The organism is Streptomyces ziwulingensis, assembly GCF_039542605.1.
In the GTDB taxonomy this organism is placed as follows: Bacteria; Actinomycetota; Actinomycetes; order Streptomycetales; family Streptomycetaceae; genus Streptomyces; species Streptomyces ziwulingensis.
Genome location: NZ_BAABIG010000092.1, coordinates 1 through 57,671, shown reverse-complemented (window position 1 = coordinate 57,671; position 57,671 = coordinate 1). Strand labels below are relative to the sequence as shown.

48 protein-coding genes and 6 pseudogenes (1 of these 54 running past the window's edge) are annotated in these 57,671 nt (G+C 71.1%); 31 read left to right on the top strand and 23 right to left on the bottom strand.

Annotated elements, in window-relative coordinates; genetic code table 11:
- From ABEB00_RS34240 to ABEB00_RS34200, 9 genes are all read left to right on the top strand, one after another.
- Positions 1-955, top strand: partial view of an acyl-CoA dehydrogenase family protein gene (locus ABEB00_RS34240; RefSeq protein WP_345624616.1) — the 3' portion only. The gene continues 212 nt to the left of window position 1, outside the view; 955 of the gene's 1,167 nt are visible here — the last part of the coding sequence; the start codon falls outside the window, past its left edge; it ends in the stop codon at positions 953-955.
- Between the two features lie 40 nt (positions 956-995).
- Positions 996-1,763: an SDR family oxidoreductase gene (locus ABEB00_RS34235; RefSeq protein WP_345624615.1), complete on the top strand. Its 768-nt coding sequence runs from the start codon at positions 996-998 to the stop codon at positions 1,761-1,763.
- A gap of 65 nt (positions 1,764-1,828) precedes the next feature.
- Complete coding sequence (locus ABEB00_RS34230) at positions 1,829-2,596, top strand: FadR/GntR family transcriptional regulator (protein WP_345624614.1); 768 nt, start codon at positions 1,829-1,831, stop codon at positions 2,594-2,596.
- Between the two features lie 297 nt (positions 2,597-2,893).
- Complete coding sequence (locus ABEB00_RS34225; RefSeq protein WP_345624613.1) at positions 2,894-4,489, top strand: FadD3 family acyl-CoA ligase; 1,596 nt, start codon at positions 2,894-2,896, stop codon at positions 4,487-4,489.
- A complete protein-coding gene (locus ABEB00_RS34220; RefSeq protein ID WP_345624612.1) occupies positions 4,489-5,673 on the top strand; it encodes a CaiB/BaiF CoA transferase family protein in 1,185 nt (394 codons plus the stop codon). The genes ABEB00_RS34225 and ABEB00_RS34220 overlap by 1 nt, the downstream gene beginning before the upstream one ends.
- Complete coding sequence (locus ABEB00_RS34215; RefSeq protein ID WP_345624611.1) at positions 5,670-6,482, top strand: enoyl-CoA hydratase/isomerase family protein; 813 nt, start codon at positions 5,670-5,672, stop codon at positions 6,480-6,482. Before ABEB00_RS34220 ends, ABEB00_RS34215 begins: the two co-directional genes overlap by 4 nt.
- The gene (locus ABEB00_RS34210) at positions 6,479-7,624 is read left to right on the top strand and encodes a thiolase family protein (RefSeq protein WP_345624610.1); all 1,146 of its coding nucleotides are present in this window, start codon (positions 6,479-6,481) and stop codon (positions 7,622-7,624) included. Before ABEB00_RS34215 ends, ABEB00_RS34210 begins: the two co-directional genes overlap by 4 nt.
- Before the next feature lie 6 nt (positions 7,625-7,630).
- Positions 7,631-8,779 (top strand): acyl-CoA dehydrogenase family protein, encoded by a 1,149-nt coding sequence (locus ABEB00_RS34205; protein ID WP_345624609.1) that lies wholly within the window; start codon positions 7,631-7,633, stop codon positions 8,777-8,779.
- Positions 8,780-8,782: 3 nt separating this feature from the next.
- Complete coding sequence (locus tag ABEB00_RS34200; RefSeq protein WP_345624608.1) at positions 8,783-9,553, top strand: SDR family NAD(P)-dependent oxidoreductase; 771 nt, start codon at positions 8,783-8,785, stop codon at positions 9,551-9,553.
- 11 nt (positions 9,554-9,564) lie between these two features.
- Here the strand turns inward: ABEB00_RS34200 and ABEB00_RS34195 are convergent, their stop codons facing one another.
- The 3 genes from ABEB00_RS34195 to ABEB00_RS34185 form a co-directional block, all read right to left on the bottom strand.
- Positions 9,565-10,818, bottom strand: a complete 1,254-nt coding sequence (locus ABEB00_RS34195; protein WP_345624607.1) for an amidohydrolase family protein — start codon at positions 10,816-10,818, stop codon at positions 9,565-9,567.
- On the bottom strand, positions 10,812-11,819 hold the full coding sequence (locus tag ABEB00_RS34190) for a CoA transferase (RefSeq protein WP_345624606.1): 1,008 nt from the start codon (positions 11,817-11,819) through the stop codon (positions 10,812-10,814). Before ABEB00_RS34190 ends, ABEB00_RS34195 begins: the two co-directional genes overlap by 7 nt.
- A 110-nt stretch (positions 11,820-11,929) precedes the next feature.
- The gene (locus ABEB00_RS34185; RefSeq protein ID WP_345624605.1) at positions 11,930-12,649 is read right to left on the bottom strand and encodes a hypothetical protein; all 720 of its coding nucleotides are present in this window, start codon (positions 12,647-12,649) and stop codon (positions 11,930-11,932) included.
- Positions 12,650-12,695: 46 nt separating this feature from the next.
- On the opposite strand from ABEB00_RS34185, the pseudogene ABEB00_RS34180 reads away from it, so the two are divergent.
- A pseudogene (locus tag ABEB00_RS34180) lies at positions 12,696-13,145 on the top strand (hypothetical protein); the annotation flags it as partial.
- A 166-nt stretch (positions 13,146-13,311) separates the two neighbouring features.
- Here the strand turns inward: ABEB00_RS34180 and ABEB00_RS34175 are convergent.
- From ABEB00_RS34175 to ABEB00_RS34145, 8 genes and pseudogenes are all read right to left on the bottom strand, one after another.
- Entirely contained in the window at positions 13,312-14,370 is a 1,059-nt protein-coding gene (locus ABEB00_RS34175) for a hypothetical protein (protein ID WP_345624604.1), read from the bottom strand.
- Between the two features lie 207 nt (positions 14,371-14,577).
- A complete protein-coding gene (locus ABEB00_RS34170) occupies positions 14,578-14,784 on the bottom strand; it encodes a helix-turn-helix domain-containing protein (RefSeq protein ID WP_345624650.1) in 207 nt (68 codons plus the stop codon).
- Positions 14,776-14,922: pseudogene (locus ABEB00_RS34165) on the bottom strand (recombinase family protein); the annotation flags it as partial. The pseudogene ABEB00_RS34165 and the gene ABEB00_RS34170, both read right to left, overlap by 9 nt.
- A 43-nt stretch (positions 14,923-14,965) precedes the next feature.
- Positions 14,966-15,352, bottom strand: a pseudogene (locus ABEB00_RS36170) (recombinase family protein); the annotation flags it as partial.
- A 966-nt stretch (positions 15,353-16,318) separates the two neighbouring features.
- Entirely contained in the window at positions 16,319-16,624 is a 306-nt protein-coding gene (locus ABEB00_RS34160; protein ID WP_345624603.1) for a hypothetical protein, read from the bottom strand.
- Between the two features lie 48 nt (positions 16,625-16,672).
- The gene (locus ABEB00_RS34155; RefSeq protein WP_345624602.1) at positions 16,673-17,467 is read right to left on the bottom strand and encodes a hypothetical protein; all 795 of its coding nucleotides are present in this window, start codon (positions 17,465-17,467) and stop codon (positions 16,673-16,675) included.
- Positions 17,443-18,251 (bottom strand): annotated as a pseudogene (locus tag ABEB00_RS34150) (IS701 family transposase). The gene ABEB00_RS34155 and the pseudogene ABEB00_RS34150 overlap by 25 nt, the downstream one beginning before the upstream one ends.
- A gap of 164 nt (positions 18,252-18,415) precedes the next feature.
- On the bottom strand, positions 18,416-19,426 hold the full coding sequence (locus tag ABEB00_RS34145) for a glycoside hydrolase family 113 protein (protein ID WP_345624601.1): 1,011 nt from the start codon (positions 19,424-19,426) through the stop codon (positions 18,416-18,418).
- A 116-nt stretch (positions 19,427-19,542) separates the two neighbouring features.
- Between ABEB00_RS34145 and ABEB00_RS34140 the strand changes: the two genes are divergently transcribed.
- The gene (locus ABEB00_RS34140) at positions 19,543-20,199 is read left to right on the top strand and encodes a TetR/AcrR family transcriptional regulator (protein WP_345624600.1); all 657 of its coding nucleotides are present in this window, start codon (positions 19,543-19,545) and stop codon (positions 20,197-20,199) included.
- A gap of 481 nt (positions 20,200-20,680) precedes the next feature.
- Here the strand turns inward: ABEB00_RS34140 and ABEB00_RS34135 are convergent.
- Positions 20,681-21,865: pseudogene (locus ABEB00_RS34135) on the bottom strand (IS701 family transposase).
- Positions 21,866-22,025: 160 nt separating this feature from the next.
- A complete protein-coding gene (locus ABEB00_RS34125) occupies positions 22,026-22,445 on the bottom strand; it encodes a winged helix-turn-helix transcriptional regulator (RefSeq protein WP_345624599.1) in 420 nt (139 codons plus the stop codon).
- Positions 22,446-22,530: 85 nt separating this feature from the next.
- On the opposite strand from ABEB00_RS34125, the gene ABEB00_RS34120 reads away from it, so the two are divergent.
- Positions 22,531-23,349, top strand: coding sequence for an NAD(P)H-binding protein (locus ABEB00_RS34120; RefSeq protein ID WP_345624598.1), 819 nt, complete (start codon positions 22,531-22,533; stop codon positions 23,347-23,349).
- A 49-nt stretch (positions 23,350-23,398) separates the two neighbouring features.
- On the opposite strand, the gene ABEB00_RS34115 is transcribed toward ABEB00_RS34120, so the two are convergent.
- The 7 genes from ABEB00_RS34115 to ABEB00_RS34085 all read right to left on the bottom strand — a co-directional run bounded on the left by ABEB00_RS34115 (position 23,399) and on the right by ABEB00_RS34085 (position 30,333).
- Complete coding sequence (locus ABEB00_RS34115; protein WP_345624597.1) at positions 23,399-23,857, bottom strand: MaoC family dehydratase; 459 nt, start codon at positions 23,855-23,857, stop codon at positions 23,399-23,401.
- Positions 23,858-23,889: 32 nt separating this feature from the next.
- On the bottom strand, positions 23,890-25,434 hold the full coding sequence (locus tag ABEB00_RS34110) for an acyl-CoA synthetase (protein WP_345624596.1): 1,545 nt from the start codon (positions 25,432-25,434) through the stop codon (positions 23,890-23,892).
- A gap of 11 nt (positions 25,435-25,445) precedes the next feature.
- Entirely contained in the window at positions 25,446-26,318 is an 873-nt protein-coding gene (locus ABEB00_RS34105; protein WP_345624649.1) for an amidohydrolase family protein, read from the bottom strand.
- A 16-nt stretch (positions 26,319-26,334) separates the two neighbouring features.
- The gene (locus tag ABEB00_RS34100; RefSeq protein ID WP_345624595.1) at positions 26,335-27,246 is read right to left on the bottom strand and encodes an SDR family oxidoreductase; all 912 of its coding nucleotides are present in this window, start codon (positions 27,244-27,246) and stop codon (positions 26,335-26,337) included.
- Between the two features lie 76 nt (positions 27,247-27,322).
- Entirely contained in the window at positions 27,323-27,952 is a 630-nt protein-coding gene (locus ABEB00_RS34095; RefSeq protein WP_425586623.1) for a hypothetical protein, read from the bottom strand.
- A complete protein-coding gene (locus tag ABEB00_RS34090; protein WP_345624648.1) occupies positions 27,949-29,313 on the bottom strand; it encodes an MFS transporter in 1,365 nt (454 codons plus the stop codon). The genes ABEB00_RS34095 and ABEB00_RS34090 overlap by 4 nt, the downstream gene beginning before the upstream one ends.
- A gap of 189 nt (positions 29,314-29,502) precedes the next feature.
- Positions 29,503-30,333 carry a PaaX family transcriptional regulator gene (locus ABEB00_RS34085; protein WP_345624594.1) on the bottom strand — a complete coding sequence of 277 codons (831 nt, stop codon included), beginning with the start codon at positions 30,331-30,333 and terminating at the stop codon, positions 29,503-29,505.
- A gap of 515 nt (positions 30,334-30,848) precedes the next feature.
- On the opposite strand from ABEB00_RS34085, the gene ABEB00_RS34080 reads away from it, so the two are divergent.
- The 9 genes from ABEB00_RS34080 to ABEB00_RS34035 all read left to right on the top strand — a co-directional run bounded on the left by ABEB00_RS34080 (position 30,849) and on the right by ABEB00_RS34035 (position 41,513).
- Positions 30,849-31,361, top strand: coding sequence for a tellurite resistance TerB family protein (locus ABEB00_RS34080; protein ID WP_345624593.1), 513 nt, complete (start codon positions 30,849-30,851; stop codon positions 31,359-31,361).
- Between the two features lie 207 nt (positions 31,362-31,568).
- Positions 31,569-32,948 carry an SUMF1/EgtB/PvdO family nonheme iron enzyme gene (locus ABEB00_RS34075; protein WP_345624592.1) on the top strand — a complete coding sequence of 460 codons (1,380 nt, stop codon included), beginning with the start codon at positions 31,569-31,571 and terminating at the stop codon, positions 32,946-32,948.
- Positions 32,945-33,700 (top strand): class II aldolase/adducin family protein, encoded by a 756-nt coding sequence (locus ABEB00_RS34070; protein WP_345624591.1) that lies wholly within the window; start codon positions 32,945-32,947, stop codon positions 33,698-33,700. The genes ABEB00_RS34075 and ABEB00_RS34070 overlap by 4 nt, the downstream gene beginning before the upstream one ends.
- 84 nt (positions 33,701-33,784) lie before the next feature.
- On the top strand, positions 33,785-34,846 hold the full coding sequence (locus tag ABEB00_RS34065; protein ID WP_345624590.1) for an LLM class flavin-dependent oxidoreductase: 1,062 nt from the start codon (positions 33,785-33,787) through the stop codon (positions 34,844-34,846).
- Entirely contained in the window at positions 34,843-36,129 is a 1,287-nt protein-coding gene (locus tag ABEB00_RS34060; protein ID WP_345624589.1) for an aminotransferase-like domain-containing protein, read from the top strand. Before ABEB00_RS34065 ends, ABEB00_RS34060 begins: the two co-directional genes overlap by 4 nt.
- Entirely contained in the window at positions 36,126-36,683 is a 558-nt protein-coding gene (locus tag ABEB00_RS34055) for a pyridoxamine 5-phosphate oxidase (RefSeq protein ID WP_345624588.1), read from the top strand. The genes ABEB00_RS34060 and ABEB00_RS34055 overlap by 4 nt, the downstream gene beginning before the upstream one ends.
- The gene (locus tag ABEB00_RS34050; RefSeq protein ID WP_345624587.1) at positions 36,640-38,031 is read left to right on the top strand and encodes an aminotransferase family protein; all 1,392 of its coding nucleotides are present in this window, start codon (positions 36,640-36,642) and stop codon (positions 38,029-38,031) included. Before ABEB00_RS34055 ends, ABEB00_RS34050 begins: the two co-directional genes overlap by 44 nt.
- A 23-nt stretch (positions 38,032-38,054) precedes the next feature.
- Positions 38,055-39,278, top strand: coding sequence for a cytochrome P450 (locus ABEB00_RS34045; RefSeq protein WP_345624586.1), 1,224 nt, complete (start codon positions 38,055-38,057; stop codon positions 39,276-39,278).
- An 864-nt stretch (positions 39,279-40,142) separates the two neighbouring features.
- On the top strand, positions 40,143-41,513 hold the full coding sequence (locus ABEB00_RS34035; RefSeq protein WP_345624585.1) for a M28 family peptidase: 1,371 nt from the start codon (positions 40,143-40,145) through the stop codon (positions 41,511-41,513).
- Between the two features lie 271 nt (positions 41,514-41,784).
- Here the strand turns inward: ABEB00_RS34035 and ABEB00_RS34030 are convergent, their stop codons facing one another.
- Positions 41,785-42,801, bottom strand: a complete 1,017-nt coding sequence (locus ABEB00_RS34030) for a hypothetical protein (protein ID WP_345624584.1) — start codon at positions 42,799-42,801, stop codon at positions 41,785-41,787.
- A gap of 277 nt (positions 42,802-43,078) precedes the next feature.
- Here ABEB00_RS34030 and ABEB00_RS34025 point away from each other — a divergent pair, with 277 nt between their 5' ends.
- The gene (locus ABEB00_RS34025) at positions 43,079-43,516 is read left to right on the top strand and encodes an ankyrin repeat domain-containing protein (RefSeq protein ID WP_345624583.1); all 438 of its coding nucleotides are present in this window, start codon (positions 43,079-43,081) and stop codon (positions 43,514-43,516) included.
- 251 nt (positions 43,517-43,767) lie between these two features.
- Here ABEB00_RS34025 and ABEB00_RS34020 read toward each other — a convergent pair whose 3' ends face one another.
- Positions 43,768-44,775 carry an ArsR/SmtB family transcription factor gene (locus ABEB00_RS34020; RefSeq protein ID WP_345624582.1) on the bottom strand — a complete coding sequence of 336 codons (1,008 nt, stop codon included), beginning with the start codon at positions 44,773-44,775 and terminating at the stop codon, positions 43,768-43,770.
- Between the two features lie 60 nt (positions 44,776-44,835).
- Between ABEB00_RS34020 and ABEB00_RS34015 the strand changes: the two genes are divergently transcribed.
- From ABEB00_RS34015 to ABEB00_RS33990, 5 genes and pseudogenes are all read left to right on the top strand, one after another.
- Entirely contained in the window at positions 44,836-46,014 is a 1,179-nt protein-coding gene (locus ABEB00_RS34015) for an MFS transporter (RefSeq protein WP_345624581.1), read from the top strand.
- A gap of 249 nt (positions 46,015-46,263) precedes the next feature.
- Positions 46,264-47,244 (top strand): helix-turn-helix domain-containing protein, encoded by a 981-nt coding sequence (locus ABEB00_RS34010; RefSeq protein ID WP_345624580.1) that lies wholly within the window; start codon positions 46,264-46,266, stop codon positions 47,242-47,244.
- 159 nt (positions 47,245-47,403) lie between these two features.
- Positions 47,404-47,889, top strand: a complete 486-nt coding sequence (locus ABEB00_RS34005; protein WP_345624579.1) for a rhodanese-like domain-containing protein — start codon at positions 47,404-47,406, stop codon at positions 47,887-47,889.
- Positions 47,890-48,096: 207 nt separating this feature from the next.
- Positions 48,097-48,885 (top strand): sulfite exporter TauE/SafE family protein, encoded by a 789-nt coding sequence (locus tag ABEB00_RS34000; protein WP_345624578.1) that lies wholly within the window; start codon positions 48,097-48,099, stop codon positions 48,883-48,885.
- Between the two features lie 219 nt (positions 48,886-49,104).
- Positions 49,105-49,300 (top strand): annotated as a pseudogene (locus ABEB00_RS33990) (flavoprotein); the annotation flags it as partial.
- Between the two features lie 54 nt (positions 49,301-49,354).
- Here the strand turns inward: ABEB00_RS33990 and ABEB00_RS33985 are convergent.
- Complete coding sequence (locus tag ABEB00_RS33985; RefSeq protein ID WP_345624577.1) at positions 49,355-50,836, bottom strand: DHA2 family efflux MFS transporter permease subunit; 1,482 nt, start codon at positions 50,834-50,836, stop codon at positions 49,355-49,357.
- Between the two features lie 170 nt (positions 50,837-51,006).
- Between ABEB00_RS33985 and ABEB00_RS33980 the strand changes: the two genes are divergently transcribed.
- From ABEB00_RS33980 to ABEB00_RS33965, 4 genes are all read left to right on the top strand, one after another.
- Positions 51,007-51,705: a TetR/AcrR family transcriptional regulator gene (locus ABEB00_RS33980; RefSeq protein WP_345624576.1), complete on the top strand. Its 699-nt coding sequence runs from the start codon at positions 51,007-51,009 to the stop codon at positions 51,703-51,705.
- Positions 51,706-52,278: 573 nt separating this feature from the next.
- On the top strand, positions 52,279-54,957 hold the full coding sequence (locus ABEB00_RS33975; RefSeq protein WP_345624575.1) for an AAA family ATPase: 2,679 nt from the start codon (positions 52,279-52,281) through the stop codon (positions 54,955-54,957).
- Positions 54,958-55,129: 172 nt separating this feature from the next.
- The gene (locus ABEB00_RS33970) at positions 55,130-55,975 is read left to right on the top strand and encodes an SDR family NAD(P)-dependent oxidoreductase (protein WP_345624574.1); all 846 of its coding nucleotides are present in this window, start codon (positions 55,130-55,132) and stop codon (positions 55,973-55,975) included.
- A 143-nt stretch (positions 55,976-56,118) separates the two neighbouring features.
- On the top strand, positions 56,119-57,671 hold a 1,553-nt coding region (locus tag ABEB00_RS33965), incomplete at its 3' end, for a type I polyketide synthase (protein WP_345624573.1).

The window sequence follows — 57,671 nt, the reverse complement described above, 5'->3', positions numbered from 1 at the left end:
CCTGTTGGAGGAGGTGGCCCGCTCGGGCGGCGGGATGAACGCCGCCAGCGCCATCCATCTGTCCATCTTCGGCATGCACCCGGTCGTGGTGCACGGCTCGGAGGAGCTCAAACGCCGCACCCTCCCCCGCGTGGCCGCCGGGGACCTGCACGTCTGCTTCGGGGTCACCGAGCCCGGCGCCGGCCTGGACACCACGAGCATCACGACGTACGCCCGGCGGGACGGCGACCACTACGTCGTCAGCGGCCGCAAGGTGTGGATCTCCAAGGCGGTGGAGTCGGAGAAGATCCTGCTGCTGACCCGCACCTCCCGGCGCGAGGAGGTGGCCAAGCCGACGGACGGTATGACGCTCTTCCTCACCGACCTCGACCGCGACCACGTCGACATCCGCCCCATCCCGAAGATGGGCCGCAACGCCGTCACCTCGAACGAGCTGTTCATCGACGAGCTGCGGGTCCCCGTCCGCGACCGGGTCGGCGCGGAGGGCCAGGGCTTCCGCCACCTGCTCGACGGCCTCAATCCCGAGCGGATGCTGATCGCCGCCGAGGCGCTGGGGATCGGCCGGGTGGCGCTGGAGCGGGCCGTGTCCTACGGCCGGGACCGCGAGGTGTTCGGCCGCCCCATCGGCATGAACCAGGGCATCCAGTTCCCGCTCGCCGACTCGCTCGCCCGGCTCGACGCGGCGGAGCTGGTGCTGCGCAAGGCGACCTGGCTGTACGACCGGGGGCGGCCCTGCGGCCGGGAGGCGAACACCGCCAAGTACCTGTGCGCCGACGCCGGGTTCACCGCGGCCGACCGCGCCCTGCAGACCCACGGCGGGATGGGCTACTCCGAGGAGTACCCCGTGGCCCGCTTCTTCCGGGAGGCCCGGCTGCTGCGGATCGCACCGGTCAGCCAGGAGATGGTCCTCAACTACCTGGGATCCCACGCGCTGGGACTCCCCCGCAGCTACTGAACCTCAGGTACCTCAGGTGTCGACACTCCAGGAGTCAGGCATGACCGACCGTACGGGACTGTTCGACCTCACGGGGCGCTCGGCGCTGGTGACCGGGGCCGGCGGCGGGATCGGCGCAGCGGTGGCGCGGGCCCTGGCCCGGGCCGGCGCAGCGGTGCTCGTCACCGACGTGGACGGCGAGGCGGCGGGGGCGGTGGCCGGCCGGCTCGACGCCGACGGCCTGCGCGCCGGCAGCGCGGCTCTCGACGTGCGGGACCGGGCGGCCGCCGACGCCGCCGCGGCCCGGGCGGCCGCGCTCACCGACGGGACCCTGCACATCCTTGTCAACAACGCCGGTGTCACCGCGCCCGCCATGTTCGACAGGCTGACGGAGGATTCCGTGCGGCGCCTGATCGACGTCCATGTCCTGGGCGCCTTCCACTGCACCCGGGCGGCACTGCCGTTCCTGGCGACGGACGGGACCGGGCGCGTCATCAACGTCACCTCCTCGGCCGGTCTGACCGGCACCCTCGGCCAGGTGAACTACTCGGCGGCGAAGGCGGGCGTCATCGGCCTCACCAAGTCGCTCGCCCGGGAACTGGCGCGCACGCGGATCCTGGTCAACGCTCTCGCCCCGCTGGCCGCCACCCCGATGACGCAGACCATCCGCACCGACCCCAGGTTCGCCGAGCGCATGCTCGCCCGCATCCCGCTGGGCAGATGGGCGGAGGCCGACGAGGTCGCGGGGGCCTTCGTCTTCCTCGCCTCGGACGCCGCCTCCTTCGTCACCGGGCAGGTGCTGCCGGTGGACGGGGGCATGGTCATGTGACAGCCCCGGCCGGGCTGTGTTGAATGGCCCGGCCGCACCAGGACGCCCGACGAGAGGCCCGCACCGTGACCGACACCCCGCCGCCGACGCCCGCACCGCGCTTCGAGCCGCTCACCGTGCCGAAGGCGTCGGACGTACTGGCGGCCGAGGTACGGGAAAGGATCCTGTCCGGGGAGTTCGACGAGGGCACCGCCCTGCCGCCGGAACGTCAGCTCGTGGAACAGACCGGACTCAGCCGTGCCACGGTGCGGGAGGCGCTGCGGGTCCTGGAGGTCGAACGGCTGGTGGAGATCCGGCCCGGCCGCGGGGGCGGCGCCTTCGTACGGCGGCCGGGACGTGACTCCCTCGCCAGCACCGTGCGACTGGTGATCCGGGGACAGCGCATCCGGCTGGAGGCGCTGCACGAGACCCGGGAAGCGATCGAGCCGGCCTGCGCGGCACTGGCGGCCAGACGCCGCACCGACAGCGATCTGGCCGAACTGGACGCCGCGCACGCGGAGCTGGTCGGGGCGGGCACCGACGTACCCCGGTTCCTGCGTGCCAACATCCGGTGGCACAACGCCGTCGCGCGGGCCGGCGACAACGAGCTGCTCATCGGCTTCATGGGCGCCCTCTCGCAGTCCATCCACGCCTCCACCGATCTGGCGCAGTTCCTGGACGCCGGCATCCGCCGGCTCACCGCCCACGCCCACGCCCGGGTCACGGAGGCGATCCGGGCACGGGACGCGGCGGCGGCCCACCGGCGGATGAGCCGTCATGTGTGCGGCTTCGCACGGGCCGCCACCGAGGTGGACGGACGGGAACTGGTGGCGCTGCCGGAGGCCGAGGACTGACCCCGCCGACGGCTGACACCTGCCCGGCCCGCCGGCCCCCGACCCGACGGCGACCCCGACAAGACCTCGCCGGAGCACGTACCGCGATCGACCCCCCTCCGGCGAGAATGATGTTCTCGTTTTTTGACAACACCATTGACAGTATCGGTCCGGCCATAAATATCATCACCGCATGAGCGACGTGCTGGCCGTCCCGCCCTTCGTCCACGGAGGGATCTCCCGGATCCGGCGGAACACCCTCGCCGAGCGGCCGCCGCGCCCGCCCGCCGACGGCCGTGACCGAAACGGAGTTCCGCCATGCGACACGACCTGGAACACCGGAGCATCCCGAACGTGGTGCGGGCCGCCGCACGGCGGTTCGGTGCCGCGACCGCGCTCGTCGACGCAGAACGGCGCATCGGCTTCGACGAGTTGGAGGATCTGATGATCCGGGCCGTCGCGGCGGCGCGGGCGCTGGGCATCGGGCCGGGCGACCGCGTCGGGCTGTGCGCCCCGAACTGCGCGGAGTGGATCGTGGCGGCCCTCGGCATCCAGGGCGCCGGAGGGATCGTCGTACCGCTCAACACCCGGTTCAAGGCACGGGAACTCTCCTACATCCTGCGCAGATCCGGCGCCAGGGCCCTGTTCGCCGCCGCGTCCTTCCTGGGCACCGACTACACGGCCGACCTGCGACGCGCCGATCCGGAACTGCCCGCGCTGCGCACCACCGTGTCGCTGCTGGGGCCGCGCGGCGAGGCCGCACTGGCCTGGGACGACTTCCTGGATCTGGGCTCGGGCTCGGCGCGGGCGGTGACGGCGGCGCACGAGGCCGTCGACCGGCTCACCCCGGACCACGTCAGCGACGTGATGTTCACCTCCGGCACCACCGGCCATCCCAAGGGCGTCGTCCTCACCCACGGGCAGTCGCTGCGCGCGTACGGCTGGATGTCCGCGCAGTACGGCTTCCGCGCCTCGGACAGCTTCCTGGTCATCCCGCCGTTCTTCCACTGCTTCGGCTACAAGGCGGGCTGGCTCGCCTCGTTCCTGCACGGTGTGACGGTGATCCCGATGGCCGTCTTCGACGCGGGCCGGGCCCTGGAGCTGATCGAGCGGGAACGGGTCGCCATCCTGCTCGGCCCGCCCACCATCTTCCACGACCTGCTCCGCCACCCCGGCCGCCGGGACCGCGACCTGTCGTCGTTACGGGTGTCCATGACGGGCGGATCGACCATTCCCGAGCCCCTGATCCACGCCATGCGCGAGGACCTGACCTTCGACGTCGTGCTGAGCGCCTACGGACTCACCGAATCGACCGCGCTGGTCACCACCACCCGGATCGGGGACACGGAGCGGACGGTGGCCCGCACCACCGGCCGTCCCCTCCCCGATGTCGAGATCCGTCTCACCGACGACTCGGGGGCCGAGGTGCCGGCCGGCGAGAACGGGGAGATCCGGGTCCGCGGCTACAACGTCACCCAGGGGTACTGGGACGACCCGCGGGAGACGGCCGCGGCCATCGACACCGACGGATGGCTGCGCACCGGCGACATCGGGCACCTCGACGCGGCGGGCAACCTCGTGATCGTCGACCGCAGGAAGGAGATGTACATCGTCGGCGGCTTCAACGCCTACCCGGCGGAGATCGAGAAACTGCTGCTGGGCTGCGCGCGGATCGCACAGGCGGCGGTGGTCGGGGTGCCCGACGACCGCCTGGGCGAGGTGGGCTGCGCCTTCGTCGTCCCCGCCCCCGGGGCCCGCCTCACCGAGGACGGCGTCGTGGCCTGGGCACGGGACCACATGGCCAACTTCAAAGTGCCCCGGCACGTGCGCGTCGTCGAGGCCCTGCCGCGCAACGCCGGCCTGAAGGTCCTCAAGGACGACCTGCGGGCCCGGTTCCGGGAGGGTGAGCACTGATGGACGGACCGCTTCGCGGCGTCACCGTGGTGGCGTTGGAACAGGCCGTGTCGGCACCGATGTGCACCCGCACCCTCGGCGACTTCGGAGCCCGCGTGATCAAGGTGGAGAACCCGGCCGGGGGTGACTTCGCACGGCACTACGACGACGTGGTGGGCGGCCTCGCGGCCCACTTCGTGTGGGTGAACCGGGGCAAGGAGTCGGTCGCGCTGGACCTGAAGTCGCGGGCCGGCCTCGCCGTGCTGCGCCGGTTGCTGCACCGCGCGGACGTGCTGGTCTCCAACCTCACCCCCGGCACGACGGCCAAGCTGGGCCTCTCCCCCGCCGACCTCCGGGTCAGCCACCCGGATCTGATCGCCGTCGAGATCGACGGGTACGGTCCCGGCGGCCCGCTGTCCCACAAGCGCGCCTACGACCTGCTCGTCCAGGCCGAGTCGGGGGCGTGCGCGGTGACCGGGCACCCCGGGGCGCCCGCCAAACCGGGCCCTCCGGTGGCCGACGTGTGCGGCGGCCTGTACGCGGCGCTCTCCGTGCTGGCCCTGTTGCACGGCAAGCGGCGGGGCCGGCCCGCCGCCTCCGTCGCGGTCAGCCTGTTCGACACGATGGCGGAGCTGATGGGCTACCCGCTGACGTACACCCGGCACTCCGGCGTCGAGCAGCAGCCACTCGGCATGGGCTCGCCCGCCGTCGCCCCCTACGGCGCCCACCGGACCGCCGACGGGCACACGGTGGTCCTCGGGACCACCAACGACCGTGAGTGGCGGCGACTGGCACGGGAGTTGCTCGGCCGTCCGGAATTGGCGCAGGACCCGCGGTACGCCACCAACGCGGACCGGGTGGAGCACCGCGCGGTCCTGGACGCCGAGATCGGCGCCTGGTGCGCGCGGCACGACCTGGCGGACGTCCAGGAGCGCGCGGACGCGGCGGGCATCGGCAACTCCCGGTTCAACACCCAGCGCGACGTGCTGGCCCATCCGCATCTGGCGGCCCGCGACCGCTGGCGCGAGATCGGCACCCCGGGCGGGCCGGTGCCCGCCCTGCTTCCGCCTCCCGTCATCACGGGGTTCGAACCGCCGATGGGGGCGGTGCCCGCGCTGGGCGAGCACACCGGCGCCGTGCTCGCCGAACTCGGTCTGCGGGACGAGGAGATCGCGGCGCTCCGCGAGCAGGGGGCCGTCCGGTGACCGTGCTCCGCACCGACGACACCGACGGCGTCCGGACCCTGACCCTGAACCGCCCGCACCGCAAGAACGCCCTCGACACCGAACTGTGGGAGGCGTTGCGCGCCGCGCTGGAGGCGGCGGGGCGGGACCGGAGCGTCCGCGCGCTGGTCCTGACCGGGGCGGGCGGCGCCTTCTGTTCGGGCGCCGACATCTCGAAGGGGTTGAGCGGCGTCCACCCCGTGTACCGCATGCGCACCCTGACCGAGGTGACCCTGCTGCTGCACGAACTGCCCGTGCCGACGGTCGCCAAGGTGACGGGCGCGGCGGTGGGCGCGGGCTGGAACCTCGCCCTGGGCTGCGACCTGGTCGTGTCGGTACCGCGGGCGCGGTTCTCGCAGGTCTTCACCCGGCGAGGACTCTCGCCCGACTGCGGCGGAAGCTGGCTGCTGCCGCGGCTCGTCGGTCTCCAGCAGGCCAGACGTCTGGCGCTGCTGGCCGAGACGATCGACGCCGCGGAGGCGCACGCCCTGGGCCTGGTGACCTGGGTGGTGGACCCGGGGAAGGTGGACGCCTTCGTCGACGCGCTCACCGCGCGACTGGCGGCCGGCGCCCCCGTGGCGCTCGCCCAGACCAAGGCGCTGCTCAACGAGGGCGCCGGTTCGACCCTGCGCGAGGCGCTCGCCGCCGAGGCACGGGCCCAGGGCGTCAACTTCGCGACCGCGGACGCACCGGAGGCCTACGCGGCCTTCGCCGACCGGCGCGAAGCCCACTTCACCGGCGGCTGGGCAGTGCCCGGCGGGCTCGCCGGGCGACGAGAGGACGAGCGGTGAAGCGGGAAGCGGTGATCGTCGGGGCGGTCCGTACCGCCGTCGGCAAGCGGGGCGGTGGACTGCGCCAGGTCCACCCGGCGGACCTGTCCGCGACCGTGCTGAACGCCCTGGCGGAGCGGACCGGGATCGACCCCGAGGTGGTCGACGACGTCGTCTGGGGCTGTGTCTCCCAGATCGGCGACCAGTCGGGCAACATCGGCCGGTACGCGGTGCTCGCGGCGGGCTGGCCGGAGAGCATCCCCGGGACGACCGTCAACCGGGCCTGCGGGTCGAGCCAGCAGGCCCTGGACTTCGCCGTGCAGGCGGTCCTGTCGGGCCAGCAGGACGTGGTGGTGGCGGGCGGGGTCGAGGTGATGAGCCGGGTGCCACTGGGCGCCGCGCGGGCGGACGGGATGCCGTACGGCCCTCACGTACTCGACCGTTACGGGGGCTTCTCCTTCGACCAGGGGATCTCGGCCGAGCGGATCGCCGAGAAGTGGGGGTTCTCGCGGGACCGGCTCGACGCCTACGCCGCGCTCTCGCACGAGCGGGCGGCGGCGGCTCAGGACGCGGGGGCGTTCACGGCGCAGACCGTGCCGGTGGCCGGGGTCGACGCCGACGAGGGGATCCGGCGCGGCACGAGCGTGGCGACGCTCGCGAAGCTGAAGCCCTCGTTCCAGGACCACGGGGTGATTCACGCGGGCAACGCCTCGCAGATCTCCGACGGAGCGGCGGCCCTGCTGGTCACCACGGCGGAGAAGGCGCGCGAGCTGGGCCTCGCCCCGCTGGTCCGCTGCCTGGCGGGCGCGGTCGTCGGCTCCGATCCGGTACTGATGCTGACCGGGCCGATCCCGGCCACCGGGAAGGTGCTGCGCAAGGCGGGTGTCGCCCTCGCGGAGATCGGTGTCTTCGAGGTGAACGAGGCGTTCGCGCCCGTCCCGCTGGCCTGGCTCGCCGAGACCGGTGCCGACCCGCGCCGGCTGAACCCGCTGGGCGGCGCCATCGCGCTCGGCCACCCGCTGGGCGCGTCGGGGGCGGTGCTGATGACCCGCATGATCCACCACATGCGCGGCCACGGCATCCGCTACGGCCTGCAGACCATGTGCGAGGGCGACGGCACCGCCAACGCCACCCTGGTCGAACTCGTCGGCCCAGGAGAGTGAGCCGGCATGCGCAGAGACGTCTTCAGCGCCGCTCACGAGGACTTCCGGGAACTGGTCCGGGACGTCGTGGCCGAGGAGGTGGTGCCCCGGTACGCCGAGTGGGAGAAGGCCGGGCGGCTGCCCCGCTCGTTCTTCGAGCGGCTCGGCGCACTCGGCATGCTCGGCATGGCGGTCCCCGAGGAGTACGGCGGTGGCGGGCGGCCCGACTACCGCTACAACGTGGTTCTCCAGGAGGAGGCGGCCCGTGCCCTGGTCACCCTGGGCACTGTCCGTACGCAACTGGACGTCGTACTGCCCTACTTCCTCGCCCACGCGGACCGGGGACAGCGGGCGCGCTGGTTCCCCGGTCTCGTCTCCGGCACGCTGCTGACCGCGGTGGCGATGACCGAGCCCGGCACCGGTTCCGACCTGGCCGGCATCCGCACGACCGCCGTCCGCGACGCGGACGCCTACGTCCTGAACGGCGCGAAGACCTTCATCACCGGCGGGCTGCTGGCCGACCTGGTGATCGTGGTGGCCCGCACCTCCCGGGACCCCGGCGACCGGCGGGCGGGGCTGACGCTGCTGGTCGTCGAGGACGGGATGGCGGGCTTCACCCGCGGGCGGGTGCTGGACAAGATGGGGATCAGGACGCAGGACACGGTGGAGCTGGCCTTCGACGGCGTACGTGTGCCCGTCGCCAACCGGCTCGGCGAGGAGGGGCGGGCCTTCTCCTACCTGAGCCACAACCTGCCGCAGGAGCGGATGACGGTCGCGGTCGGGTCGGTGGCGCAGGCTCGGGCGGCGCTGGACACGACCGTCGCGTACGTCAAGGAGCGCGAGGTCCTCGGGACCCCGGGGGCGTCGTCGCAGAACACCAAGTTCGAACTGGCCGCCGTGGCCGCCGAGGTGGAGGCCGCGCAGGCCGTGCTCGACCGGGCCGTGCTCGAACTGGTCGACGGCCGCCTCTCCGGTGCCGACGCGGCCAAGGTGAAACTGTTCTGCTCCGAGACGCAGGCACGTACCGTCGACCGCTGCCTGCAACTGTTCGGCGGGTACGGCTACCTGCCGGAGCATCCGATCGCCCGGCTGTACGCGGACGCGCGCGTCACCCGCATCTACGCCGGGACGAGCGAGGTCATGAAGGTCATCATCGCCAAGTCCCTGGGGTTGTGAGGCATGGCGGACTTCTCGTCCCGCCCGGGTGTCGCCCTGGTGGCGGGCGGCACCGGCGCCATCGGCACGGCGGCCGTACGGCTGCTCGCGGCCCGCGGCAGCGACATCGTGTTCACCTACCGCTCCGACGAGAGCGCCGCGCGGGCACTCAACGACGAGGTGAGGGCGGCCGGGCGCCGGGTGGCGGCGGTCCGTCTCGATCTGACCGACGAGGAGGCGACGCGGCGGTGCGTGAGCGGCGCGGCGGCGGACTTCGACGGCCTGCACACCCTGGTCTACGCGGCCGGGCCGCATGTGCCGATGACCCATCTGAGCCAGGTGTCGCCCGGCCGGTTCCGGGCACAGATGGAGGGCGACGCGGTGGCCTTCTTCAACCTCGTCCACCCCGCGCTGCCGCCGCTGCGGGCGAGCGGTGGCAGCGTCGTCGCCGTGACGACGGTCGCCACCCGGCGCTTCCCGGTCCGCGACGGACTGTCCTCGACGGCCAAGGGCGCGGTCGAGGCGGTGGCCAGGGCGCTGGCCGCCGAGGAGGGCCGGTACGGCGTGCGCGTCAACTGCGTCGCTCCCGGGATGCTCACGGACGGCATCGCGGGCCGGCTGATCAGCAGCGGCGAGCTGGACGTGGACGCGCTGGCCGTCACCCGGCGCAACATCCCGATGCGGCGGTTCGGGCAGGCCCGGGACATCGCGGAGGCGGTGGTGTTCCTCGCCTCCGAGCGGGCCGGGTTCATCACCGGGCAGGCGCTGGGGGTGGACGGCGGGTACAGCGTCTGACCTCGCGGAACTCACGGGGTGATCCGCCGGCCGGCGACGTAGGCGGCCCGTACCGTGTCGGCGCGCAGTTCGGCGAGCGCCTCCCGCAGGGGTACGTGGAGCAGGCAGAGGTCGGCCACCGAGCCGACCGTCAGCCGCCGGACCCGGGCGGGCCGTGCGGGGCTCCCGAGGAAGAGCCGCAGGGCCGCGAGCGGGGTCACTCCCTCGCCGTCGTCGCGACCGACGGCGGCCCGCATCACCGCCCACGGGTCGTCGGTGCCGTACGGTGCGTCGGTCCCCGCGGCGAGCGGGACACCCGCCTCGGCCAGGCTGCGGCAGCGGTAGAGATGGGACCGGTCGTCGGGGTGGACCTCGGCGGCGTACTCGCGGCCCCGCTCCACCGGGAAGTGCGGCTGGGTGACGACCGTGAGACCGAGTTGGCGGATCCAGGGGACGGTCTGCGCCGGGATCACCGCACCGTGCTCGACGCGGTCGCCCGCGACCGGGCCGGTCTCCTCCAGGGCGAGCAGGGTGACGAGCAACTGGACCCGGGTGACGCAGTGCACGGCGACCGGCCGGGGCCGTACCGCGCGCATCCTGGCGGCCAGGACGTCCGGGACCGGCAGCGTGGCGTCGTCGAGCATGATCTTGACCGGGGAGTCGGGGCCCATGACGGTGAGCCGCTGCGGCAGGACCGACAGGGTGTGCCGCAGTCCGGGCGCGGGGCGCGGATCGGCGTTGGTGAATCCGGTGACGCCGAGACGGGCGGCCCGTCGCCCCAGGGCGGGCAGGTCGAGCGGCACCGGCGGCACGGCCCGCCGCAGCCGCTGGTCCTCCCGCCACAGCCGGCCGTCGCCGTCCAGCCCGGCCGCCCGCAGTGCCGCGCTGTTGAGGAACCACATCGCCCCGCTGCGGTGCTGCACCCGCACCGGCCGGTCCGCGACGAGCGCGTCCAGCGCGAAACGGTCCAGCTCCCCCGCGACGCTCTCGTGGTAGCCGACGGCCCGCACCCACTCGCCGGGCCGCCCGCTCCGCAGGGTCGCGGCGAGCCCGGCGGCACCCCGGACCTGGGCGGGGCCGACCGGCAGGGAGACGGCCCGCGCGGCCAGCGCCGTGAGATGGACGTGGTGGTCGTGGAGTCCGGGCAGCAACGCCCCTCCGCCCCCTTCCACTTCCACCTCCGCCGTACCGGGCAGGCCCCGCCCGATCTCGGTGATCCGCCCGTCGGGGCCGATCCGTACGTCGGTGCCCGCGCCCCCTTCGACCTCGACGTTCCTGATCAGCACGGCGGGGTCAGGGGGCCGGCGAGGGCCGCCGCGCAGGCGGCCATGGACACGCAGAGCAGTTCGCCGCCACCCCGGGACAAGGAGCGTACGACGGCCCGGGCGGCGTACAGGCCGGTGACGGGGTCGGCGAGGGCGTCACCGAGGAAGACCGGGGCGCCGCGCCCGTCCCGCCCGACCAGCCCACCGGCGACGGCCGCGTCGTCGCCGAAGGCGATACGGTCGTCGTCGCGGCCGTATCCGGTGATGCCCAGCCAGACCCGCCCCGGACGCGCCGCCAGGAACTCCTCGGCGTTCAGGCCCAGTCGGCGCAAGGCGCGCGGCCGGGACGCCTCGATGACGACGTCCGCCCGGTCTGCGGCGTCGGCCAGTGCCCGGGAGGCGAAGTCCAGGGCCAGGCTCCGGTGTCCGTCGTGCAGCCAGCGGTAGAACCCGGGGTGCCCCCGGCGCGCGCCGTCCGGTCTGCCGGTGCTCTCCGCCTTCGTCACGTGCGCGCCGGCCAGGCCGAGCAGCCGCGCGCACAGGGGCCCGGCCCACAGGGCGGACAGGTCCAGGACGCGCAGGCCGTCGAGTGCGCGTGGCTCGCGCTCCCCGTACGAGCGGGCGCGTACGGGTGGGCGTCCGAGGCGGTCCGAGCCGAGCGCGGCGGCCGGGATGCCCACGGTCTGCGCGGCCGCGGCGAGCCGGGGGGCGGTGGTCCGGCGGGCGGCGTACGGCAGTTCCCCGTCCCGGGCGTCGAGGAGGGCCAGGAGCGCCGGGAGGGCGGCACGGTCGTCCGGACGGGCGAGGTTGACGGCGGCCCACCCGTCGCGGGTCCCGAGCAGTCGGCACGACCCGCCGGCCGAGGTGCGGCCGGGCGGCGGGAGTCCGGCGAGACGTGCCCGCAGGAAGAGCGCCGTGGACAGGTCGACGGGGACACCGGTGCCGGCCTCGAAGTCGTCGGCGACGGCCCGGAGCGGACCGAGGTGCGGCACGGCATCGGACATCCACCGATCGAGAGTCATGTTCTCCACCACGCGAACACCCTTCTCCTGAACAACTCCGGTGCAGCGGCGCTGCGGTAGAAGCCGACCGTCTCCAGCCGCGACGTCTCCGTGCACCGGCTGCCCCACCCCTACATGACCTTGAAGACTGTCGCGTCCCGGTACGCCGCCAGCGCGCCCTTACGGCCGATTCTCACCGCCCGCTCGACCTGGTCGTCGGCATGGTCGAAGAATGTCTGCAGCTCGGCCCGTGTCATCGGCCCACGACCCGGCCGGCCTTCGCACTCCACCAGGTGCGCCACGGTGTTCCACTCATGGCAGATCTGCACCGGGTGCGTGCCGAAGCGCTCTTCGCACTCGGCGGGCCACTGGTAGTGCGGCGAGGTGACGTAGTCGCAGAATAGCCGGATCGCACCCTGGTTACTGCGAATAGTCGACTCGGCCCGTCGTACAACGCCGATGAGGTGCGTCATCCAGTCGTCGAGATCCGACGCAGTCCACTGCCAGGGGTAGGCGTTCGCGAACTCCGAAAAACGCTCCACCACCCTGAGTCGATCACCGATCGTCTTCGACTGCAGACGCCGCCCACCGCGCTGCTGGCGTGTCCACCCCTCCAGCATCGCATCGAAGACCGCGTCCTCGGGCTGCAGCAGAGACACCCCCTGCAGCAGCACCAGCCGCGCGGAAGCGTCCCCAGAACCGCCTCCAAGCACCTCGACCACCTCCTTCCGCCGCGTGAATCGTGCATCCAATGCATGAGGCTCCGCAACACCGCAGGCCACCACCCCGAAGCCCCACAGAAGAGAAGTTCTCGAATTGAAGCCGCAGAACAACCACTCGACCTCGAACACAACGCCCGTTAACCGGAATTACCCGGGAGTGCGTACGCACTGGACCGTGGAGCACGCCTGCCCCCACCGCGTGGATCACGACCTGTCCCATCGTCCTGCCGACAAGCGGGCAGGTTTTGCCCGGTGGCTGGCGTCGAAGGAGTGCACCGACTGCTGGAAGGCGGCGCGTGACGCCGACTCCGAGTCCCGGGAGGAGTGGCTCGCGGCAAAGCGTGCCGCGGAGCAGGAGGCGGCCGTCGCGTGGGCGAAGCAGTTCGACGTGCCGCGGCTGGAGGGTCCGGAGAGGGCCCTGGACTGGGGCGAGCGCTCCCGTCACCAGTTGATGATCGCCGCGCACACCGTGCTCGTCGGGGAGGGCACGTGGGACGAGGCGGACTGGGCGGAGCTGGAGGAGAAGGCCCGTGCCGTCACCCGTGCCGGGTGGTGGATCGACCAGCGTGACGCCGAGGGCTCTGACCTGCTGGAACTCCTCGACGCGGCGAGTGAGGCGGACCGTCGTCAGACCGGCATGAGGCTGGGCTGCCACCCAAGGGACGGATCAAGAAGAGCAAGCCCAGGACAGTCCAACCTGGTCCTTCACGTGCGGTTACCTGCTGACACGAAGCGACTAGTCCAGGGCAAGCCACCGACGCGGGCCCGGACGACGACCACCTTGGCGAAGTTTAGGAACGGCCGACGGCGATATTAGGGGGCTCGCCGAGCAGCGCCTGCTGGGCACGGGTGACAACCGTCTTGCTGAGGGCGTTGAGGGTGTCGAGATCAACCTCGCTCCCGTGTTCGTTCATGACGTAGACGCTGAACATGACAGTCCCGCAGCGGACGACGCTCCGAGCCTGCGCTCTGTCCACACCGTCGACGGCACTGATCCCGGGATAGGCCACGCTGAACAAGGCTGATTCCCAGCCGTAGGAGGACAACGTTTCTTGCGTCACGCCGCTGGGCGGATTGTTGGCCTCCTCCGCCTTCATACCGAGGTACCCCTCGGCGGCGGCATCAAGGCTGGAATACGTCACGACCTCGATGCGCACCTTGTCGAAACCGGCCGCTTCTCCCGGGTCGTACCACGCCGTCCAGCTCAGCAGCGAGTCCTTGCAGATATAGTGAAGCGTTCCATCCTTCTCAGTGCCCACACGGTCGTTTCGGCACGTGTCCTTCTGCGGCGAACCGCTGGCGAAAGTCCATGCGTCCGGCAGACTCTCAGGACCGGGAAGGATTTGCTTCGCCAAGACCGCGTCGCGCACTACCTGGACGGACGCGCCACCGGACGGCGACGGTGCCGAAGAAGGGCCGGAGGACGCCGCGCGGGGACTTCGCGGAGAATTTCCGCTGGATGCCCCGGGAGAGTCGGGGCCGGCAATCACCTGCGCCCCGCCGTATGCGGCCAGGGCCAGCAGCGTGAGCAGCAGCGCGGCGGCTGCGGTGAGGGATGCGCGAGCACTCCGGGTGTTGTTGATCGTCAGCGGGCCCAGCGAGATCTGGCTCCGCCGCACCTTGCTGCTGGCGCCGATGACGATGCTGTCCCTGTACGAGTGGCTGATCGTGTTGACGGGGGGAGCAGCCACAGACGGTCCAGCCAATGCCGCCGCCACGCGGTCCTGGAACTCAGGGTCGGCCGCGATTGCCTCGCGGATCGCCTCCTGGAGCCCCAGTGCCGCCGCAGGATCCGCTGGGGCGACGTTTACCCTGGCCAGAGCGGCCCGGCCCTCGTCCGAAGTGCCCAACCGCGCCCGTATTACGTCTCCTAGCGCTCGGCCTGCCTCGGTCCCTGCCCCTGTCGCCACAGCGGTCAGTACCTGTACAGCCGATAACGCCATGTTGCCCGCTGCGTCCATGCCCCCCCGTGTCCGGACCCTGAGACAACCACGGCAGCCGCCAGCCGCGCTAGGTGATCTGGAGCCATGCCGCCCGTTTCGGACGACACGGGAGTGTCAGTGGTCGGCGACATGGGGTGTGGCAGTGGTGGCGGCTTCGTCGTACGCGGCCAGTGTCCGGTAGAGGGTGGAGCGGCCGACGCCGAGGTGCCGGGCGATCGAGGTGACGGATTCCTTCGCGTCGCGGCGCCGGAGGGCGACGGCGAGCTGGTCGCCGTCGACGGCGGGCGGGCGGCCGCCGTGGTTGCCGTTCGCGGCGGCAATGTCGAGGCCGATCAGGGTCCGTTCGTGGATGAACTCCCGCTCGACCTCCGCCATCGCGGCGAACACCACGAAGAGGACCTTGCCGGCGCCCTGCGGGTCGTAGATGCCGGACAGCGGGCCGCTGAGGATCTCCAGGCGGTGGTCGCGTTCGGTGAGGTCCCTGTGCGGAGGTGATGAGCTCGATCATGTTGCCGCCGAGCCGGTCGAGCATGGTGACGGTGAGGGTGTCGGCCGGGCGAAGGTCGGCGAGCGCCGCGTTGTACTCGGGGCGGATCTTCTCCCGGCTGCCGATCTTGTCGACGTAGATACGGACGCAGTCGGCCTTCTTCAGGAGGCGGACCTGCCCGGCAAGGTCCTGGCCCTTGCTGGAGACCCGGGCGTACCCGATGCGGTCGCCGGCCCGCGCGAGGAGTACGGCGTCGAGGCCGGGTTCGGGGCCGGGCTGCCAGGTGCGGCCGGGGCCGCGTGCGGCGGGGATACGGACGCGGGCCCGGACTTGAGCGAGGGGATCTTGCCGTAGCGGCCGGTGTGGTGGTCGACGGCGACGACGCGGGGCTCCGCCCGGCACACCGACCCGGGCGGAGCCCCGCGCCGTGGGCACGGCTCGCGTTCGATCAGCTCCGCGCGCGCGAGCTCGTCAGGCCGTTGTCCACGTGTTCCCCCTCCGCCCGTCCGCCCGATGCGGGCTGTCCCGAATACCCGTCCCGCTTCTCCGTGGCGCCTACCGCAGACGTCCAAATGCTAGATCTTGGACTTGATCAAAGTTCGCAGCACTTTGGACTCCCAGAAGACGGGCTCCCCGCCAGCTTTCTGCAGGTCAGGGGCGTCCTTCACTGTACATCGGCATGTCTTCGACTCGAAGACTTTCTAGAACATCGTGCGTCGTGGCGAGCAGGCTTCTCACCTGCGCGATCTGCACGAAGCAGCCTGTCGGGAAGCCATCAACCGGGAGCATGTACGGAAGAATGCCCCGGTCCAATGCTGATTGGATGCTGACTTACCTGATGTACCATCAGGTAAGTTGAGAGGTCCAGAACAAGGTGCGAACTGGGGTCAGCGGCGGTGAGGTAGAGGACCAGGGCCGGCCAGCACGCTCCTCCACCACACGACCGAGCGCTTCCGCGTCATTTCCCCTCTTCGCCATGTCCAAGGCGCATGACAAAGTCTCGGATGACGACGGTTGCGGGTGCCCGTTCGGCCAGGACTTCCAGCAGATCGGGGCGGAGGAGAGGTCCAGCGCGACGAAACCATCGCTGACTTGTGCAAAAGGCTCCGCGAGGCCACCGCCAGGGCGACAGAGCCGCAGGGCAAGCTCGACGCGCTCGCCACGGCGAACCTCCACTACGAAAACCTTGAGCTGAAGAAGAAGACGTCCGTCCAAGGACAGCCCCGCATCGCCGTCCTGGCTGCGTCGGACCCTGGCTGGAGTAACTCCGCGGGTGGGACGTCCACTGAGCCGAAACCCATCCCCCAGTGGAATGCCGAGAGGCCGGGCTCTGGGGAGAGCACAGCCTCTCGGGTGATGACGTGGCGCCTACCAGTAGGTACGCGTGATCTTGTCAGGCAGTTGCCCCTGCCGCTCCCCTTCCTGGAAGATCGCCGATGCCACAATCAGGAAAGCGCGGCTGAGCTTCGGTTCCGGGTCGGAATTTTCCACATTCCCGACTTTTTTGTCGAGGAGCATGTCGCCGAGGATTATTCCCTCCAGTGTGCAGGGTCGGGCGACTGATCCCTCCGGGTCGATCAGGATGTTCCCGGTGACACCTTCTGCAGTTTCCCAGGCGTAGACAGATCCCGCTTCGAGAGAGGCGGTCTTCCTACACGTCAGTGATGCTGTCACGGGCATTTCCACCAGTTCGCTCGCGCCAGGGGTTCGATCACCGGAATCCTATACCGTCCGCTGCGGGCGCATGCTCGTCCCAGGTGTGGCCGGCGTCCAGGGTCGCCTGATGGGCGCGGCGATAGTTCTGGTCGCCGTGCTGACGCATCCAGTTCGACTCGTACAGTTCATGCGCGAGCAGATCGAAATCGCTGGATACGAATCTCCGTTCTGGAGGCGTTCCCAGGCCCTGGCGATACGCGGATTGGCATCGAATCGCATCATTCCCGCGTCGAGCTGATGGGATTCGACGAACAGGTGGTTGTAGATCTGATTGATGTCGGCTGCGGAATAGCCGTGCGACGCCGCGGTATGAGCCACCCGGTCGAGCTGGGCGTCGGCGCGGATCGCGCCATAAGCGTGGTCCGCCCATTCCAGCTCGCAGTTCATCTCGCTGCGCGGCCGCCGGAAGGACGAACCACCGGACTGCAGCTCCCGCTCCGTGGCCACCGCAGTCCGCCGCCACCCGGTCAGCCCGCCGACGCCGGTGAGGGCCAGCTGCTGGGCGAGTTCGTCGGCGGTCTCTGCGTACAGGTCGGCGAGCGCGTCGCAGCCCTGCTGCCGAAGCATGTACTCGGCGCGGTAGAGCCCGTAGGCGGGCCGGTCGGGGAGGTACTTGTCGATGAACGCGCCCGCGCCGCCGTTCTCACCGGTGAACGCGTCCTCCAAGTCCCCGAGGAACACGAACGGCGACTTGGCGACGTCCACGAAGGCGTCGCCGAAGATGCCGAGCGCTTCGCCAAGGCTGTCGACTCGGTCGTTGTTCGGGTCGTCTGGGGTCAGACCGCTGGGGTCGGTGAGCACGCTGGGCACGTTGTCGGCGTAGGCGTACGCGGAGACGTAGGCCGTCGACTGGTCGCGGCGGGGTCGGACCGGGTGAAGCGGCCGGTGGCGGTGTTGTACTGGCGGGCGTGGAGGTCGAGATGTCGGTGACGTCGACAGGGGAGCCCTGGGTTGTCGTGGTGGTAGTAGAAGTCCAGGCTGCCCAGCGCGCCAACGACGGCCTGGGTGGAGGTGGGCTGGCCGAGCGGGTCGTAGCGGTAGGACAACACGTAGCCGATGCCGGCGCCTTCCAAGAACTCGCGCAACTCCCGGCTGCGTCCGTACACCTCGTCCCCGGTTGCCCACTCCGGTCTGATCCCAGCGGCCAGCGCCCGTTTCGCCTGCGCGAGGGCGAGCGCCGGCTTGGTGGCGAATGCGTGCTCCTTAGGGAAATACGCCGTCGCCATCCGCGCCGGATCGGCGAACCAGTCGGCCTGCACGTACAGGTCCCGGTCGATGAGGGCGTGGCCCCGCTTGGTCGCGTACGTCGTGTACACCGCGACGATCACGTTTTCGACCCGGCCCATCGTGCCGGAATACTGCCGCCCACGGCCGCGGTCTTCGTCCCCTTCTTCGCCTGCCCCGTCTCGTCGAAGATCAGGACGCCGCCGTCGGCGCCGAGGTGCCGGGTCAGGAACGCGCGCACCACGTCTCTCGCGGCGTCCTCCTCCCAGCAGGCGCGTTCGAGCAGGTGGGGCAGGCGATACGGCCGGTCCAGGCCGACTGCCTCCGCGATCGACCAGCAGTTGCCCGCAACGCCCGGCATCAGTAACCCGCGTAGGTACAACACGCCGTTGGCCGGCAGGTCGCGGCGGCGGTAGACCGGCGCGAGGTCTGCGGCGAGTTCGGCGAATACCTCTTCCATTTGCTCGGGATCTGCACTGCCGCGCAGTGCAGATCCCGAGCCGTGGTCACCGTGTGCGGGGCCTGTCACCTCCGATACCGCTGCGCCACTGCCGCGAAGGCGGCCTTGGGTTCCCATTCCATGTCGGGGTAGGTCTGCCCCCGGCGCCCTTCGAGGAGTTTGACGATGCCCAGGCCGGCCCGGTCCAGATCGTCCCTGGGGTCGCCGTCCGGGCGGTGCGGGTAGCCAGGCAAGGCGAACAAGAACACGAACGCGCTGTCCACGCCCTCGGTCTCGAAGATCTCCAGCAGTTCGCTCAGATATGCGGCCTGGCCGGCCTCGTCACGCTCGTACATACCGTTCAGTCGTACAGGGGCCTTGGTCTCTGGGTCGTGCTCGACCACTTCCAGTACCCGCCCACCGCGGTCTCCCGCGCCGCGGTAGGCCGCAGTGCCGAACCCGGTGATAGCGAGCGGCTTCGGGCCTTGGGCCAGGGTGCGCACCGCGTCCCGGAACCGGTCGGCGACCTCGGCGGAACGGATCAGCTCGAACGTCACCATGTCGAAGGGAGTCCAGTCGACCTGCTCGAACTGGATACATGCGTAGGTGAGTTTGCCCTGGAAGCGCTCGCGGACCGTGGCCGTGGCGTCGCGGAGGAATGCGTTGATGCGCACGCCAAGCTCGCGCATCGCTTCGGCCCGCCGCTCGGGTTGGCTCATCAGCTGCTCGACCCGCTCCTCGGGGCTCTCTCCGGGCAGGAACCCGCGGTTCATCACGCTCAGCTCGACCCCTGCGACGAACACGACTGTGGCCCCCTGCTGCCGGAGCCGTTCCGCTCGCTCGGCGCAGTCGCGGAAGAGCGTGAGGATCTGCTCCGGATCCAGCTCCAGCGGATAGGGCGAGACCCAGACCTCCAGGCCGAGCTCGGCGGCGGCACCGGCGGCCAACTCCAGTCGGTCCGGGTCGCCGCCGATGATCTGGACCGCGTTGCAGTGCAGGTCGTCGCGGATGATGGCAAGCTCGCGCCGGACCACTGCGGGGTCGAAGTGCTCGCGGGATATCTGGCCGTGCACGACAAATCCGGTGTCGTAGGTCATTCCTCTTGCTCGCATGGTGACGTCCTCTCCGTCGGTCTCGGTCGGGTCGAAGCTGACAGCAAAAGTGCGTGCACGCAAGTTTGCGCACACGCATCTCTGTGTGGAACGCTGACACCGTGACGACACCACCACCAGGGCTGCGGGAGCGAAAGAAGCAGGCCACGCGTGAGGCGCTACGCGAGGCGGCCTTGCGCCTGGCCGTGGAGCGCGGGCCGGACCAGGTGCGGGTCGAGGACATCGCCGAGGCGGCCGGGGTCTCGCCGCGCACCTACAACAACTACTTCGCCAGCCGTGAGCAGGCGATCGTCTCCGCTGTTACCGCGGACCGGGAGGCGCGGATCGCGGCGGCGGTCGTGGCCCGGCCCGCAGGAGTGCGCCTGGCTGACGCCGTCACCGAAGCAGTGGTCGAGCAGTACACGAACACCGGTGAGCGCGAACACGAGGCACTGCTGCTGATCACCACCCGGATCGCGCTGCGCGACGCGTTCCTCGACACCACCGCCGGCATCGAGCCCCCTCTCACGGCGGTGATCGCCGAACGCCTAGGTGACGCCGGAGCGCACACAGCCCGCGTTCTCGCGGCGAGCGTGGCCGCGGCGGTTCGCATCGCATTGGAAGGCTGGTTCCAGCCGACCGGACACGCGGGGGCCGCCGGGAGTTTCGGCGCCGGAGGACTGGTCGTGCCCTCCGGCTCACTGCCCGACCAACTCTGCGCGGCACTGGCCCCGCTCGCGCCCGCGTTCGACGCCGCCGAGCGACGCACCCAGCCGTGAAGTCGACCCAACTGGGGCATCCGCTGGGCAAACAGTAGATCCGGAACGTACCGATGCACCCGGCCGTCATCATCCTCGTTAGCCGATCGAACGTAGATGACGCTGTGTCAGATCGCGATATACGACTGTAGTACTAGGGAGTGCCCGGCCTGCGGCTCCCAGGGGTGGGTGGCTGGCGATGTGAGTGCCGTCCACGTCTACGACGGCGGCCAAGTCACAGTCTCACCGAAGGAGGTTTTACTCGACCCCTATGGGTTTCACTGCGCAGCGTGCGACCTCGAAGTGGGCACCAAGCTTCTCATGCACATGGGCGACCTAGTACTGCAACGGTGCTTGTTCTGAGTGCTGGGCAGTTCTCAGGGGCTGTGTCCGCGTCGTTTGTAGTGACTCAGGCGGGCTTGATATTGGCGTCGCCGACGCCACGTTGACCATCGCGGAATGTGCTCGACCGGTGCTGGCCGGCGGTCGGTGAGGCGGTGGATCAGGCGTCGGATTTCGGCGAGGCTGAGGTGGATGAGCGGGGAGGATCCGTTTCTGCTTTGTCCGTGTCCAGCTAACGGGCGCGCGGGACGGTCAGGCAGGCGTGGGCGGCCATGGCCAGGGTCATGTGGCGGTGCCAGCCGGGGTAGCGGCGGACCTGGTAGTCGTCCAGGCCGCATTCCCGCTTGGCGGTCTGGAAGCATTCCTCGACTGCCCAGCGGCTTCCCGCGATGCGGATCAGCTCGTCCAGGGTCGTGTCGGCGGGGCAGCAGGCGATGTAGTAGGAGATCTCTTCGGGCCTGCTGACGCCGCGGCGGGCGAGAACCCAGTGCCGGCGGTCCTCCCGGCGCCAGGGCCTCACTTCGACGCGGGCCCAGTCGAAGATCCTCCGGCCGTGTGCTCCTTCACCGCAGGAACGGCGCTTCCATTTCTGCCGTGGCAGGCCGGGAAACAGGTCGTGGACGGGGTGGTCGATGGACCAGCGGGTGACGACCGTGTCGTGCCGGGTGGTGGCCATGAGGTGGAAGACGTCCGCCTGCTCCAGCTCGAACCGCCAGCCCTTGCCGTAGCCGTAGACGGCGTCCGCCGTCACCCACCTGAACGGGACCTTGTCGGCGATGGCCCGGCGGACCATCGCCTTGGCCATGGCCGCCTTCGTCTCGAAGGCGACGCTGTCGTCGATGCCGACCCGGCGGCAGCGGTCCCGGTCGTCCGTCCAGGAGGTGGGCAGATACAGACGGCGGTCGATCAGAGTGCCTCCGCGGCCGGTGGCGTAGGCGAGGAACACACCGATCTGGCTGTCCTCGGTGCGGCCGGCGGTTCCGGAGTACTGCCTTTGCACGCCGGCCGAGCGGATGCCCTACTTGAGAAACCCGGTGTCATCGACGATCAGGACGGCGTCCCGGTCTCCGAGGTGTTCCACCACGTAGGCGCGTACGTCGTCCAGGACCTCGTCGGCCTCCCACTCGATCCGGTCCAGCAGCCGGTGGACGCGATCGGGGCCCGCGTGACCGGCCTCCTCCGCCAGCGTCCAGCCGTTCCTCCGCTCCAGCGGCGCAACCAGCCCCCGCATATGAGCAAGCGCCGACTGACGCGGCTCCTCCCGGTTGAACCGGTGCACGAACCGCTCATGCAGTACGTCCAGCTTTCCGGCCCACAACCTGACTTCAGCAAGGTCCCCACCCATAACCACACCAACGAACGAACTGGCCAGCAGTCACGGCAAGCACCGTTGCAGTACTGAAGTGAACCACCGCGCCGCGAACCGGCGATGGACCTGGACGCGTTCGCCGCGCTGGTCCACCGGGAGTCTGCGGCGAGCCGGACCGTTGTCCCGGACTACCGCATCACCTACGGCGGATCTCGTTGTCGGGGTGCTCGCTGTCGTAGGTGTCACGGGCGCGGGCGATGTGGGCCCGGTGTTCGAGCGACCAGTCGGCGAGTGCCTTGACGAGGTGGGTCAGGCTCGCGCCCGTCTCTGTGAGCCGGTAGTCGACCTGGGCCGGCACGGTCGGATACACGGTCCGAAGGACCAGGCCGTCGCGCTCCAGCCGACGCACCGTAAGCGTCAGCATGCGCTGGGAGATCCCGTCAATGGCGCGCTGAAGCTGCCGGAAGCGGCATGGACCGTTGGCGAGTTCGACGATGACGAGGACCGACCACTTGTCACCGACCCGGTCGAGGACGTCACGGATCCCGCAGTCGGGGTGGTCCCGCTGTCCGCAAGGTTCGAGTTCAGCGGTTACCTCGGTGTGCGTCGCTGACACGAAACTGCCTCCTTGTGGGTCGGTCCGGGCCGGTCGAAGATCACCGTAGTCACTGAAGAGAACCACGGTAGGAGACAGAACCACAATGATCATGGTGACCGGCGCGACCGGACAGCTCGCCTCCCGTACGCTCCAGGAGTTGGCAGAGCGCCACCTGCCCGCCCTGGGCGGCAGTCGATCACCTGCGGAAGGGCAGCGGCTGCTCGACTTCGACGACGCCACGAGCCTCGACCTCACCGGCGTTTCCACGCTGGTCCTCGTCTCGGCCGGCTACGCCGAGGACGACCAGGTCATCACCCGGCACCGGACGGCTCTGGATGCCGCGGTGCGCGATGGCGTGAGCCACATGGTCTACACCAGCCTGACCGGCGACGGTGACCATCTCGGCTTCGCGCTCGCCCATCGCGCCACCGAGCAGTTGATCAAGGCCAGTGGACTCGGATGGACGGTCTTGCGCAACGGGCTCTACGCTGAACTCTTCGGGGCACTCCTGACCTGGACGGATGACGGCGTGGAATCCGCGTTCGGCGACGGGGCGCTCGCCGCTGTGGCACGGGCGGACCTGGCGGCGGCCGCAGCCGTCGTGGCCAGTGATCCGACCGCGCACGTCGGCCGGACCTACGACCTGGTCGGCGAACCGATCACCGCCGCCGGCATCGCCGAATCCCTCGGGGTCACGCACCGGACCATGGGGCTCGGGGAATACCGGTCCCGGCTCCTCGCCGACGACACGCTACTGCCGTTCCAGCCGCCGATGCTCGCCTCGATCGCGACCGGCGTACGCCACGGGTTCCTCAGCACCACCGGCCCCGACCTCGCTCGACTACTCGGCCGACCGCTCACCGACCCGCTCACCGTCGCCACGGACGCCGCGGCCGCGATGCGCCCTCTTTCCACGCGGTGACAACGTCAGCGTTCGAGCAGGGGGCCGTACTTGTCCAGCCTCAGCTCCGTCAGGCGTAGTGCCGGTAGACGGCCTGTGCCACGCAGGCGGGCTTGGCGCTGCCCTCGACCTCGACGGTGAACGTCAACCGCATCTGTACGCCGTTGCCCTTGACCTCCCCGACCGAGTCGACCGCACCGTGCAGGCGGATCTTCGCGCCGACGGGCACGGGGCTCGGGAAGCGGACCTTCTCCAGGCCGTAGTTGACGCTCATGGACATGCCTCGGATCTCCAGGAGATCACCGAACAGGGGGATGATCAGCGAGAGAGTGAGGTATCCGTGGGCGACGGGTCCGCCGAACGGGCTTTGCTTCGCCTTCTCCGGGTCGGTGTGGATCCACTGGTGGTCTCCGGTGGCGTCGGCGAAGATGTTCACACGCTCCTGCGTGATCTCCAGCCAGTCGGTGCGGCCGAGGTCGCGGCCGGCGAGGGCGGTGAGCCCGTCGATGCCCTGGGCGCTGGTCGACATGGGGTTCTGCCTTTCGAGAGGTGCGGAAGTGTTCAGGGGCGGGTGGGTTCGGCGGGCAGGGGCGGGTAGGTCTCCCGCACGGCCGGTTTCATGATCTTTCCCGAGGCCGTTCGGGGCAGGGCGTCGGCGAAGACGACCGTCTTGGGGATCTTGTACTTGGCGAGCCGGTCCCGCAGGTGAGCGATGATCCGCTGGTCGTCGGCGCGGGCGCCGGGGGCGAGGACGACGACCGCGTGGCCGACTTCGCCCCACCCGGGGTCCGGCACTCCGACGACCGCGCATTCACGGACGGACGGATGGCTCAGCAACGCGTTCTCCACCTCGGCCGGATAGACGTTCTCCCCGCCGGAGACGAACATGTCCTTGACCCGGTCGACGATGTAGGCGTAACCGTCCTCGTCCGTCCGCGCGACGTCGCCCGTGCGCAGCCAGCCGTCGTCGGTGAAAGCGGCCGCCGTGGCCGCGGGGCGGCCCCAGTAGCCGGTCATCACGTTCGGACCCTGGACGAGGATTTCGCCGCTCTCCCCCGGTCCGGCGGCCCGGCCGTCGATCAGCGTCACACGGGTGTCGGTGAAGAAGTGCGGCACCCCGGCGGAACCCGCCTTGGCCGCGGTCTGCTCCCGGTCCAGGAAGAGCACACCGGGGGACGCCTCGGTCATGCCGTACCCCTGGCTGAAGGCCAGTCCCCGGGCGAGGTAGGTGTCGATGGTGCGCGCGGGCACGGGTGCGCCGCCGCAGTTGACGGAGCGCAGGCTGGACAGATCGGTTCGTGGCCATCGCGGGTGGGCGGACATCGCGTCGTACATCGTGGGCACGCCGAACATGTACGTCACCCGCCGGCTCTCGACGGTCGCCAGGACGTGCCCGGCGTCGAACGCCTCCAGCAGCACCACCCGGCCGCCTTTGAGCAGGGTCGGCAGACAGGTCATGTTGAGCCCGGCGGTGTGGAACAGCGGAGCGACCACCAGGGTGACCTCGTCAGCGCTCAAGTCGGTGTCCACGAGGACGTTGACGCTGTTCCAGGTGATGTTGGCGTGGGAGAGCACGGCCCCCTTGGGCCGGCCCGTGGTCCCGGAGGTGTACATGATGATGCAGGGATCGTCAGGGCCGACGGGTTCGTCCAGCGGCCCGGACGTGGCGCCCGTGAGCAGTTCCTCGTAGCCGAGGGCGCCGGCCCCGGCCGCACCGAGGGTGACGCGGTGGCGGACGTTCGTACCCGGGCCGGCCGCCGTGGCCGTTTCGGTGTGCCCGGCGCTGTGCACCAGAACGGTGCTGCCCGAGTCGGCGAGGTGGTACGCGAACTCCGGAACGGCCAGGCGCGTGTTGAGCGGTACGAAGACGGCGCCGAGGGCTCCGGTCGCGAACAGCGTCTCCAGGAAGGCCGGGTGGTTGGGGCCCAGGTAGGCGACGCGGTCGCCGCGGGCCACCCCGAGGGAGCGCAGCGCGTGGGCCAGGCGCCGTACCCGCTCGTCCAGTTCCCGGTAGGTGAACTCCGTGTCCTGGTGGACGAGTGCCGTGCGCTCGGGGGTCTTGCGGGCCCGGCGGGCGGGCCAGGAGCCGATGCCTTGGTTCAACACGGCGTTCCCCCTCAGTCCTTGAGCAGGCCCAGCAGGCGGGCGGCGTTGTCCTTGAGGATCTTGGGCCGGACCTCGGGCTTGATGTCGAGCTTCTCGAAGTCCGCGAGCCACCGGTCGGGGGTGATGACCGGGTAGTCGGAGCCGAAGAGCACCTTGTCCTTGAGCAGCGAGTTGGCGTACCGCACCAGTTGCGGCGGGAAGTACTTCGGTGACCAGCCCGACAGGTCGATGTAGACGTGCGGCTTGTGCGTCGCGACGGCCAGCGCCTCGTCCTGCCAGGGGAAGGAGGGGTGCGCCAGGATGACGCGCAGCTCCGGGAAGTCCACCGCGACGTCGTCGACGAGCAGGGGGTTGGAGTACTTCAGCCGGATGCCGCCGCCGCCCGGCACCCCGGCCCCGATGCCGGTCTGGCCGGTGTGGAACAGCGCGGGTACACCGAGTTCCTCGATCGCCTCGTAGAGCGGGTACGCCATCCGGTCCCCGGGCGAGAACGCCTGGATGCTGGGGTGGAACTTGAACCCGCGTACCCCGTGCTCCGCCACCAGCCGACGGGCCTCCCGGACGCCCGCCCGGCCCTTGTGCGGGTCGACGCTGGCGAACGGGACGAGCACGTCGCAGTGGGCGGCGCAGCTCTCGGCGATCTCCTCGTTGGAGATCCGCGGATGGCCGGTGGCGTGCTCGGCGTCCACGGTGAACACCACGGCCGCCATCCGGCGATCCCGGTAGTACGCGGCCATCTCGTCGATGGTCGGCTGCCGGTGCCCGTGCGCCTTGAAGTACTCCTCGGAGGCGCCGAACAGCTCCGGGCTCAGCGCGCCGTGCCCGGATTTGGAGACCTCGGCGTGGGTGTGGACGTCGATCGCGGTCAGGGTGGTGACATCGATGGCCGGGTCGCTCATCTCATGCCTCCGGAGCCTTGGGGGCGGGAATGCCGTACGTCTCGGGCTCGGCACCGACGCCGTCGTGCCACCGCTCGGCGATGGTGTCGGCGCTCCAGCCGCCGTCGGCGAAGGCGACCGCCTTCTCCGCGGGGTGGGACCACAGGGCAAGGCGGTCACCGCCGATGCCGATGGCCTGGCCCGTGACGTCCTTGGCGGCGTCCGAGGCGAGGAAGGTGAGGAGACCCGCCACGTCCTCCACGGTGCCGAGGCCCTCGTCCCTGCGCAGCCGGTCCGGCAGCGGGGAGCCGCTGCGCTCGGCTTCCTCGATGACGGCGGCGAAGGCGGGAATGGTCTTGGTCATCTCGGTGGCCGCGACCGGGACGACGGCGTTCACGGTGATGCCGGCCCGGGACAGTTCCATCGCCCAGGTGCGGGCCATGGCCACGATCCCGGCCTTGGCGGCGGCGTAGTTGGTCTGCCCGAAGTTGCCGCGCTGGCCGGCGGGTGAGGAGATCAGGACGAGGCGGCCGCCCGTCCCCTGCTCCCGCATCCGGACCGCGGCGGCGCGGGCGCAGGTGAAGGTGCCGCGCAGATGGACCTTGACGACGGCGTCGAAGTCGTCGTCGGTCATCTTCCACAGCACCCGGTCGCGCAGGATGCCGGCGTTGGTGACCATGACGTCCAGGTGCCCGAACTCCCGCACCGCCGTCTCGGTCAGCCGCTCGGCGGCCTCGCTGTCGCCGACGGCCACCACGACACCGACCGCCTTGCCGCCGGCCGAAGTGAGGGCGTCGACCGCGGCGTCGACCACGGCCGCGTCGACGTCGTTGACCACTACGGAGGCTCCGGCCGCGGCGAGGGCCCGGGCGTAGGCGAATCCCAGTCCGCGCCCGCTCCCGGTGACGACGGCGACTTTTCCGTCCAGATGCATGACTGTGCCCCTTCCTGTGTGCTGTGGTGCCGACAGGTCTCTCACTTTCCTGTGTGCTGTGGTGCCGACAGGTCTCTCACTCAGCTCGGAGGGCGTACGACGGCAGTACTCCCGGATGGGGCTTCTCGTCGCCGACGGGTCTACCGGACCTGTCACCGACGGGCGTTCCTACGCCTGGGCGAGCGGGTGACCGCTGCCCGCCGCCGCGGCCGCGCGCCGGTAGGCGCTCTCGGCGGGCACGGGGATCAGTGCCGTCACCGGTGGTGTGGAGGGTGAGCTGCGGGTAGGTGAGCCGGCCGGAGAAGACGCCGGTGTCCCGCATCCAGCGGACCGCCGTGCGGTCGGCGGAGATCCGATCCACACCGGGCGCGAGCAGTGTCCTGAGCGTGAACACGGGGTCCAGGGTGCTGTTCCAGTCGGCGACGCCGCCCTGGAGCAGTCCGCGCATCGACAGGGAGCCGAGGAGGTCGTCCCGGGTGGGCGTGCCGGGCGCGTTCTGGGCGGGGTCGGGCCAGCCGGTCGCACGGTAGCCGTGGCTGTGGAGCAGGACCGTGCCGTTCCAGGCGGCGGGTACGTCCATCAGGTACGTCGCGCCGGACGGGAGCCGGCCCTCGACGTGCGCGTCGCCGTCCGCCGCCGCGGCCTGCGCGGGGAGGGTGCCGGCACCGAGCAGGGCCAGGGCGGCCAGGAGGTGTCGGGCCTTCAACGGGGGGTCCCTTCGGAGGCCGGGGTGACGACGGGCGGGGCGGGCTGGAGGGCGTCGGCGCGGGTCTCGCGCAGCCGCCACACGGTGAGCGCGGTGACCGCCGCGCCACCGCACAGCAGCAGCGAGACCGGTGTGCTGCCGCCGCCGGACGAGGCGAGCAGGCTGCTCGCGATCAGCGGGGAGAAGCCGGCGCCGATCAGCGTCGCGCCCTGGTAGCCCAGGGAGGCGCCGGTGTAGCGGACACGGGTGCCGAACATCTCGGTGAGCAGGGCGCCGAGCGGCGCGTACATCGTGGACTGGGCGATGCCGTGACCGAGTACCAGGGCGAGGATCAGCAGGCCGGGAGAGCCCGAGTCCACCAGCGCGAGCACCGGGAAGGCGAGCGCCGCCGAGGCGACCGCCCCGGCCAGCACCACCGGGCGCCGGCCGACCCGGTCGGACAGCGCGGAGGCGGCGGGCAGCACCAGCAGCGCCGCGCAGGAGGCGAGGGTCACCGCCCAGAGGACCTGCGGCCGGCTGTACCCGTGGTCGACGGCGTAGGAGATCATGAAGCCGGTCAGCAGCGACTGGGCGGTGAACGCGCCGATGCCGACGCCCGCCGCGCGCAGCACCGGCAACGGCCGGCGCGCCACCTCCAGGAGGGGCGGCCGGCCGGCCGGCGCCCGTTCCGCCCGGACGAACAGCGGGCTCTCGGCGACCTTCAGCCGCACGAACAGGCCGACGGCGAGCAGCACGATGCTGAGCAGGAACGGGATCCGCCACCCCCAGGAGCGGAAATCGTCGTCGGGCAGCGCGGAGACCAGGGCGACCACGCCCGCCGACAGCACCGAGCCGAGCGGGGCGCCGAGTTGGGTGGAGCTGGACCACAGGCCGCGCCGGGAGCCCCGGGTGCGCTCGGCGTGCTCGACCACCATCAGGGTCGCGCCGCCCCACTCGCCGCCGATGGCGAGGCCCTGCACCACGCGCAGGGCGACGAGCAGGACGGGCGCCCACACGCCGATCGCGTCGTAGGTGGGCAGCAGGCCGATGAGGAAGCTGCCGCAGCCCATCAGGACCATGGTCAGCAGCAGCATCGACCTGCGGCCGACCCGGTCGCCGAAGTGACCGAAGACGATGCCGCCCAGCGGACGGGCCACATAGCCGGCGGCGAAGGTGCCGAAGGCCGCGATCGTGCCCACCGCGGGGTCGGCGCCGGGGAAGAACAGGTCGCCGAAGACGAGCGCGGCGAGCGTTCCGTAGACGAGGAAGTCGTAGAACTCCACGGTGGTGCCGAGCAGGCCCGAGAGAGCCACCCGGCGCAACTGCCGTATGTCCGACGATGGTTGACGTGAGGAAGGGGTGAGGGAGGGGGACGGCTGCACGAGAGGCTCCTGAGGGCTGGTGCCGATGCCGATGCCGATGCCCGTGAAGGTAGGCATTAACATCACGCCCGTCAATCATTCGCACAACATCGAGTGCTCGTCCTCCGCGCCGGTCCCCCGCGCCCGCCCTCAAGGAGATACGGCGGCAGGCCGCGCAGGAGCTTTCCCGCTGCGAAGACGGACCCGGCTCTACGCCTGGCCTTGACGAACGGGTACGAGGTCCAGGAGGCGTCCGGCGGCGGCGTCGACGAGCGGGGCGAGCCGGTCGTACACCGTCCGAAACGTCCTCTCGGCCACGTCGGCCGGCCAGTCGTCCGGCAGGTGCCTGACCGGCAGCCGCGGGTCGTGCCTGATGATCCGCAGCCACTCCGTCTGCATCAGCAGCCGCAGGGCGAGCGCGTCGTCGACGTCCGGCAGGCTTGTCTCCCACCGCGCCCAGCGGCGCACGAACGTCTCATAGCGCGCCGCGAGTCCGGACAGGTTCCAGGTCTCCTCGATCATCGAGCCGACGTCGGTGCCGTCGTCGGCGTGCGCGCGGAACACCTTGACGTGCGCGGCGACCCCGAGTTCGGCCACCAGATCCGAGACGTCGACTTCACCCGGTGCGATCCACAGTCCGTTGAACAGTGGGCCGAAGCCGGTCCAGTTCAGTTTCGAGCGCAGGTCGTGTCGTCGGCGCTGCTGGGAATCCGGGAGCGAGAAGCCGAGCAGGGTCCAGGTGCCGTCCCAGTGCCGGTTGACCGCTCCGGTCTGCCAGATGCGCCGCTCGCCGTCTTGCAGGATGGCCGCGGAGTGCTCCGTCAGTCCGAAGTACATCCGGCGCCCCTCGCGCTGGCGGCGAAGCAGGCCACGCGCCACCATGCGGGTCAGGGTGGACCGCGTGGCCTGCTCGCCGACGCCGGCCCGGGCGAAGACGTCGATCACGCTGCCGGAGTACACGCAGACGTCCCGCCCGAGCACCTGGTCGCCCAGGAACGTCAGCATCAGCGACTGCGGCCGCAGCGGCTCTTCCGTGGTCACGCGGCCCACCGTACGCCTGGGATGATCAGGACGTCAGCCCGCGATCTCCTGTTACGCGGGGACACGGCCGGTGGGCACCCCGCACTCATACGGACACTCTCGGTCTGGTGCCGGTCGTCCTGGTCACCGCCGCGAACGTGCACGACACGACCGGCCCGATCATGCCCCTTTATCTCTTAATCACTCGATTTGACGAACTCTCTCAAGGGGTTCAGGAACGCTTCCAGCGGCTTCCACCTGCGTCTTCGCTTCGCGGCGGCGTATGCCGGGCCTCTTGATCCGGTCCCTGAACCGCCTAGGCTTCATGAAGCGACGAACTCGCCGGGTTTTCACACCACTTGACCCCCGAACCATCCCTCCACAGCGACAGCGGTCATTGATGAAGTGCGCGACCTGATCGGGTGGGTCCGGGCTTCCGGGGGCGAGGTGAAGCCCAAGGTGTGTGCTGTTCGACGGGCCTCGTACCGATGTCCGACCGCTCCGTACCTCCAGTGACCCAGAAAGGTCTACCTCTCATGTCCCTCACCAGTGAGCGTCCTTCAGCCCTCGGGCTTACTTGGATCTTCCAGGAGTTCTGGGGCTTCAAGAACCCTCCCACCATCACCGACTTCGAAGCGTACGGCAAGGCCCTGCTCATCTGTGCCGGCGGTGACGGCGATCTGGCCTCGGCGGAGCGGGAGTACGCGATCGGCCTGATCGCCGGTATGCACGGTCCGGACGAGGTCGTCGAGACGCTCAAGACCTACGGCGGCGAGGATGACCTGCGGGCCGTCCTGAGCAACGCCGAGGGGGCCCGCGAGTCGGGCGGGTGCCTGGTCTACGACACCATCCGCGTGTCGGCCGCCGACGGGGTCCTGGCTCCGGGTGAGCTGGACAAGATCCACGAGGTCGCCGACCTGCTGTCGGTGCCTCGCGAGAACGTCGCGCAGATGGTGAGGATTCACCAGCAGGAGCAGGAGCTGCGCGACCAGCGGTTCAAGCTCTGCTTCCCCGACGCGGCGAACCGTCCGTTCGCTCCGGTGTCCTGACATCCGGCCGTGACCGGTGGCAGAGCATGAGGACAGGTGAGGGGGTGACGCAGATGAACGCCGAGGACTTCCTGGGCTCCCGCGAGGCGGGTGAAGCCAAGACCAAGTGGTGACTCCGGTTCGCTGAACCGGAGTCACCGTGCGGGTCCCGCCGGGGGCACCCCGGAGGGGCCCGCACTGCCCATTCTCACTGAGGACGGCGACATCATGCAGTACAGCTTGCCGGACGCTTCCGTGCTCGCGGCGCTCGGGCCCGATGCCTACGCTCAACGGCTGGAACTCCTGGAGAAGGAGCTGGCCGGCCGGCCCGGACAGCACGGCCTGGCCGAGCTGCTCGCCTCGGCCGTGACCGGCCACGGCGACTGGAACGTACGCCGGTTGTGCGTGGAAGCCCTTGCCGCACGTTTCGGGGAGGACCCTGAGGCCAGGAAGGCGATCTGCGCGGCGACCCATGACGATGTCGACTGGGTCGCGTTCACCGCCATCAAGGTCATCGGTGCGCTGAAGATGCCCGAGGCGGCGAAGGACCTCATCCGTATTTCCGGCTGGCCCAGCAACTTCAGCCGCCCCGGGTACAGTCGGAAGCCGGTCGGTTGCGGAGCGGCGTTCACCAAGCGGGCTCTGTGGGAGATCTTCGACTCGCGGGACCCGGACCGGCTGCGGGAGCTGGAGGACGAGCTTTTCGCCCCGCTGCACCGCGAAGTGGCTGCCGCACGCCGTGAACCCCAGGTGGCGGATGCGGTGCCGGTGCCCGGAGGGCCGTTCATCGCGGGTGCCCGCAAGGAGACGACCGGAGCGTTCCAGATGGACGACACGGACAACCCGATGCGTGTCGTGGAGCTGCCGCCCTTCTACATCGACCGGTGCGCGGTGACCAACGAGCGGTATGCGCGCTTTCTCGACCAGGCCCATGGCACGCGGACGTGGGCACATCCGGATCAGCCGGAGGACAAGGACTACACCCCGGCTCACTGGCGCGACCCGCGTTTCAACGACCCGTCCTTCCCTGTGGTCGGCGTCGACTGGTACGACGCATGGGCCTTCGCGCGCTGGGCGGGAGGCCGGCTGCCCAGCGAGGACCAGTGGGAGATGGCCGCGCGGGGCAAGGACGGCCGCCGCTTTCCCTGGGGGGAGGAGTGGGACCCCGGCCGCGCGCGGGGCATCGGAACGGCATACCCGGAGCCCGCCCCCCGCAACCTCGAAGAACTCGAACAACTCCTCGTCCGCACCTCACTGACCTGGCCTCCCGAACCCGTGCTGCCGGCCGACTCGCTGCCGGGGGGAGCCAGCCCGTACGGGGCACTGAACATGTCCGGCAATGTCTGGGAGATCACCCGGACCAACTTCTTCACCCGCGAGGACATGAATCCCTTCTTCGCGGGACGCAAAAGCGCCGACTTCATGAACCGGCCGGAAGCCTTCCACGTCCTGCGGGGCGGTACCTGGACCTCACCACCGGTGTGTATGACCACCTACTACCGCGGCAAGGACCTGCTGACCGACCGGCACAACGAGGTCGGCTTCCGCTGCGTCTACGACATTCCCGCCCAGAACACGGACGCCGACCACGACGGAGCCGCCGTATGACCGCCCCCGCCATCGACCGGAGCGAGGACGCACAGCACGGCACCGCCGCCGAGGACGACACGGAGACCAAGCGCAGGCTCGTGACCGCGCTGCGCACCCTTGGAGCCCTCGGGTTCAGCCACGGCCTGGCCGGCTACTTCAGCGCCGTCGACCCCCGCAGGCCGGACCACTACTGGGTCAACGCGCTCGGCGTGGACTTCACCCAGACCCGGACCGAGGACCTGCTGCTCGTCGGCCCCGAGGGGCAGGTCGTATCGGGCCGGGGCACGCTCAACCCTTCCGTGGACGCCCTGCACGGCGAGCTGCACCGAGCCCGCCCGGACCTGAAGGCATTCGTCCACACCCACTCCCGCTACGGCAAAGCATGGTCCACACTTGCCCGTCCCCTGGACCCGATCACGCAGGACGCGTGCCTGCTGTACGGCAGGCACGCCGTGTTCGAGGACTTCGGGGGCCCGGTGACCGAACGTCAGGAAGGCAGGGCCATCGCTGCCACCCTGGGCGCGGGGGTGGGCGTCATCCTGCCCAGCCACGGCTTCGTCACGGGCGGCCGGTCCGTCCCCGAGGCGGCCTGGCTGCACGTGGCCATGGAGCGTGCCGCCGAGGTACAGCTCCTCGCGGAAGCCGTCGGCACCCCCCGGATGATCCCTGACGCCATCGCCCGCGCCACCGGCGACCTGCTGGGCCGGCAGAAGTACACCGAGCAGGCGTTCAACAATCTCAGTCTGTCTTCGCACACCACCTGCCCGTGACCCCACGCAGTACCCGGTCGTCCGCGGATTCCCTTCGCCGGGACGCCGCGGCCGACGGGGCGTGCCCCGACCGTACGGACCTTCGTGAAGATCGGCCTCAACTTCCTGCCCACCCTCGCCCCGGACGAGATCCCGGCCTCCGAGTACTACGCCGACTGCATCGCCCTGTGCGAGCAGGCCGACCGCCTCGGATTCGCCCACGCCAAGGCCGTGGAACACTACTTCCATCCTTGGGGCGGCTACAGCCCCGACCCGGTGACCTTCCTGGCCGCCGTCGCCCAGCGCACCACCCGGCTTCGCCTGGTCACCGGAGCGTGTGTCCCGGCCTTCACCCACCCCGTGAAGCTCGCGGCCTCGCTCGCCATGCTCGACAACCTCTCCGGGGGCCGACTCGACGCCGGATTCGGCAGGGCCTTCCTGCCCACCGAGTTCTCGGCGTTCGACGTTCCCCTCACCGAGAGCAAGTCCCGCATGCGCGAAGGCGTCAGCGCCATCCAGAAGCTCTGGACGGACTCCGGGTTCCGGTGGGAAGGCACCCACCACTCCTTCGGACCGCTGCCCCCTCTGCTGCCGCGCCCCGTACAGACACCCCACCCGCCGGTGCTGATCGCCGCCACCGCCTCCGAGGACTCCTTCCAGTGGGCCGGTGAACAGGGCCACCACCTGATGATCATCCCCGTTGTGGCCAGCCATGAGCGGCTGGCGGAACTCCTGCGGACGTACCGCACCGCCCGCACCGCCCACGGCCACGCGGGCGAACCCAAACTGCACGTCAGCTACCACGCCTACCTCGCAGAGGACCACCAAGCCGCCCTGCACGAGGCCGAGGCCCACTTCGACGCCTACCGCGAGAAGCAACTGGAGGCGTACGCGAGTTGGCGGGGCATCAGCAGCGAGCAGTACCCCGGCTACGAACTCATGGAATCCGCCGTCCGGTCCACCACCTTCGAAGACCTCCTCAAAGCCGGGAACGTCATCGTGGGCGACCCCGACGCCGCGATCCAGGCTCTGAACAGGGTCGCGGACCGCTACCCGGGAGGCGAGGTCAGCCTGCACATCCGGTTCGGGGGGATCAGCCGGACGCAGGCGGCCCGCACGGTGAACCTCCTGGGGCACAAGGTCCTCCCCGCGGTGGCTCACCGATGACCGCCGACACCCCGCCCCGAGGGGCCGGCGCCGACCGGAGCTGGCGCATCTCGGACCGGGCCGCCGGCTGCGGCCCCTCCGCGATCGCGGACGCCCTCGCCATGGCCGCGCGCAGCCGGGCCATCAGTCTCGCGGCGGGCTCGCCCGCCCCTGAGGCACTGATGGACGAAGAACTCCACGATGTCGTGGGCCAGGCGCTGAGCCGGGCCCCGCACGCACTCCAGTACACCGACCCGGCCGGGCTGCCGGACCTGCGTGCCTGGATCGCGGAGGACGAATCCCGTCGTACGGAACGGACCTGGCACACCGAACAGGTCATCGTCACCCATGGTTCGCAGCAGGGACTGGACCTGGTGTGCCGGGCGCTGCTGAACCCCGGCGACACGGTGGTGGTCGACCGGCCCGCCTACAGCGGCGCTCTGCAGATCCTCGGCACGTACGGCGCGAGGATCCTCCCCGCACCCCTCACTGCCGACCCTGAGCTGGAGAGCCTCGCCCGGCTGCTGGAGCGTCACGCCCCGGTCCGGATGCTCCATGTGGTGCCCACCTTCGCCAACCCCAGCGGCGCCACACTCACCGAACACCAGCGTGCCCGCCTGGCCGATCTCGCCGACCGGTACGGCTGCGTCGTCGTGGAGGACGACCCCTACCACGAACTGCACTTCGGCACCCCACCACCGTGCATGCCTCTCACCGGCCTCTGCCGACGCACCGTCCGCCTCGGCAGCTTCTCCAAGACCTTCTTCCCCGGCGCGCGCACCGGCTACCTGCTCGCTCCCGAACCGCTGCGCCCGGTACTGACCAGGCTCAAGGAAGCCACCGACCTGGGCAACTCCGCGCTGCTCCAGAGCATCCTGCACACCACTCTGACCACCAATGATCTGCCCGCCCGCCGCTACCAGCGGCTCAGAACCCTCTACCGGGGGCGCAGGGACACCTTCACCGCCGCCCTGCGCCGGCACGGTGACGGGCTGCTCACCTTCACCGAACCGCAGGGCGGATTCTTCGTCTGGGCCACGCTCAATGACGGCACCGACGCCGGGCACCTCCTGCGCCGTGCCCTCGCGCACCAGGTCGCCTTCGTGCCAGGGGCGGCCTTCCACACAGAGGGCGAAGGTGCGCACAACTTGCGGCTGTCGTACTCCGCAGCCCCCCACGACCTTCTGGAAGAGGGCTGTGCCAGGCTCGCCCGTGCCATCCGGGACGTCCGGTCCCCGCGCTCCGAGGACGCGGACGGTGAACCCCTCGCCGCGCCCGTAGGCGCACCAGGAGCATCCCCGTGAGGGCCGCCGTCACCCTGCCGGTGGGGCCGGACGGGATCCAGCGGGCCCGGGAAGCGCCCTTCGACCCGGATGCCTTCCTCGCCCGGCCGCTGGTGGCCCGCCTCGCCACCCAGCCCCTGGTCCTCCAGCCCGTCTGGTACCTGTGGGAGGACGCCGAGTTCTGGGTGATCACGGGATCGTGGTCCACCCTGTCCCGCCGGCTCACCGCCGACTCCGCCTTCAGCCTGGTGGTGGACGAGTGCGACCTGGCCACCGGACGCACCCGCCAGATCGTCGCGCGGGGCACCGGTGCGGTCACGACGGGCGACCCCGGCCGGGCCCGCCGCAAGCTCACCCGCTACCTCGGCCCCGACGAGACCCAATGGGACCCCCGCTTCCTGCCGGGCCCCGACCTCTCATGGGCCCGCCTCACTCCCCACACCCTCCGCGTGGCCGACCTGTCCTTCCACGTGCACACGCCCCCGAACCCGCCTTCCCCAGGAAGGCCGCACGACCTCCAAGGAGGCCCACATGTCCCTGCCGAACGCACCACACCGCACCTGGGAGGAGCGTGACCGCTCCCACCTGCTCCACCCCTTCCTGCCCGACTCCCAGCAGCGTCGCGTCGTCATGGTGGAAGGGGAGGGCTGCGTCCTGCGGGACGCGACGGGCCGGGAGTACCTCGACGCCACCGCGGGAATGTGGCTCTGCCAGGTCGGACACGGACGCACCGAGATCGCCGAGGCCGCCGCCCGCCAGATGAGCAGGCTGGAGTACTCCACGGCCTTCTGGGACTTCACCCACGACCGCGCGATCAGCCTGGCGGAGCGACTGGTGGGACTGGCCCACCCCGCAACCGGCCGGGCTTTCTTCACCAGCGGCGGCTCCGAAGGAACCGAGACCGCACTGCGCATGGCACGCAACTTCCACCACCGGCGCGGCGCCCCCGACCGCACCTGGGTCCTCACCCGTACCCGCGCCTACCACGGCGCCGGCTACGCCAGCGGGGAACTCTCGGACTTCCCGGCCTACACCAGCGGCTTCGGCCCGCAGCCCGGACACGTCCACCGCCTCACCGCCCCCTACCCCTACGCGCACGCCCGCTCCGGGGCCGACGGCCCCGAGGACGTCACCGAATTCTGCCTGCGCGAGCTGGAGGAGGCGATCCACCGCATCGGACCCCACCGCATCGCCGCCCTCATCGGTGAACCGGTACTCGCCCTGGGCGGCATGGTCGCCCCGCCGACCGACTACTGGCCCCGCGTGGCGGAACTGCTCCGCGCCCACGGCATCCTGCTCATCATGGACGAGGTGGTGACCGCCTTCGGCCGCACGGGAAGCTGGTACAGCGCCGGGCAGATGGGGGTGCAGCCGGACCTCACCGTCCTGTCCAAGGGACTGACCAGCGGCTACTTCCCGCTCGGCGCGGTCCTCCTCACCCGGCGGATCGCCGATGTACTCGGCGCCGGTGACGGCTTCCCCGTCGGCCACACCTACTCCGCGCACCCCACCGGCTGCGCGGTCGCCGAAGCCAACCTCGACATCATCGAACGCGAACACCTGCTGGACGCCGCCGGTGCGATCGGAGCCAGGCTCGCCACCGCGCTCGCTCCCCTGGAAGCGCTACCCCTCGTCGGCGAGGTCAGGCAGCACGGCCTGATGATCGGCGTCGAAGTGGTGGCCGACAAGGCCCTCGGCCGCCCGCTGCCCCACGGGACGTACGCCCTCGCGGACCTCATCAGGGACCGGACCGGTGTCCTGGTCCGCGGCGGCCCCCGGTCCCTCACCCTCGCGCCGCCCCTGGTCATGACCCCCGAGCAGGCCGACCACGTCGGCACCGCCCTGTTCGACGTCCTGTCCGGCCACCCCGCCCCCGCGTCCGGCGAACCCGCCCCCGTGCCCGCCCCCGTACAGGCCCGTTGACCCGCTCGCCCCAGGAACCCGACATGCCCCAGCAGACCTGCCCCTACCGCTTTCCCCTCCCCCGGGTCCCGGCCGCGGAACCGCCGGCGGCCTACGCCGAATTCCGCGCCCGGAACCCGGTGGTCCCCGTCGTCATGCCCAGCGGCGACACCGCCTACCTGATCACCCGGTACGAGGACGCCCGCCTTGTCCTCACCGACCCCCGGTACTCCCGACGCCTGGAGCTGGCGGGACTCGAACTCGGCACCATCGGCCTCGCCGAACACCTCCTGCTCTCCACCCTCTCCAACATGGACCGTCCGGAGCACACCCGGCTGAGAAGGGCGGTCGCACCGGAGTTCACCACGGAACGGGTGGAGCGGCTGGCCCCACGCATGCAGGAGGTCACCGACCAGTTCCTCTCCCGGATCACGGCCATGCAGCCGCCGATCGACCTCATGACCACCCTGTGCGACCGGCTGCCGGCCGCCATCCTGCTCACCTACCTGGGCATCCCGTTCGACGACACCGACGACCTGCTGCACTGGACGAAAGTCCTCACCGACCTGAGCGGCCACACCCAACAGGAAGTGGACGAGGCCAGGGCCGCACTGCACACCCACCTCAAAGGTGTCATCCAGGAACGCCTGCGCAACCCCGGTGACGACGTCCTCACCGCCCTCGCCCAGCGGTGCCATACCGACCGGCGCATCAGCGAACTCGAACTCGAAGCCCTCGTGATGTTCCTGCTCATCGGGGGCCTGCACACCGTCGTCTACCAGCTCGGCCTCTGCGTCGTCGCGCTGCTGCGCGACCCCGACCGCATTCCCGAGCTCGTCGCGGCGGCCGACCCCGGCCCCGCTGTCGAGGAACTCCTCCGCTACACCAACGCTGTCGAATCAAGCCTGTTGCGCATCACCACGGAAGACGTCGTCGTCGCGGGAGTACCCATTCCTGCCGGCAGTCCCGTACTGTCCGCCATCCCGTCGGCCAACCGCGACCCGCGGCGGTTTCCCCACCCGGACACCCTCGACTTCCACCGCCCGGACACCGCCCACCTCACCTTCGGCGTGGGCATGCACCGCTGCCTGGGCGCACCCATCTCACGCCTCATGCTCGCCATCGCACTCCCGGCCGTCTTCCGACGACTGCCGCATCTCCGCCTCGCCGTACCCGAGAGCGAGCTGCGCTGGCGGCCCGACAGACTGCTCACTGGCTACGAAAGCATCTCCGTCACCTGGGGCGAACCGACCAGGATCAGCGAGTAGCCGAGGATCAAGGCCCATGCACCGGAGCGACTGATCCCATCCCGTGCTGCGGCACCGCTGAGGCCGCAGCACGGGATGGGGCTCTGCGCTCGCCTGGGTGAGCGCGTTCACCTCCGAGGCGACCAGCCACCCGCTGGGCGGCCACCGCCACGCGCGACCGGGGGCGCCTGCGATCGAGTAGAGACCGCGCTGCCGGACCACGTCGGGTTGTATCTGGCAGCAGGTGCCTTCGGTGTCGTTCGGCCCGTCCGGCGCGACTGCCCACCGGCGGTTCTGGCAGTGGTCGAAGGCCAGGGTGCGGGCCGAGCTTCACCGCTTGGTCCTCGGCAAGCCCGGTGCCCGAGGCGAGCTGGACACGACCACGCCCACCTGCGGCGATGGTTACGCGAGCGCGGCACCACCCACCGCGTCGCCCGCAAGAAAGTCGAGTCCTCGCGACATCTGACCCGCCACCGCTGGACCGTGGAAGGCACCATGGCCCGGCTCGCCGGCGGCAGTCGGGCCGTCGGGATGTAGAAGCTCATCAGCAGCCGGCGGAGGTGGGCGTCAGGGGCGTGGCGGGATGGCAACGGTTGTTCCCCCTGCGGCTCAGGCTTCGAAGCGCCATCAGTGGCCCCCGCCTGCAATCCACCCGCCTGTGCGCGCTACCGCCGCGGATGTCCGCCTGGGCTCCACTGGGCGGCCGGAAGATCGCGTCCGCTATGTGAACTTCCGTGTCCGGAAGTAGCTCTTGACGCTTCCTCCTCCTCACGCTCACCATTCAGCACGCACGAGGCACCAGCAGCTCCGACGCCCCGGGTCGACACGGCATGGGGCGCTCGCACGTTCCGTTCCCCTTCTCGTTCGGAATACCGGAGACCCCACATGAACCTCTCCAGTCGCTCTTCCATACCCGTCGGCCGCAGACGCGCCGCCGCCCCGGTCGCCGTACTCGCCGCCGCCGGACTGCTGGCCACCGCGTTCACCTCCACCGCCGGGGCGGCACCGACCCTCCAGGACACCACCGGCGCCGGCGCCACGGTCGCCGCGGTCGCCGCGCCGGACATCCCCCTGGCCAACGTCAAGACGCACCTGAACCAGCTCGCGTCCATCGCGGCGAGCAACGGCGGCAACCGCGCCCACGGGCGCCCCGGCTACAAGGCCTCCGTCGACTACGTCAGATCCAAGCTGGACGCCGCCGGGTTCACCACCACTCTGCAGCAGTTCACCTCCGGCGGCGCCACCGGCTACAACCTGATCGCCGACTGGCCGGGGGGCGACGCCAACCAGGTCCTGTTCGCCGGGGCGCACCTGGACTCGGTCACCTCCGGCGCCGGCATCAACGACAACGGCTCCGGCTCCGCCGGCATCCTGGAGACCGCGCTCGCCGTCTCCCGCGCTCAGTACAAGCCGACCAGACATCTGCGTTTCGCCTGGTGGGGCGCCGAGGAACTGGGGCTGATCGGCTCGAAGTACTACGTGAACAACCTGCCCTCCACCGAACGGTCGAAGATCAAGGGCTATCTGAACTTCGACATGATCGGCTCACCGAACCCGGGCTACTTCGTCTACGACGACGATCCGACCATCGAGAAGACCTTCAAGGACTACTTCGCCGCCCTCGGCGTCCCGACCGAGATCGAGACGGAAGGCGACGGCCGCTCGGACCACGCACCGTTCAAGAACGCGGGCATCCCCGTCGGCGGCCTGTTCAGCGGCGCCGACTACGTCAAGACGGCCGCGCAGGCGCAGAAGTGGGGCGGTACCGCCGGGCAGGCGTTCGACCGCTGCTACCACTCCTCCTGCGACTCCATCTCGAACGTCAACGACACCGCACTGGACCGCAACAGCGACGCCGCCGCGCACGCGATCTGGACGCTGTCGGAGACTTCGACCCAGCCTCCGAGCGGTGACACCTACGAGAACACAGCCGACGTGGCCATCCCGGACAACGGCGCCGCCGTCACCTCGACGGTCACCGTCTCCGGCCGCACCGGCAACGCCCCGGTCGCCCTCAAGGTCGGCGTGGACATCGTGCACACCTACCGCGGCGACCTGGTGATCGGCCTGGTGGCGCCGGACGGCTCGACGTACCCGCTGAAGAACTCCAGCAGTTCGGACTCCGCCGACAACGTCCAGACCACGTACACCGTCGACGCGTCCGGCGAGGCGGCCAACGGGGCCTGGAAGCTCAAGGTGCAGGACATCGCCGCGCAGGACACCGGATACGTCAACGCCTTCCGGCTGACCTTCTGACCCGCGACCCGGCACGGACCGGCCTCGACCGACATGCCGACCCGCAGGCGCCAGCGCGTCTGTCCGAGGTACGCCGAGGGCTTGGACCGGGACGGCGTCCGCCTGGACCGGGACGAGGACCAGGACGAGGAGCAGGCCGGCCTGTGACTTCTGCGGATGGTTGTTGAGCATGTGCGACGAGCGCAGTCGGGTGGGGCGTCTGACGTCACACCCTGCTGCCGGACAGCGACTCGTGGAAGTGGCGGGGACCGGGCCGCCTTCGTCGGTCGCCTCAGCCGACCGGACCGCCGAGGAACGCGGGGCGCCTGCGGAACACGTGCAGGGCGTACTGAACGGGATCGAACGCGATGAGCTGTACGCGCCAGGTGTCCCAGTCCTCGGTGACGGTTCCGTGGGCGACCGCGGCCATGCGGACGAACGGGTCGTTGCGCTGCCTGCCGCTGTGGTCGGCGAGGCCGCGCAGGCCGGCGTCGGCGGCGGCGTCCCATCGCTCCAGGGCGATGTTCGCGACCGCCTCGGCCTCGCAGCCGTCCTCGAAGAGGACCTCGGCGAAGTGTCGGTCCGCGGGCATCTCGCGGAAGCCGTAGTACTCCCGACGAGCCGCCTCGACCGCTTCCAGCGCCTCTTCGTACCGCCTCAGCGCGATGAGCAGCCAGGACCGGTGGATGTGCGGGGCCCAAGCGCGTTTGCCGCTCTCGTCGGCGACAGCCGCCAGTTCGTCCCGCAAGGCGTTCTCGTCGATCGGCAGCCGGCCCCGGTCACGCTGGTAGAAGGGCACCACGGGCGGCGTGTCCCGGTCGCGCGCCGGGTCGGCATCGGCATCGGCATCGGCATCAGCATCAGCATCAGCAGGGTGTTCGGCCAGATGGTCACGGGCGAAGGCGGCGGGGTCGAACGCGGCCAGTTCCTGCTCCGGATCGAGGACGACCTGCCAGGACATGAGTGGCCCGAGGGCGCCGCGGCCCCAGCAGGCCAGTTCCCGCAGCCTGATGGTCTGCCGGTCCCGTCCGCACAGCTCGACAAGACGCTCGGCGGCCAACTCGGCTTCGGCATACTGCCGTTGTGCGATGCGGGCAGCGCACGTCACCCACGCCGTCTCCCTCCACACTTGCCGCAGCGCGGCGGCCGGCACGGTGCGGCCCGCCGCCTCGCGCCGGGCTGCCCCGGCGGTCTCGACCGCCGCGTCGAGGCGGCCCGCGGCCAACAGCAGCCACGCCTCCCGTACCCGCATCTCTGCGATGCGCTTCCTCACCGCGTCCAGCCGCTCCCACAGCGCCGCGTCTTCCACGTCTGCCGCCCTCCTCTGTCCGGCTCCGGCATCCGGCATCCGGCATCCGGCATCCGGCATCTCCGATCATGCCCGGCGCCGGCCGTCACCGGGGCCGGACGGTGGGATGTGGTGCACTGTTTCTGGAGGCGTACGTCGAGCCGCGGTTCTCCGACCGCTCCATGGTCGGAGAGGGTCCGCGTGCCCCGCATCGGCCCGGGCCCGGCTGCGGGACGCGGCGATCAACGAACGGATATGAATGGCATCGGCGTACTCATGATCGCTAGCCTCACCGGCTATGAAGCAGCGCCGGCAGAAGAAGCTTTCCCGTCACCTCTTCGAAGCAGTGCTGACAGGTGACGCCACGCGCACGGAGGCCCTGTTGCGCGGTGGAGCGAGTCCAGAGAGACGGAACAGTGACGGCACCACCGCGCTGTATCTGGCTTCAGTGCAGGGCGAGGCCGAGATAGCTCGATCACTCATGGCAGCCGGGGCTTCTCCCGACACCGAAAGCAGCGGCCTCGGCTCCTCGGGCACACCGCTCTGCGCAGCCGCCTGCTGGGGGCACACGGAAACGGTCCGGCAGTTGTTGGCACATGGCGCCGATCCCAACCGTCGGGAGGACCACGGCACAGGTAAGTCCCCATTGGACTGGGCGAACAGCGGCCCTCACCCCGACACCGCCGAGGTTCTCCGGGCAGCAGGGGCGCAACCGACAGCTCGCCCCGCTCCGTAGCCGACGCCGACGTTGACGTAGGCGGACCGCATACGCGGGCGCAGATCGGTCGTGCCGGGTGAGGTGAGGGTGACGGCCGACTTCCCCTCGGTGCCGAGCGGGAAGTACCGCGAGACGTCGGAGTGCCACTTGCCGGGTCGCCCGATCGCCGCGGGCCCCGGCTCAAGGGGGTGCGGTGGACCTCCGGACGGTGGCCGGTGGCCGGTGGGCGGGTGGACCAGTGGACCAGGCGGGGGCTCGCTCGCGTACCGTCACTCCGCGTTGACCGCGGCAGGAGGCCCTGGCCGGCCGTGCCGGACCGCCTCGACCAGCAGGTCGCCCGCCTCGCTGCGGTAGTACAGTACCGACCGTCCCGCGCGCCGCCGCAGGACCAGTCCCGCGTCCAGCAGTACCTTCAGGTGCCGTCCCACCGAGCCCAGTGCCAGACCGGTCAGAGACACCAACTGGGTGGTGCTCATCGGTGTGCCCAGAAGGGCGAGGATCCGGGCCCGTCCCGGACCGAGCAGGGCGCGCAGCGCCTGGGGCGCCGGGCGATCCTCCTCCCCGGTCAGCACGCCCGAGCAGGGGTACACCACGGCATACCGGTGGGGCTCGTCCCAGGTCACCCAGCCCCGGCGTGGGGTGACGGGGACGAACAGGAGTTGTGCGCCGGAGATGTCGCGGGGCGGGTTGTCGTGGGCGTTGATCTGAAGACGGCCTCCGCCCAGCCAGCGGGTGCGGGGGCGGAGACCGTCCAGGGCCATGGCCCAGCCGCCGTCGCTCAACTGCCGGGTGCGGGCGACGACATCGGCTTCGAGGACGCGACGGCGCCGCTCCCAGTCCGGCAGCACGGTCCGGGTCCACACCCACTCCAGCAGGGCGGCCGAGCGTTCGGGGAGGTCGTCGCGGCGCAGCGCGTGGGGGAGGGAGCCGCCGCCCAGGGCGGCCGTCAGGTCGGCACGGGCGGTCGCGGGCGGGGTGGTCCGGACGCGTCGCAGTTCCTCGTCGACGCGCGGGGTGCCGTCACCCACCGGGGCCGGGATGAGGAAGTCGGCGATCCAGCTATACCGGAACCCGGCCCGCACCACGGCCGCCGCGACCGCGTCCCGGGCCAACTGTTCGCGGTAGGCGGTCAGATGGGCCGTCAACCACTTCTGCTGCACCGGGTGGGAGGCCACGGCCTCCTCCAGGTCGATCAGGGCGGCCACGGTCTCGGTCAGGGGGGAGATCACGAACCGGCTGCGCGCCAGGGTGTCCGTATCGAGCAGCCACAATCCCATCGTTTCGCCTCCGTGCGAAACATTATCGCCCCCGCTGCGGCCCCTCGGACACTTCCCGTCATGCGCACCTACCGAGACCTGTTCCGCACCCCGGAGTTCACACCGCTCTTCGCCACCAGCGCGCTGTCGGTGGCCGCCTCCACGGTGAGCGGGCTGGCCCTGGGCACTCTGGTCCATTCCGCCACCGGGTCCCCGCTGCTCTCCGCCCTCGCCATGTTCGGGCCGTCCCTCGCCCAGGTCGTCGGCGCGGCCACCCTGCTGTCGGCCGCCGACCGGCTCCGCCCGCGCGCCGCCATGACCGGCCTCGTCCTGGTCTTCGCGGTGGCCGCCGCCGTCCAGGCCGTCCCCGGGCTGCCGGTGTGGGCGGTCTTCGCGGTCCTGGCCGCCGAGGGCCTGATCGCCTCCGTGGGCGGCGGGATCCGCTTCGGCCTGCTCAACGAGATCCTCGCCAAGGACGGTTACCTGCTGGGCCGTTCGGTGCTCAACATGGCCGTCGGTGCCCTGCAGATCTGCGGCTACGCCCTCGGCGGCGTCCTTGTCGCCCTGCTGTCGCCGCGTGGCGCGCTGCTGGTCGGGGCGCTGCTGTACGTGACCGGCGCGGCCGTCGCCCGCCTCGGCCTCACCGACCGTCCGCCCCGTGCCACCGGCCGGCCGTCGGCCGCCGCCACCTGGCGCGTCAACGCCCGTCTGTGGTCGTCCGCGCCCCGCCGCCACGTCCTCCTGGCACTGTGGGTGCCGAACGGACTCATCGTGGGCTGCGAGTCCCTGTACGTCTCCTACGCCCCCGAGTACGCGGGGCTGCTCTTCGCCTGCGCCGCCCTCGGCATGCTCGTCGGCGACACGCTCGCCGGCCGTTTCCTCCCGCCGCGGTGGCGGGAACGACTCGGCGCCCCGCTGCGGCTGCTACTGGCCGTCCCCTACCTGTCGTTCTTCCTGGAACCGGGCCTCCGCGTCGCGACGGCCGCCGTCACCCTGGCCTCCGTCGGCTTCGCGGCGAGCCTCCTGCTCCAGGAACGCCTGATGCGGCTGACGCCCGACGAGCTGAGCGGCCAGGCCCTCGGGCTGCACTCCGCCGGCATGCTCACCCTGCAGGGCGTCGGCGCCCTCCTCGCCGGCAGCATCGCCGAACTCACCACACCCGCGACGGCGATGACGGTCATGGCAGCCGCTTCCGTCGCCGTCACACTGGCGCTCGCTCCAGGGCTGAGGGGGCGTCCGCCGGTCCTTGCGGCCACGTGAGACACGGGACCGGTGGGAGCCGCTGTCCCAGGAGACCGGCAGATGAGTGCTTCAGTCCCCGTTCGACGGCAAGGGCGCTGGGGAGTTGAGGTGGGGTCACGCCGCGGGGCTGTACCGGCTGACCGGACCGGATGCGGCTGGGCCGCGGCCCTCCCTGCCCCGGTCGCCCCATCTCACCGCCCCAGCGCCCCACCGCCCCACCGCCCTCTCCCGCCATGGCTGATTCTTGGTGATTGTTAAGATCCAGCCATGCCCGAGACGCATGTGACGGCTGTGCTGGCCTTCGACGGAATGGCGCCCTTCGAGCTGGGCGTGGTGGTGGAGGTCTTCGGCCTGTCCCGGCCCGAGCTGGGCGACCTGCCCTGGTATGAGCTGCGGGTATGCGCCGAGGAACCCGGCCGGGATCTGCGGGCGGTCGGCGGGTTCACGCTGCGCGCCGAGCACGGGCTCGATGCGCTGGACACGGCCGACACGGTGATCGTGCCAGGGGTCGCCAAGGCCGGGGCGGAGGTCTCGCCCGCCCTGGTGGAAGCGCTGCTGCGGGCCCACGCCCGGGGCGCGCGCCTGGTGTCGATCTGCTCGGGGGCGTTCGCGCTGGCCGCGACCGGCCTGCTGGAGGGCCGGCGCGCCACCACCCACTGGCGCTACGCCCGCGCGCTTGCCGAACGGCATCCCGGGATCGAGGTCGACCCCGACGTGCTGTACGTCGACGACGGCGACGTCCTCACCAGCGCGGGCAGCGCGGCCGGTATCGACCTGTGCCTCTACCTGGTCCGGGCCGATCACGGTGCGGCCGTCGCCAACGCGGTGGCGCGCCGCTTCGTCGTTCCGCCGCACCGCGAGGGCGGGCAGGCCCAGTTCATCGAGGCGGCGGTGGGAGCGATCGGCTCCGAGGACGACGGCGTCACGCGGAGTATGAACTGGGCGCTGCGTCGTCTGCGCACACCGCTGTCCGTGGCCGCCCTGGCCCGGGCCGCGTGCATGTCGGAACGCTCGTACCTGAGGCACTTCACCCGCCGCAACGGCGTGAGCCCCATGCGCTGGGTCATCGCCCAGCGGGTGGCTGCCAGCCTGCCACTGCTCGAGTCCGGTGAGGGCACCGTGGACGAGGTCGCCGCCGCGGTCGGCTTCGACAGCACCGCCACGTACCGGCACCACTTCACCCGCCGGATGCGTACGACGCCGACGGCCTACCGCAAGACGTTCAACCGCGTCCCCGCGCACTCATGAGGGTCACTCCGACGACTGGCGGAATCTTGGCAATCTGAGGCGGTGACGCCACTCGTGGGGGCTGGTCCGGGATCAGAGGATGGAGCCGTCGCCGAGCGGGGAAACCCGGCACGGTCCACCGGCGCCCCCACCCGACCAGCGAGAACAAGAGGTACTCCCATGCCTGCCACGGATTCCGCCAAGATCACCGGCGCCGTCCTGCGCGTGCCCGCCGCCGCCCCGGCCGAGGCCGTCGCCCACTACGCCGCCCGTCTCACCTTCGAGGCGGATGTCTCCGACGTCCACGCCGATCTGGCCTCCGGCGCACCCGGCGTCGTGGTGGTCGACACCCGCGGCGCCGCCGCCTGGGACCAGGGCCACATCCCCGGCGCCCTCCACATCCCCACCGCGCGGATCGCCGAACTGGCACCCCGGCTGATCGACCCGGCCCGGACCGTGGTCACCTACTGCTGGGGCCCCGGCTGCAACGGCGCGACCCGCGCGGCGCTGGCCTTCGCCCGCCTCGGCCACCAGGTGAAGGAAATGCTCGGCGGCTTCGAGTACTGGGCACGCGAGGGCTTCGCCTACGCTTCCGCCACCGGTGCCGAGCAGCGCCCCGTCGACGACCTGACCGCCCCGCGCTCGGGCATCTCCTGCGCATGCTGAGGGACACCGCACGGCCGGGCGGCGTGATCCGCCGGCCACGTCACCGGCGACGTCGAGATCACCAGCACCTGTCCGGTCGTCCCGGCAGTAGCCGCATCCGGGTGCGGCGGGAGCCGTCGACGGGTCTGTGAACAACTCGTTGCACCCCGGCGTCCGCGCCCGGTCGCCGGCCGATACTGGCGCGGGCGATCCAAGGGAGGGGGCCGCGTGGACGCGTGGACGGCACTGGCGGGCGTGGGGGCCGGGTTGTCGATCGCCACGATGACCGCACCCGTGGGCGTCTCCGGGGCGGTGTTCCTCCTGCCCGTGCAGCTCAGTGTCTTCCACGTCCCCAGCCCCGCCGTGACACCCACCAATCTGCTGTTCAACGTGGTCGCCGGTCCCGGTGCCCTGTGGCGCTACCGGACCAGTGGCCAGTTGCACGGCCCCCTCAGCCGGCATCTGGTACTGGGTACCCTGCCCGGGGTGGTCCTGGGCGCCGTGGTCCGCGTCTTCGCGTTCCCCGGGACGGGTGTCTTCCGGCTGCTGATCGCCGCTTTCCTGCTGCCCATGGGGGTGTGGCTGTGTGCGCGCACCTTCTTCCCCGTGCGCACTCGCGCCGCGCGGCCGGCCGTGCCGTCACCGAAGTCCATCACCGTTCTCGCGGCCGTCGTCGGGGTGATCGGCGGGATCTACGGTATCGGCGGGGGTTCCCTCATCGGGCCCCTCCTCGTCGGCCGCGGCCTGCCGATCGCGCGCGTGGCACCTGCGGCGCTCGCCGCGACGTTCGCTACTTCGGTCGTCGGCGCCCTCGCCTACACCCTGCTCGCGGCGGTGAGCTCCGGTGACGTGGCACCGGACTGGGAGCTGGGGCTGGCCTGCGGTGCAGGCGCGATGATCGGCGGCTACCTCGGCGCCCGCCTCCAGCCCCGACTGCCGGAGACGGTTCTACGGCTTCTGCTCGGCGCGTCGGCCACCGGCGTCGGCAGCCTCTATGCCGCCCAGGCGCTGTCCTGATCCGCCGGTCGCGCGACACCGATGCCTCCCGAGGGCAGAACTGCGGGTGCTTGCGTGGCGGCGGATGACCGCCCGGCCGGTCGGCAGGCCGCAGCCGGCGGGGCCAGCGGTCGGCCCATCGCGGCGAGCACCGACGACTCGACCCGGCGGTGCACGCGGGTACCGTGCCGCTCGAAGGTGAGCAGCCCCGCCTCAGCCCCGCCTCCTTGAGCTTCTTCAGGCGAAGCCGACCGGCCGCCGGCGCGCGGCACCCCCGGCCCGGCAGCCGAAGCCGCCGCAGACGAGGGGGCACGCGGACGCGGTCACCGGCTTCCGCACCGAGGCGTTCGAACGGGACGCCGACGGCCGCCTGATCCTGGTGGGCGACGACGGCCGCCGCCTGTTCCCGGTCGACGGGGTGACCGAGCTACGCGGGGTCGGGCTCGGTGGCTGCTCGCCGGCCGTGCACGAGCGGCTCACGCGCCACCCGTCAACTGGACGCGCCGGTGTCGGCCGGAGTGACCGGCGGGTCGGCCGTGACGAGGAACGCGACCACGACCGCACCGGCCACCAGCACAGCGGCGGCCCAGCCGCAGGCGACGGTCATGCCGTGCACCGTGGCCCAGTTGTCCGAGGCATGCGCGTGCGCGGCCAGATAGGCAGCCGAGGCGCTCGCGGCGACACTGTTGAGCAGCGCCGTGCCGATGGAGCCGCCGATCTGCTGCGAGGTGTTCACGAAGGCCGAGGCGATGCCCGTGTCCGCGGGATCCGACACGGTGGTCGCCGTGCTCATGATGGGGGCGACGAGAAGGCCGACGCCGATACCGAACAGCAGCAGCGCGGGCAGGACCGACGCCGTGTAGCCGCTGTCCGGGGTGAGGCGGGTGAGCAGGAACAGCCCCGACGCCTCGACCAGCAGCCCGGACACCAGCAGCACCCGGGGACGGACGTGCGGCATGATCCGCCCGGTCACCCGGGTGGAGATCACGGCCGCGACCACCACGTACGGCAGGAAGGACAGCCCGGCCCTGAGCGACGAGTAGCCCATGACGTCCTGGAACTGGAACGTCATGAACAGGAACATGCCCAGCATCGCGAACGTGGAGATCACGATCGTCAGGAAGGCGCCCGCCCGGTTGCGGTCGGCGAGGACCCGGGGCGGCAGCAGCGGGTGGGCCACCCGGGACTGCACCACCCCGAAGACGGCGAGCAGGACCAGCCCCGCCGCCAGCGAGCCGATGATCACTGGTGAGCCCCAGCCGCGGGCGCCGGCCTCGCCGAAGGCGTAGATGCAGCCGACGATCCCCGCGCACCCAAGGATCGCGCCGACGATGTCCAGCGGCACCCGTGCGGGCCTCGGCGGGTCGGGGAAGAGCCGCGCACCCGCGAGCACGACCACCAGCGCGATGGGCACGTTGACGTAGAAGGTCCACCGCCAGGTGAGGGAGTCGGTGAGGGCGCCACCGAGGACCAGGCCGACCGCGCCGCCGGACATCAGCGCGGCGCCGTACAGCCCCAGGGCCTTGGCCCGCTCCCGGCCCTCCGGGAAGACGCTGGTCAGCAGCGCCAGCGTGGAGGGCGTGAGCAGCGCGGCGAACACGCCCTGCAGAGCGCGGGCGGCGATGAGCACGGCCGCGTTCGACGCCGCGCCGCCCAGGACGGAGACGGCGGCGAAGCCCGCCGCACCCAGGAGCACGGCACGCCGGCGGCCCACCATGTCGCCCAGGCGGCCGCCGAGCATCAACAGGCCGCCGAAGGCCAGGGTGTACGCGGTGACGACCCACCCCTTGGACGTGTCGCTGAGGTGCACGTCGGCCTGGGCGGCCGGCAGCGCGATCGAGACGATCGTCATGTCCAGCGCCACCATGAGCTGGGCGCCGCTGAGCACCGCCAGCGTCCACCATCGCCGTCTGCTCCCCGGGGGCCGTGCCGATGTCTTCGCAGGTGCGCTGTTCGCGGCCGTCTCCGCCATGGGACCCCCGCCTCCTGAACCATCTGGACGAAATCTGTCCGCTTCACCGCTTACGATACAGTGAGTGGACGAAAACCGTCCTGGTTTCCGGTCGACGGGACGAGTGGGCAGGACAGACGGCGCGACGGTCCGGTGGCGAGCCGGCCCTGAGAGAGAGGCGGCGCTCCGCGATGGCAGCAACGGGGGAGACTGCGACGGGCACCCTCGGCGGCACGGAGTCCGGTGCCCTGCGCGCCGACGCCCGGCGCAACCGGGAACGCATCGTGACGGCGGCCCGCGAGGTCTTCATGACCCAGGGAGTCGACGCGCCGATGGACGAGGTCGCCCGCCGGGCCCGGGTCGGCAAGGGGACGCTCTACCGCAGATTCCCCGACCGGGACGTGCTGCTGGAGGCGGTCGCCCTCGACATCTATGAGCGGCTCACGGCCATGGCGCGGCAGGCCGTCGAAGAGGGCACGAGCGCCTGGGGCACGCTCGACCGCTTCCTGCGGGAATGGGCGGCGTTCCGCTTCGGGCTGGCCAACTCCCCGCTCTGCCACCCGATGCGGGACGCGCTGCGCGTCAACCGGCGGCTGCGCGACGCCCGTGACGTCTGGCTCGGCCTGTTCGAACGTATGGTCACCGATGCCCAGGAGGCCGGCGTGCTGCGGCGCGACGTCGGATGCGGCGACATCGTGCTGTTCATGGACCGGATCGTGCAGGAGACGGGGGCGCCCGCCGATGTGGCCGACACCGTACCGGCCCGGCTGCTGGAACTTGTGCTGGACGCCCTGCGCGTGCAGCCCGGCTCCGTCCTCCCCGGGCGGGCCATCACCGGTGCCGACCTGAACCGACCGGTGTCCGTCCCGGGGGCCCACGCGTCGAGGTGACCGGGGGCGGGGGCGGGAAGCCCGCCGGCCCCTGGCGGGGACAGGGGTGCACCGGACGGGTCACACAGGTCGACGCCACTCACACGCGCGTTCGGCTGAAGGGGGGCAACTCCTGTCGAGCGGAGTCTCAAGGGGATTTTTCAGGACAGACGGATCGCTGCGGCGAGGCCGTCGTTCCCGCGGACCACCGACATGAACTGCGGCTTCGCCAAGCGGGGGCGAGTCGCACCGATTGGCCTCAGGAGCACTGTGAACCGCCCGGCGCGCACCCCTACTCTGGTGGCCTGGTCATGCGGCAGGAGCCGACCAGGGTATGGCACCGATACTTCCTGTCGCCGACCGCTCCGACGGAGGAGTGAGGGGGGTGGCAGCCGCGGTGTTCGCCGCGGCACATGACCGAATTCCGACTTCATGTCGCTCTTGCACAGCCGCTGGTGCGCGCGATCCGGCCGCCGACAGCGCGGTCGCGGGGTCCGTGCACACCTTGGGGGACGGGGACCGGTCTGCCCTTCGCACGGCAACCGGTGCGGCTTCGGTGATATCTGCTACGGGGGAAAGAGCATGACACGTTATGTGCCAGGTACCGCTGCGCGCACGGCGCTGCACGGGTACCTGAACGAAGTCCACACGGACAGCGGCCGCCTGGTCCTCTTGACCGGTCCCTTGCTGTCGGGCAAGACCGCACTGGTCGAGGAGTTCACGCGCGACTCCCGGGAGCGGGGCCTGCCCGTGCTGACCGCGAGCTGCTCCAGGTTCAGCCGCCATGACCTCCTCGGCGTGCCCTGGCAGTTGCTGCGTGGCCGGCGCTTGCCGCCCGAGTCCGTCACGCCCGCCCAGGCCATCGAGACCGCCCTCCTCGGCATCCACGAGCTGGCAGCGGCCGGCCGCCTGATCGTCTGCGTGGACGACATCCGTCACGCCGATCCCGCCTCGGTACGCTTCCTGGAAGCCCTCACGGCCGGTGTCGGCCGCCATCCCGTCCTGGTCGTCGTCACCGACCGGACCGACGCGACGCACAGCTCCATCCGGTTCCGGGGCCGCCTCGACCAACTGCGGCACGTGCGGAACCTGGCCCTCACCCCGCTGTCGGAGTCCGAGGTCGCCGACCTCGCACGCACCGAGTTCGCCCTGCACGACACCGCCGGCCGTTTCGCCGAGCGGGTGCGCCGGCTCTCGGGCGGGAACGCCTTCCTCGCCAGGGCCCTGCTCCAGGACCACGCCGTGTGCTGCGGCTGCCACGGCGAGCGGGAGGAGAACCGGCCGCCGCTCATCGGCCCCGCCTACCGGCAAGCCGTCCTCGACTGCCTGCACCGCGTCGAGCCGGACACCAGGGAGATGGCGGAAGCCCTGGCCGTGGCGGACGGTTTCAGCGCCTCCCAGGTCGTCGCCGAACTCGCCCGCATGGACCTGCGCGCGGTCGAGGAGTCGGCCGCGGAACTCGCGACCTGCGGCCTGGTGGAGGACGGGGGATTCCGTCACCCCGCGGTGCGCGAGGTGATCCTCGGTGACATGCCCCGCAATCGGCGCTCCGAGCTGAGCGCACGGGCGGCAATGGTCCTCAGGGCCGCGGGAGCGCCCACGGAGGACGTGGCGCGGTGGCTGAGCGGCATGGACGACGTCGACCACGCCGGCACCCGGGCCCCCCGCACCCCGCCTCGGGCGCGCTGGAAGGCGGCCGGCGGGCGGACGAAGACCGCGGTGGCGGCGGCCGGCACCCTCGGCACCCGCCCCGGGGCCGAGGAGGAGAACGAGCGCGTGCCCGGACAGCGCCGCCCCCCGGCCGGCCGGTCCACCGGCCGCGGGACCCGTCCCTCCCCGGTGACCGGGCCGGACGACAGGGAAGGCGACGGTGGGGGAACGGCTGCGCCGGCCGGCCGACGGCATTGCCCGGAGCCGGGCCGGCACTCCACCCCCGCCTCCGCCCCGGCCTCCGGCGCCGGGCCGGCCGCCGAACTCGAGGACCACCGCACGCTGTGGCTCGCCGAGGACGAACTCGCCCTGCTGGACCGGCGCATCGCTGCCGTCAGCCGCCCCGAGAGCCCCGAGCCGCTGGCCCTCGGCGCCCGCCGGCTGCTGCTCGGCTGCGCCTTTCCCTCCCTGCTGCGGGACGTACGCAGCAGGGAGCGGCCGGCCCGGCGCGTCCTGGAGGAACGCCTCACCCGCGCCCCTCATTACACGGCGGCCTGGGCCCTGGCGGGCGTGCTCGCCGAGGACGGCTGCGGGAGCCAGGAAGCGGTACGCATGGCCAAGCGCGCCCTGTACGGCTGCGACCCGACCCGGGAGAACCTGCCCGCGATAATGGCGGCGCTGGCGACGGTGGTCCGCCACGACGACCCGGAGCAGGCCTCGTTCTGGTGTGAGCGCTTCGCCGGAGGGCCCGCCTGGCCCGCGGCGCACCTGCGGGTGGTGCGTGCCGAGATCGGTCTGCGCGGCGGCGACCCGGCGACCGCCGCCGCGCAGGCGGAGAAGGCACTGGACCTGCTGCCGGCCCGGCTGTGGGGCATCCGGCTGGCGGAGCCGCTCGCCTGCTCGGTCCTGGCCCACGTAGCGGCCGGCAACCCCGCCGCCGTGGCCGTGCTGCTCCCCCACAAGGTGCCCGACTACCTCTTCGACACGCGCTACGGCCTCGACTACCTCTACGCCCGTGGCCTGTACCGGCTCGCCGTCGGCGAGTCCCTGGCGGCCCTGGCCGACTTCCTGAGGTGCGGCGGCCTGATGGCCGACTGGGGCATCGACCGGCACCGCCACATCCCCTGGCGGCTGGCGGTGGCCGCGGCGTACGTCACCATGAACGAGTACGGGAAGGCCGTCGAGCGTATCGACGAGACGTTCGGCCTGGGCGACGTGGACGCACTCGCGGGCGCCGGCGCGGGCCCGGGCCAGGACAGTGCCGGCGCCGGTGCCGCCTGCGACCGCGCCCGGTTCAGGGAATCCGTCTTCGAGGCGCTGCGGGAAACGGCCGCCACTCCAGATCTCTTCCGCACACTTGAGGGATTCCGCAAAGGCCGTCTGAAGACGGGACAGAATCCGGAGATGCGCCGGTACAAAATCTACGACCGGCACTCCGCGTATCTGGAGAAGCTCAGTCCGTCGGAGCAGCGGGTCGCTGTCCTGGCGGCGAAGGGAGACACCAACCAGCAGATCGCCCACAACCTTTCCGTCACCGTCAGCACGGTGGAGCAGCATCTGACCCGTATCTACCGCAAACTGCAGCTCGCCGGCCGCGGCGATCTGCGGGCAAAGCTGGGATGAACGAACCGGCGGGAGAGGGGAAAGGGTGGGAGAAGTGGAAGGCAAGGAAGGCAAGGAAGGTACGGAAGGCTTGGAAATGGTGGAGCGCTCGGAGCGCTCGGAGCGCTCGGAGAGTTCGGAGGGCTCGGAGGGCTCGGAGAGTTCGGGAAGCGCGGAAGGAATGGCGGACGGATTGGCGGACGGAGCCGGGCACGTAGCGGTGCCGCAAGGAAACGGCTCTCCGGCCGGCGGCCGCGTGGTGCTGGTCACCGGCGGGGCGAGCGGGATCGGCGCCGCGGTGGCCGGCCGTCTCGCGGCGCGCGGCGACCGTGTCCTCGTCGCGGACATCGACGCCCGGCGCGGCGAAGCGGTCGCCGCGCGGACCGGTGCCCTGTTCCTGCGGACCAACGTGGCCGAACTGGAGGACAACGAGGCGGCGGTGGAGGCGGCGGTGGCCGCGTTCGGCCGCCTCGACGTCGTACACCTCAACGCGGGCATCACGGGCGGCACGTCCCTCGGCCCCGACTTCGACCTCGACGGCTACCGGAAGATCGTCGGCATCAACCTGGACTCCGTGGTCTTCGGCATCCAGGCCGCCCTGCCGCACGTACGCCGCAGCGGGGGGCGCATCGTCGTCACCGCCAGCGCCGCGGCGCTGCGCCCCTCGATCGAGGTCGTGTACTCCGCGACGAAGAGCGCGGTGGTCGCCCTCGTCCGCTCCCTCGCCCCCGTGCTGCAACGCGACGGAGTGACGCTCAACGCCCTGTGTCCCGGCCTCGTCGACACCCCGCTGATCGCCGCACGCCGGTCCTCCATCAGCGCGGCGGGACTCCCGGTGGCGAGCGCCGAGCAGGTGGCCGACGCGTTCGAGACGGTGCTCGCGGACGAGCGGACCGGACAGGCGTGGCTCGTCATGGCGGACAGACCGGTGATACCTTTCCCCTTCCCCGAACTCCCGGTCCCCGGCGCCGAGAAGTTGATCGCGAAAACGATTCACGGCGCCGACATGGGCGCACCTTCTGACATGGAAACCCCGTAAGGGCGCTTCGATCATAGGGGTTGTTTAGGGGGCTGGCGGGACCGGCCCCTGGTTAGCCTGATTCGCGTATGTGCATGACGCAGAGTGATTCGCTGGAATCCGCTTCTTGCTGACGGGGTCGGGCTTTGGATAACACGGCTGTTGTGGGACACGGTGATTCCTCGCGGTCCGAGGAAGCGGTGGCGGTTGTCGGGATCTCCTGCCGATTCCCGCACGCTTCCTCGGCCCGGCAGTTCTGGGAACTGTTGCGCGGTGGCCACCAGTCCATCACCGAGGTCCCCGAGAGCCGGTGGGCCGTCGAGAAATACTATGATCGGGACGCCTCGGCCCCCGGCCGTATGAACACCAGGTTCGGCTCGTTCCTGGACGGGGTCGATCTCTTCGATGCCGACTTCTTCCGCCTCTCGCCCCGCGAGGCCACCTTCATGGACCCCCAGCAGCGGCTCATGCTGGAGCTCGGGTGGGAGGTGTTGGAGGACGCCGGCGTCGTGGCGGAGACGGTGGCGGGAAGCCGGCTCGGCGTCTTCGTGGGCGCGATCTGGGACGACTACGCGCGACTGGTGCGGGGCGCCGCGGCCGGGGGCGGGCACGGTGCCGGTCCCGGGCACGGTGCCGGAGGGAGCGGCGGACCGGGCAGCGGCGCCCAGCACGCCATGACCGGCATCCACCGCACCATCATCGCCAACCGCCTGTCGTACTTCCTCCGCGCGCAGGGCCCCAGCCTGACGGTCGACACCGGACAGTCGTCCTCCCTCGTCGCCGTCCACCTGGCCTGCGAGAGCCTGCGCACAGGAGAGTCCGACCAGGCCATCGCCGGCGGCGTCAACCTCGCTCTCCTGGCTGAGAGTTCCGTCATCTCCGCCAAGTGGGGCGGTCTGTCGCCCCGTGGCCGCTGCTTCACCTTCGACGCCCGCGCCGACGGCTACGTCCGCGGCGAAGGCGGTGGAGCCGTCCTCCTCAAGCCGCTCTCGCGCGCCCTGGCCGACGGTGACCGCATCTACTGCGTGATCCGTGGCAGTGCCGTCAACAACGGCGCTGCGGACAGTCTGACCACCCCCAGCCCGCAGGCCCAGGAGGCCGTGCTGCGCGCGGCGTACGAGGCGGCCGGCGTGGAGCCCTCAGCCGTCCAGTACGTGGAGTTGCACGGCACCGGCACCAAGGTGGGCGACCCCGTCGAAGCCGCCGCCCTCGGGGCGGCGCTGGGGGCGGCGCAGGGCCGGCGCGGCGCGCTGCGGGTGGGGTCCGTGAAGACCAACGTGGGGCACCTGGAAGGCGCGGCGGGTATCACCGGCCTGATCAAGAGCGCGCTCAGCCTGACCCATCGCGAGCTGCCCGCCAGTCTCAACTACGAAACCCCGAACCCGCACATCCCGCTCGACGAGCTGAACCTGACCGTGCAGGCCGAGCCCGGCACCTGGCCGCAGGAGGACAGGCCCCTGGTCGCAGGCGTCAGTTCGTTCGGCATGGGCGGCACCAACTGCCACGTCGTCCTGACGGAGGCACCCGGGAAGCCCGCGGGAGTCGCGGAGCCCGGCGAGCACGACGGCCGCGTGACGCCCAACGTCCTGCCATGGGTGGTGTCGGGACGTTCGGCCCCCGCGCTGCGGGAGCAGGCGGAACGGCTGCACGCCTTCACGGCCGGGAGTGACGCGAGTGCCGTCGACGTCGGCTGGTCGCTGGCGTCGTCGCGGTCGGT

Excerpts from the sequence above, each read along its gene's own strand:
- ABEB00_RS34235 (WP_345624615.1), top strand. The coding sequence starts at position 996 with ATGACCGACCGTACGGGACTGTTCGACCTCACGGGGCGCTCGGCGCTG.
- ABEB00_RS34225 (WP_345624613.1), top strand. The coding sequence starts at position 2,894 with ATGCGACACGACCTGGAACACCGGAGCATCCCGAACGTGGTGCGGGCC.
- ABEB00_RS34220 (WP_345624612.1), top strand. The coding sequence starts at position 4,489 with ATGGACGGACCGCTTCGCGGCGTCACCGTGGTGGCGTTGGAACAGGCC.
- ABEB00_RS34205 (WP_345624609.1), top strand. The coding sequence starts at position 7,631 with ATGCGCAGAGACGTCTTCAGCGCCGCTCACGAGGACTTCCGGGAACTG.
- ABEB00_RS34200 (WP_345624608.1), top strand. The coding sequence starts at position 8,783 with ATGGCGGACTTCTCGTCCCGCCCGGGTGTCGCCCTGGTGGCGGGCGGC.
- ABEB00_RS34190 (WP_345624606.1), bottom strand. The coding sequence starts at position 11,819 with ATGACTCTCGATCGGTGGATGTCCGATGCCGTGCCGCACCTCGGTCCG.
- ABEB00_RS34145 (WP_345624601.1), bottom strand. The coding sequence starts at position 19,426 with ATGACCTACGACACCGGATTTGTCGTGCACGGCCAGATATCCCGCGAG.
- ABEB00_RS34120 (WP_345624598.1), top strand. The coding sequence starts at position 22,531 with ATGATCATGGTGACCGGCGCGACCGGACAGCTCGCCTCCCGTACGCTC.
- ABEB00_RS34115 (WP_345624597.1), bottom strand. The coding sequence starts at position 23,857 with ATGTCGACCAGCGCCCAGGGCATCGACGGGCTCACCGCCCTCGCCGGC.
- ABEB00_RS34100 (WP_345624595.1), bottom strand. The coding sequence starts at position 27,246 with ATGCATCTGGACGGAAAAGTCGCCGTCGTCACCGGGAGCGGGCGCGGA.
- ABEB00_RS34080 (WP_345624593.1), top strand. The coding sequence starts at position 30,849 with ATGTCCCTCACCAGTGAGCGTCCTTCAGCCCTCGGGCTTACTTGGATC.
- ABEB00_RS34075 (WP_345624592.1), top strand. The coding sequence starts at position 31,569 with ATGCAGTACAGCTTGCCGGACGCTTCCGTGCTCGCGGCGCTCGGGCCC.
- ABEB00_RS34070 (WP_345624591.1), top strand. The coding sequence starts at position 32,945 with ATGACCGCCCCCGCCATCGACCGGAGCGAGGACGCACAGCACGGCACC.
- ABEB00_RS34060 (WP_345624589.1), top strand. The coding sequence starts at position 34,843 with ATGACCGCCGACACCCCGCCCCGAGGGGCCGGCGCCGACCGGAGCTGG.
- ABEB00_RS34050 (WP_345624587.1), top strand. The coding sequence starts at position 36,640 with ATGTCCCTGCCGAACGCACCACACCGCACCTGGGAGGAGCGTGACCGC.
- ABEB00_RS34045 (WP_345624586.1), top strand. The coding sequence starts at position 38,055 with ATGCCCCAGCAGACCTGCCCCTACCGCTTTCCCCTCCCCCGGGTCCCG.
- ABEB00_RS34035 (WP_345624585.1), top strand. The coding sequence starts at position 40,143 with ATGAACCTCTCCAGTCGCTCTTCCATACCCGTCGGCCGCAGACGCGCC.
- ABEB00_RS34025 (WP_345624583.1), top strand. The coding sequence starts at position 43,079 with ATGAAGCAGCGCCGGCAGAAGAAGCTTTCCCGTCACCTCTTCGAAGCA.
- ABEB00_RS34020 (WP_345624582.1), bottom strand. The coding sequence starts at position 44,775 with ATGGGATTGTGGCTGCTCGATACGGACACCCTGGCGCGCAGCCGGTTC.
- ABEB00_RS34015 (WP_345624581.1), top strand. The coding sequence starts at position 44,836 with ATGCGCACCTACCGAGACCTGTTCCGCACCCCGGAGTTCACACCGCTC.
- ABEB00_RS34010 (WP_345624580.1), top strand. The coding sequence starts at position 46,264 with ATGCCCGAGACGCATGTGACGGCTGTGCTGGCCTTCGACGGAATGGCG.
- ABEB00_RS34005 (WP_345624579.1), top strand. The coding sequence starts at position 47,404 with ATGCCTGCCACGGATTCCGCCAAGATCACCGGCGCCGTCCTGCGCGTG.
- ABEB00_RS33985 (WP_345624577.1), bottom strand. The coding sequence starts at position 50,836 with ATGGCGGAGACGGCCGCGAACAGCGCACCTGCGAAGACATCGGCACGG.
- ABEB00_RS33980 (WP_345624576.1), top strand. The coding sequence starts at position 51,007 with ATGGCAGCAACGGGGGAGACTGCGACGGGCACCCTCGGCGGCACGGAG.